General features: G+C 70.2%; 50 protein-coding genes and 1 riboswitch. Of the genes, 26 read left to right on the top strand and 24 right to left on the bottom strand.

Annotation, left to right across the window (positions count from 1 at the left end; translation table 11 throughout):
• Positions 1–105 precede the first annotated feature (105 nt).
• Positions 106–783, bottom strand: coding sequence for an EI24 domain-containing protein (locus tag GXW79_RS14800; protein WP_211875182.1), 678 nt, complete (start codon positions 781–783; stop codon positions 106–108).
• 100 nt (positions 784–883) lie between these two features.
• On the opposite strand from GXW79_RS14800, the gene GXW79_RS14795 reads away from it, so the two are divergent.
• The gene (locus tag GXW79_RS14795; protein WP_211875181.1) at positions 884–1,867 is read left to right on the top strand and encodes an adenosine kinase; all 984 of its coding nucleotides are present in this window, start codon (positions 884–886) and stop codon (positions 1,865–1,867) included.
• A gap of 109 nt (positions 1,868–1,976) precedes the next feature.
• On the opposite strand, the gene GXW79_RS14790 is transcribed toward GXW79_RS14795, so the two are convergent.
• Positions 1,977–3,269, bottom strand: a complete 1,293-nt coding sequence (locus GXW79_RS14790; protein WP_211875180.1) for an AmpG family muropeptide MFS transporter — start codon at positions 3,267–3,269, stop codon at positions 1,977–1,979.
• A 184-nt stretch (positions 3,270–3,453) separates the two neighbouring features.
• On the opposite strand from GXW79_RS14790, the gene GXW79_RS14785 reads away from it, so the two are divergent.
• Positions 3,454–4,017, top strand: a complete 564-nt coding sequence (locus GXW79_RS14785; protein ID WP_211875179.1) for a Yip1 family protein — start codon at positions 3,454–3,456, stop codon at positions 4,015–4,017.
• Between the two features lie 4 nt (positions 4,018–4,021).
• Here GXW79_RS14785 and GXW79_RS14780 read toward each other — a convergent pair whose 3' ends face one another.
• From GXW79_RS14780 to typA, 3 genes are all read right to left on the bottom strand, one after another.
• A complete protein-coding gene (locus GXW79_RS14780) occupies positions 4,022–4,393 on the bottom strand; it encodes a PIN domain-containing protein (RefSeq protein WP_211875178.1) in 372 nt (123 codons plus the stop codon).
• Positions 4,368–4,577: a hypothetical protein gene (locus tag GXW79_RS14775; RefSeq protein ID WP_211875177.1), complete on the bottom strand. Its 210-nt coding sequence runs from the start codon at positions 4,575–4,577 to the stop codon at positions 4,368–4,370. The genes GXW79_RS14780 and GXW79_RS14775 overlap by 26 nt, the downstream gene beginning before the upstream one ends.
• Before the next feature lie 101 nt (positions 4,578–4,678).
• On the bottom strand, positions 4,679–6,508 hold the full coding sequence (gene typA, locus GXW79_RS14770) for a translational GTPase TypA (protein WP_211875176.1): 1,830 nt from the start codon (positions 6,506–6,508) through the stop codon (positions 4,679–4,681).
• A 655-nt stretch (positions 6,509–7,163) separates the two neighbouring features.
• On the opposite strand from typA, the gene GXW79_RS14765 reads away from it, so the two are divergent.
• Both GXW79_RS14765 and GXW79_RS14760 read left to right on the top strand, forming a co-directional pair.
• A complete protein-coding gene (locus GXW79_RS14765) occupies positions 7,164–9,458 on the top strand; it encodes a Hint domain-containing protein (protein ID WP_211875175.1) in 2,295 nt (764 codons plus the stop codon).
• A 54-nt stretch (positions 9,459–9,512) separates the two neighbouring features.
• Complete coding sequence (locus GXW79_RS14760) at positions 9,513–10,076, top strand: thermonuclease family protein (protein WP_211875174.1); 564 nt, start codon at positions 9,513–9,515, stop codon at positions 10,074–10,076.
• 110 nt (positions 10,077–10,186) lie between these two features.
• Here GXW79_RS14760 and GXW79_RS14755 read toward each other — a convergent pair whose 3' ends face one another.
• A complete protein-coding gene (locus GXW79_RS14755) occupies positions 10,187–10,852 on the bottom strand; it encodes a TVP38/TMEM64 family protein (RefSeq protein ID WP_367614920.1) in 666 nt (221 codons plus the stop codon).
• Positions 10,849–11,583 carry a glycosyltransferase gene (locus GXW79_RS14750; protein ID WP_211875173.1) on the bottom strand — a complete coding sequence of 245 codons (735 nt, stop codon included), beginning with the start codon at positions 11,581–11,583 and terminating at the stop codon, positions 10,849–10,851. The genes GXW79_RS14755 and GXW79_RS14750 overlap by 4 nt, the downstream gene beginning before the upstream one ends.
• A gap of 78 nt (positions 11,584–11,661) precedes the next feature.
• Between GXW79_RS14750 and GXW79_RS14745 the strand changes: the two genes are divergently transcribed.
• The 5 genes from GXW79_RS14745 to GXW79_RS14725 all read left to right on the top strand — a co-directional run bounded on the left by GXW79_RS14745 (position 11,662) and on the right by GXW79_RS14725 (position 16,414).
• Positions 11,662–12,750: a COX15/CtaA family protein gene (locus GXW79_RS14745; protein WP_211875172.1), complete on the top strand. Its 1,089-nt coding sequence runs from the start codon at positions 11,662–11,664 to the stop codon at positions 12,748–12,750.
• Positions 12,747–14,174: a metalloprotease TldD gene (gene tldD, locus GXW79_RS14740; protein WP_211875171.1), complete on the top strand. Its 1,428-nt coding sequence runs from the start codon at positions 12,747–12,749 to the stop codon at positions 14,172–14,174. Before GXW79_RS14745 ends, tldD begins: the two co-directional genes overlap by 4 nt.
• 20 nt (positions 14,175–14,194) lie before the next feature.
• Positions 14,195–14,833 carry a glutathione S-transferase family protein gene (locus GXW79_RS14735; protein ID WP_211875170.1) on the top strand — a complete coding sequence of 213 codons (639 nt, stop codon included), beginning with the start codon at positions 14,195–14,197 and terminating at the stop codon, positions 14,831–14,833.
• 84 nt (positions 14,834–14,917) lie between these two features.
• Complete coding sequence (locus GXW79_RS14730) at positions 14,918–15,130, top strand: hypothetical protein (RefSeq protein WP_211875169.1); 213 nt, start codon at positions 14,918–14,920, stop codon at positions 15,128–15,130.
• Positions 15,131–16,414 (top strand): (Fe-S)-binding protein, encoded by a 1,284-nt coding sequence (locus GXW79_RS14725; RefSeq protein WP_211875168.1) that lies wholly within the window; start codon positions 15,131–15,133, stop codon positions 16,412–16,414.
• A 30-nt stretch (positions 16,415–16,444) separates the two neighbouring features.
• Here the strand turns inward: GXW79_RS14725 and GXW79_RS14720 are convergent, their stop codons facing one another.
• Genes GXW79_RS14720 through GXW79_RS14710 form a run of 3 tightly spaced genes read right to left on the bottom strand, consistent with a single transcriptional unit; the run spans position 16,445 to position 20,488 of the window.
• Positions 16,445–17,611 carry an acyl-CoA dehydrogenase family protein gene (locus GXW79_RS14720; protein ID WP_211875167.1) on the bottom strand — a complete coding sequence of 389 codons (1,167 nt, stop codon included), beginning with the start codon at positions 17,609–17,611 and terminating at the stop codon, positions 16,445–16,447.
• Positions 17,612–17,627: 16 nt separating this feature from the next.
• Complete coding sequence (locus GXW79_RS14715) at positions 17,628–19,703, bottom strand: acetate--CoA ligase family protein (RefSeq protein ID WP_211875166.1); 2,076 nt, start codon at positions 19,701–19,703, stop codon at positions 17,628–17,630.
• A 2-nt stretch (positions 19,704–19,705) separates the two neighbouring features.
• Positions 19,706–20,488: an enoyl-CoA hydratase/isomerase family protein gene (locus tag GXW79_RS14710; protein WP_211875165.1), complete on the bottom strand. Its 783-nt coding sequence runs from the start codon at positions 20,486–20,488 to the stop codon at positions 19,706–19,708.
• Positions 20,489–20,598: 110 nt separating this feature from the next.
• On the opposite strand from GXW79_RS14710, the gene GXW79_RS14705 reads away from it, so the two are divergent.
• Positions 20,599–22,005 (top strand): MmgE/PrpD family protein, encoded by a 1,407-nt coding sequence (locus GXW79_RS14705; RefSeq protein WP_211875164.1) that lies wholly within the window; start codon positions 20,599–20,601, stop codon positions 22,003–22,005.
• A 17-nt stretch (positions 22,006–22,022) separates the two neighbouring features.
• Here the strand turns inward: GXW79_RS14705 and GXW79_RS14700 are convergent, their stop codons facing one another.
• Entirely contained in the window at positions 22,023–22,838 is an 816-nt protein-coding gene (locus tag GXW79_RS14700) for a GntR family transcriptional regulator (RefSeq protein ID WP_211875163.1), read from the bottom strand.
• Between the two features lie 101 nt (positions 22,839–22,939).
• On the opposite strand from GXW79_RS14700, the gene GXW79_RS14695 reads away from it, so the two are divergent.
• On the top strand, positions 22,940–23,920 hold the full coding sequence (locus GXW79_RS14695) for a Bug family tripartite tricarboxylate transporter substrate binding protein (RefSeq protein ID WP_211875162.1): 981 nt from the start codon (positions 22,940–22,942) through the stop codon (positions 23,918–23,920).
• Between the two features lie 7 nt (positions 23,921–23,927).
• Here the strand turns inward: GXW79_RS14695 and GXW79_RS14690 are convergent, their stop codons facing one another.
• The 8 genes from GXW79_RS14690 to GXW79_RS14655 all read right to left on the bottom strand — a co-directional run bounded on the left by GXW79_RS14690 (position 23,928) and on the right by GXW79_RS14655 (position 32,308).
• Complete coding sequence (locus tag GXW79_RS14690; RefSeq protein ID WP_211875161.1) at positions 23,928–24,908, bottom strand: Bug family tripartite tricarboxylate transporter substrate binding protein; 981 nt, start codon at positions 24,906–24,908, stop codon at positions 23,928–23,930.
• Between the two features lie 46 nt (positions 24,909–24,954).
• The gene (locus tag GXW79_RS14685; protein WP_211875160.1) at positions 24,955–26,097 is read right to left on the bottom strand and encodes a mandelate racemase/muconate lactonizing enzyme family protein; all 1,143 of its coding nucleotides are present in this window, start codon (positions 26,095–26,097) and stop codon (positions 24,955–24,957) included.
• Complete coding sequence (locus GXW79_RS14680; protein ID WP_211875159.1) at positions 26,094–27,269, bottom strand: mandelate racemase/muconate lactonizing enzyme family protein; 1,176 nt, start codon at positions 27,267–27,269, stop codon at positions 26,094–26,096. The genes GXW79_RS14685 and GXW79_RS14680 overlap by 4 nt, the downstream gene beginning before the upstream one ends.
• Positions 27,266–28,249 carry a hydroxyacid dehydrogenase gene (locus GXW79_RS14675; protein ID WP_211875158.1) on the bottom strand — a complete coding sequence of 328 codons (984 nt, stop codon included), beginning with the start codon at positions 28,247–28,249 and terminating at the stop codon, positions 27,266–27,268. The genes GXW79_RS14680 and GXW79_RS14675 overlap by 4 nt, the downstream gene beginning before the upstream one ends.
• Before the next feature lies 1 nt (position 28,250).
• Positions 28,251–29,390, bottom strand: coding sequence for a mandelate racemase/muconate lactonizing enzyme family protein (locus GXW79_RS14670; RefSeq protein ID WP_211875157.1), 1,140 nt, complete (start codon positions 29,388–29,390; stop codon positions 28,251–28,253).
• Between the two features lie 29 nt (positions 29,391–29,419).
• Complete coding sequence (locus GXW79_RS14665; RefSeq protein WP_211875156.1) at positions 29,420–30,124, bottom strand: FadR/GntR family transcriptional regulator; 705 nt, start codon at positions 30,122–30,124, stop codon at positions 29,420–29,422.
• A gap of 101 nt (positions 30,125–30,225) precedes the next feature.
• Positions 30,226–31,569 carry a glutamate--cysteine ligase gene (locus GXW79_RS14660; protein ID WP_211875155.1) on the bottom strand — a complete coding sequence of 448 codons (1,344 nt, stop codon included), beginning with the start codon at positions 31,567–31,569 and terminating at the stop codon, positions 30,226–30,228.
• Positions 31,553–32,308: a 16S rRNA (uracil(1498)-N(3))-methyltransferase gene (locus tag GXW79_RS14655; protein WP_211875154.1), complete on the bottom strand. Its 756-nt coding sequence runs from the start codon at positions 32,306–32,308 to the stop codon at positions 31,553–31,555. The genes GXW79_RS14660 and GXW79_RS14655 overlap by 17 nt, the downstream gene beginning before the upstream one ends.
• Positions 32,309–32,336: 28 nt before the next feature.
• Here GXW79_RS14655 and ubiA point away from each other — a divergent pair, with 28 nt between their 5' ends.
• Positions 32,337–33,236, top strand: coding sequence for a 4-hydroxybenzoate octaprenyltransferase (gene ubiA, locus GXW79_RS14650; RefSeq protein ID WP_211875153.1), 900 nt, complete (start codon positions 32,337–32,339; stop codon positions 33,234–33,236).
• Between the two features lie 79 nt (positions 33,237–33,315).
• Positions 33,316–33,960: a class I SAM-dependent methyltransferase gene (locus tag GXW79_RS14645; RefSeq protein WP_211875152.1), complete on the top strand. Its 645-nt coding sequence runs from the start codon at positions 33,316–33,318 to the stop codon at positions 33,958–33,960.
• Here GXW79_RS14645 and GXW79_RS14640 read toward each other — a convergent pair.
• Positions 33,936–35,129 carry a c-type cytochrome gene (locus GXW79_RS14640; protein ID WP_246504018.1) on the bottom strand — a complete coding sequence of 398 codons (1,194 nt, stop codon included), beginning with the start codon at positions 35,127–35,129 and terminating at the stop codon, positions 33,936–33,938. The genes GXW79_RS14645 and GXW79_RS14640 overlap by 25 nt on opposite strands.
• Positions 35,126–35,872 carry an SDR family NAD(P)-dependent oxidoreductase gene (locus tag GXW79_RS14635; RefSeq protein ID WP_211875151.1) on the bottom strand — a complete coding sequence of 249 codons (747 nt, stop codon included), beginning with the start codon at positions 35,870–35,872 and terminating at the stop codon, positions 35,126–35,128. Before GXW79_RS14635 ends, GXW79_RS14640 begins: the two co-directional genes overlap by 4 nt.
• 67 nt (positions 35,873–35,939) lie before the next feature.
• Between GXW79_RS14635 and GXW79_RS14630 the strand changes: the two genes are divergently transcribed.
• Positions 35,940–36,950, top strand: coding sequence for a C-terminal binding protein (locus GXW79_RS14630; protein ID WP_211875150.1), 1,011 nt, complete (start codon positions 35,940–35,942; stop codon positions 36,948–36,950).
• Here the strand turns inward: GXW79_RS14630 and GXW79_RS14625 are convergent.
• Complete coding sequence (locus GXW79_RS14625) at positions 36,928–38,334, bottom strand: MATE family efflux transporter (RefSeq protein ID WP_211875149.1); 1,407 nt, start codon at positions 38,332–38,334, stop codon at positions 36,928–36,930. The two genes, GXW79_RS14630 and GXW79_RS14625, sit on opposite strands and share 23 nt — an antisense overlap.
• Before the next feature lie 95 nt (positions 38,335–38,429).
• Between GXW79_RS14625 and GXW79_RS14620 the strand changes: the two genes are divergently transcribed.
• The 4 genes from GXW79_RS14620 (at position 38,430) to thiC (ending at position 43,350) form a co-directional block, all read left to right on the top strand.
• Positions 38,430–39,467 carry an alpha/beta hydrolase gene (locus GXW79_RS14620; protein WP_211875148.1) on the top strand — a complete coding sequence of 346 codons (1,038 nt, stop codon included), beginning with the start codon at positions 38,430–38,432 and terminating at the stop codon, positions 39,465–39,467.
• 63 nt (positions 39,468–39,530) lie between these two features.
• Positions 39,531–40,595, top strand: coding sequence for a TauD/TfdA family dioxygenase (locus tag GXW79_RS14615; protein WP_246504017.1), 1,065 nt, complete (start codon positions 39,531–39,533; stop codon positions 40,593–40,595).
• Positions 40,592–41,317 (top strand): SDR family NAD(P)-dependent oxidoreductase, encoded by a 726-nt coding sequence (locus GXW79_RS14610; protein WP_211875147.1) that lies wholly within the window; start codon positions 40,592–40,594, stop codon positions 41,315–41,317. The genes GXW79_RS14615 and GXW79_RS14610 overlap by 4 nt, the downstream gene beginning before the upstream one ends.
• Before the next feature lie 43 nt (positions 41,318–41,360).
• Positions 41,361–41,472, top strand: a riboswitch (TPP riboswitch).
• A gap of 45 nt (positions 41,473–41,517) precedes the next feature.
• Positions 41,518–43,350 carry a phosphomethylpyrimidine synthase ThiC gene (gene thiC, locus GXW79_RS14605; RefSeq protein ID WP_211875146.1) on the top strand — a complete coding sequence of 611 codons (1,833 nt, stop codon included), beginning with the start codon at positions 41,518–41,520 and terminating at the stop codon, positions 43,348–43,350.
• A 42-nt stretch (positions 43,351–43,392) separates the two neighbouring features.
• On the opposite strand, the gene GXW79_RS14600 is transcribed toward thiC, so the two are convergent.
• On the bottom strand, positions 43,393–44,187 hold the full coding sequence (locus GXW79_RS14600; RefSeq protein ID WP_211875145.1) for an alpha/beta fold hydrolase: 795 nt from the start codon (positions 44,185–44,187) through the stop codon (positions 43,393–43,395).
• Between the two features lie 135 nt (positions 44,188–44,322).
• On the opposite strand from GXW79_RS14600, the gene ggt reads away from it, so the two are divergent.
• The gene (gene ggt / locus GXW79_RS14595) at positions 44,323–46,017 is read left to right on the top strand and encodes a gamma-glutamyltransferase (protein WP_281414738.1); all 1,695 of its coding nucleotides are present in this window, start codon (positions 44,323–44,325) and stop codon (positions 46,015–46,017) included.
• A 60-nt stretch (positions 46,018–46,077) separates the two neighbouring features.
• Here the strand turns inward: ggt and GXW79_RS14590 are convergent, their stop codons facing one another.
• Positions 46,078–47,604, bottom strand: a complete 1,527-nt coding sequence (locus GXW79_RS14590) for a bifunctional metallophosphatase/5'-nucleotidase (RefSeq protein ID WP_246504016.1) — start codon at positions 47,602–47,604, stop codon at positions 46,078–46,080.
• A gap of 166 nt (positions 47,605–47,770) precedes the next feature.
• Between GXW79_RS14590 and GXW79_RS14585 the strand changes: the two genes are divergently transcribed.
• The 7 genes from GXW79_RS14585 to GXW79_RS14555 all read left to right on the top strand — a co-directional run.
• Complete coding sequence (locus GXW79_RS14585; RefSeq protein WP_211875144.1) at positions 47,771–48,580, top strand: isocitrate lyase/PEP mutase family protein; 810 nt, start codon at positions 47,771–47,773, stop codon at positions 48,578–48,580.
• On the top strand, positions 48,577–49,689 hold the full coding sequence (locus GXW79_RS14580; RefSeq protein WP_211875143.1) for an alpha-hydroxy acid oxidase: 1,113 nt from the start codon (positions 48,577–48,579) through the stop codon (positions 49,687–49,689). The genes GXW79_RS14585 and GXW79_RS14580 overlap by 4 nt, the downstream gene beginning before the upstream one ends.
• A 225-nt stretch (positions 49,690–49,914) precedes the next feature.
• Positions 49,915–52,434, top strand: a complete 2,520-nt coding sequence (locus GXW79_RS14575) for an HWE histidine kinase domain-containing protein (RefSeq protein WP_211875142.1) — start codon at positions 49,915–49,917, stop codon at positions 52,432–52,434.
• The gene (locus GXW79_RS14570) at positions 52,431–52,814 is read left to right on the top strand and encodes a response regulator (protein ID WP_367614916.1); all 384 of its coding nucleotides are present in this window, start codon (positions 52,431–52,433) and stop codon (positions 52,812–52,814) included. The genes GXW79_RS14575 and GXW79_RS14570 overlap by 4 nt, the downstream gene beginning before the upstream one ends.
• Before the next feature lie 180 nt (positions 52,815–52,994).
• Positions 52,995–55,130 (top strand): type VI secretion system Vgr family protein, encoded by a 2,136-nt coding sequence (locus tag GXW79_RS14565; RefSeq protein ID WP_211875141.1) that lies wholly within the window; start codon positions 52,995–52,997, stop codon positions 55,128–55,130.
• Position 55,131: 1 nt separating this feature from the next.
• Positions 55,132–55,719, top strand: a complete 588-nt coding sequence (locus GXW79_RS14560; RefSeq protein ID WP_211875140.1) for a DUF6931 family protein — start codon at positions 55,132–55,134, stop codon at positions 55,717–55,719.
• Positions 55,720–55,764: 45 nt separating this feature from the next.
• Positions 55,765–56,724, top strand: a 960-nt coding sequence (locus GXW79_RS14555; protein ID WP_211875139.1) for a type VI secretion system-associated FHA domain protein, incomplete at its 3' end; no start/stop codon positions are given.

Here is a 56,724-nt window from a genome sequence, read left to right as displayed (position 1 = left end):
ATGCGGACCCCTGCACCCCTGGCTGCAGGACTCCGGCCCCCATCGCCAGTCCGGGCTACCACGCGACCCGCGCCTGGGACAACCGCCCAAGGCCCGAAATCGCCCTTATCGCCGGTCCTGCAACGCTCGCCGCCCGCCATGCAGAAGATGCACGGACGCCGCGACGCCGATCACCGCGATCAGCAGATTCAGGATCGGAACGGCGGCCAGGGCCGCGAGCGCGGCGCCGAGCAGCCAAACCTGCCATCGCCGCGCGCGCCGGGCCGCGCGTGCCTCGACCACGCCCATGCGCGCCTGCGCCGTCGCCTCGAAGAAGCCCACGCCCATGGCATAGGCGCTGATGATGAAGGCGAGCACCGCGCCGAGCAGCGGCACGAACAGCACCAGCGGCAGCAACAGGATCTGCAGCGCGAGCATCTGCAGCCCGAACACCACGCCCCACCAGGCCTGGTGCAGCAGCGGGGCGCCGCCGGCCGGCACCACGTGGGGGTAGTGGCGCCGCTCCACCGCGGTCACCACCGGGCCGGCGCAGCCGCTCGCGATCATCACCGCGATGGGCAGGAACAGCCACCAGGCGAGGAGCAGCGTGGCGGCGCCGCCGGCGAACTGGATGATGGCGGTGAGCCAGCCCGGCCAGCCCTCCAGCGCCCAGCCCAGGCCGAGTGCCGCGAGACCGGCGAGACCCAACAGGGCGACGACGGCGCCGAGCACGCCCCACAGGATCGGCGCGCGGAAGGCGGGGTCGTCCAACTGGGCAAAGGCAAGCAGGATGGCGCGCGGCATGGTTGCTCTTCCGTTGCGGGGGCCCTATCCCCTGGGCGTCCGGGGCGCAATGGCCCGGCCCCGTTTCATCAAGACATCGTCTCTGCAAGGGTTCGGCGCCATGGCCACTCCGCTTTCGCTCGATATCCTCGGGATCGGCAACGCCATCCTCGACGTCCAGGCGCGCACCGAGGATCAATTCCTCGCCTTGCACGGCATGACCAAGGGGTCGATGGCGCTGATCGATGCCGAGGCCGCCGATCGCATCTACGCCGCGATGGGCCCCGGCGTGGAAAGCAGCGGCGGGTCTGTCGCGAACAGCTGCGCGGTCGCCGCCGGGCTGGGTGCCAAGGTGGGATTTCTCGGCAAGGTGGCCGATGACGCGCTGGGTGCGACCTTCCGCCACGACATCACGGCCGTGGGCGTGCATTTCCCGACGCCCCCGCTGGTCGGCGGGGCGCCGACCGCGCGGTGCATGATCCTGGTCTCGCCCGATGGCCAGCGGACAATGAACACCTTTCTCGGCGCCTGCGTGACCTTCGGTGAGGGCGACCTCGACCAGGATTCCATCGCCGCCGCAATGGTCGTCTACCTCGAGGGCTACCTATTCGACCCGCCGGCGGCGCAGGCCGCCTTCCGTCGCGCCGCGCGCATGGCCCGCGCCGCGGGGCGTCGCGTCGCGATTAGCCTTTCGGACCCGTTCTGCGTCGGGCGCCACCGCGCCGCCTTCCGCGAATTCGTGCGCAACGAGGCCGACATCCTGTTCGCCAACGAGGCCGAGGTACTCGCGCTCTACGAGGTGGCGAGCTTCGAGGAAGCCGCCGCCCTCGCGGCCAAGGACACCGCCTTCGCCGCGCTGACGCGGAGCGAGAAGGGCTCCGTCGTCATCGAGGGCACGACCCACGTTACGGTGCCGGCGGTGCCGACCACGGTGGTCGATTCGACGGGGGCGGGCGATGCCTATGCGGCGGGGTTCCTCGCCGCACTCACGCGCGGCAAGCCGGTGGGCGAATGCGGGCGCTGGGGGTCGATCTGCGCCTCCGAGGTGATCAGCCATTTCGGCGCGCGTCCGCAGGCGGATCTCAAGGCGCTCATCGGCATCTGAGGGTGAGGAGCGGCCATGAAGAATGGCTGCCGTTTTCGTACCCTCCGGCGGCTCGCCTCGCCGGTCTGCCGGCATTCACCCATTCGAGCTCGCGGGTGGGCCGGAAAGGTCATCCAGATGAGGCTGCGGGTTCGGGGCCCGCGCGTTTGGGCGGGGGCATGCGCCACAGCAGGAACAGCATGATCGCCATCGCCGGCAGCGCGGCCGCGGTGGTGAGCAGAAAGAAATCCGGCCAGCCGAGCCATTCCGCGAGCCAGCCCCCCGAGGCGCCGAGCGTGCGCAGCGGCAAGGCCGCGAGCGAGGACAGCAGCGCATATTGTGTGGCCGTGAAGCGGATATTCGTCAGCGCGCTGAGATAGGTGAGGAACGCCGCGTCGGCCAGGCCGTCGGTGAAATTCTCGACCCCCACCTGGGCATAGAGCATCGGCATCGAATGCCCGGCATGGGCGAGTGCGACATACATCAAATTCGACAGCATCTGCCCCAGGCCCGTCAGCACCAGGGCGCGCGCCGTGCCGATGCGCCCGACCAGCCAGCCGCCCGCCAGCGCGCCGGCCAGCGTCGCCGCCAGGCCGAACACCGTGGCGACGGTCGCCACATCCTCCCGCGTGAAGCCGAGCGCGCGATAGAAGGGCGTGGTCATGATCCCCGCCAGCGCCTCGCCCAGCTTGTACAGCGCGATAAACAACAGGATCGCGAGCCAGAGCGGGCGATGGGTGAAATCCGCGAAGGGCTCGATCACCGAGACCCGCATCCGCGCCGCAAACCCCATCGGCGGCATGCGGCGGGCCGGCGCCTCGCGCGCGGCCAGCGTCGCCGCCATGCCAACGCCCATGAGCGCCGCCATCACCACATAGGCCGCGCCCCAGCCGATCGGCGCGACCAGGAACAGCGTGCCGCCGCCGGCGACGAGCAGTGCGAGGCGATAGCCCCACACATAGGCGGCCAGGCCCCAGGCCTGCTCGCGCTCGGCCAGAATCTCGATGCGCAGCGCATCGATGACGATGTCCTGGCTGGCCGAAAGGAAGGCGACCACCACGGCGACCAGGATCATCGCGGTGAGCGCATCGCGCGGGTCGGTCAGTGCGATCGCCGCGATGCTCAGCGCCAGCGCGCTCTGGATCGGCAGCAGCCAGCCGCGTCGTTGGCCAAGCCCAGGCAAGGGCGGCCGCATCGCGTCGAGTGCGGGCGACCAGAGGAACTTGTAGGCGTAGGCGAGCCCGATCAGCGCCGTCAGCCCGATGGTGCCCAGCGACAGATCGGCTTCCGCCAGCCATTGCCGCAGCACCTGGCCGGCCACCAGTGGCAGCGGCAATCCCGCCGAGAAGCCCAGCGCGAAGAGCACCGCGTAGCGGCGGTCCTGCAGCGGTCTGGTGCGCGGAGGGTCAGGCGAATCGGGCATCGGGCGACGCTGGCAGATGCCCGGCGCCTGGGCCAGAGCGCCCGGCGCGGCATCGCCCAAGGCGAAGGGCGCATGAAATTCCTCTGCCGCCCCTGGTTCCACCCTTGCGCCGCGCGGAGCCGCCCAGGCAAGGTTGTTCTGAGAGCGGCACGGGCCGGTGTCTTGTCGAACGGGGGATGTGAGCATGGTTGATATCGTCACGCGCGCGAAAAATCTGATCATGACGCCGAAGTCGGAATGGGCGGTGATCTCGCTCGAACCAACCGATACCAAGCAGCTGTTCACCGGCTACGTGATGTTGATGGCGGCGATCCCCGCGGTCTGCGGCTTCATCGGTCTCACACTGTTCCTGGGCATGTTCCGCGGCGCCATGGTGCTGGTCCCCGGCTTCCTCGTCTCCACCGTCGTGAGCTACGTGCTGAGCCTGGTGGCGGTGTTCGTGATGGCCAAGATCATCCCGATCCTGGCGCCGAAGTTCGGCGGCAGCGATGCCGAGTTGCCGGCCATGAAGCTCGCCGCCTATGCGCCCACCGCGAGCTGGCTCGCCGGCGTGTTCCTGCTGATCCCGGGCATCGGCTTCCTCGCCGCATTGCTCGGCCTGTACAGCATCTACCTCTACTACCTTGGCGCCATCGCCGTGGTGAAGGTGCCCGAAGACAAGGCGATCGTGTTCACGATCGTCTTGTTTGTGGTGGCCCTGGTGATCTTCCTGGTGATCGGCGCCGTCGCCAACGCGCTGCGCTTCTGAGGCTTCAGCGGATCAGCCGGATGTCCTGGGTGAGGCCGAGGCCCGCCCAGGCACGGTTCGCGGTGAGGATGGCAATGTCCAGGGATGCGGCTGTTGCCAGGCATAGCGAAAGCACGCCCCTATTGCGTGCCGCCAGGGTGCCCGTGGAAGCCCATTGCGCAGCGTCGAAGGCAATGATCGGCAGGCCGAGGTCAATGAGGTAGCGCTCCGCGCGCGACGGGTCATCGCCGAAGCGGATAAGGATGGACACCGTTTCCGCCGCATTCACGGAGGACATTGCTGCATCTTCGAGTGCTTCCTCCACCACGCTGCCGCCGGGTTCCCGGCGCAACAGGGCGATGATGGCCGAGCTATCCAGCAGCGACCGGACGGTCAATCGCCCACTCGTGCTTGGCCTCGGCGCGGCGATAGGCGATCAGTTCATCGACCATGGACAGGCCAGGTGGCTCGAGCGTACCAACGTGCTGCTGGATGGCCATGCGAGCGGCCTTCGGCGTCATCGCCCGCAATTCGCCATCGACGATCGAGAGCTGAAGCTCCCCACCATCCTCGCCGATCATATGGTAGCGGCCGGGTTGGGTGCCATCAAACTCGGAGATGCAAGAAGCTGAGGTTCTTGCCGGGGTGCTCGAGGGGCAGCGCCCCTCGACCTTGCTTCCCTCTACGCGGCTTCGCTCTGACCGCGTCGGCTCGCCTTCTTGCGCTCATTCGGATCCAGGTGCCGCTTGCGCAGCCGGATCGCCGAGGGCGTCACCTCCACCAACTCGTCATCCTCGATGTAGGCGATCGCCTGCTCCAGGCTCATCCGGCGCGGCGGGATCAGCAGCAGCGCCTCATCCTTGCCGGCGGCGCGGATGTTGGTGAGCTTCTTCTCCTTGATCGGATTCACGTCGAGGTCGTTCTCGCGCGAATGCTCGCCCAGGATCAGCCCGACATAGACTTTTTGGCCCGGATCGACGAACAGCGTCCCGCGGTCCTGCAGGTAGAACAACGCGTACTGGATCGCCTCGCCGTCCGAATTGGAGATCAGCGAGCCGTTGCGGCGCCCCTCGATCGGCCCGGCCCAAGGTTGGAACCCTGCGAAGATGCGGTTCATGATGCCGGTGCCGCGCGTGTCGGTCATGAATTCGCCGTGGTAGCCGATGAGCCCGCGCGAGGGCATCAGGAAGGTCAGCCGGGTCTTCCCGCCGCCCGAGGGCCGCATGTCCTGCATCTGCCCCTTGCGGATAGACAGCTTCTCCACGACCACGCCGGAATAGCCCTCATCCACGTCGACGAGCACTTCCTCGAAGGGCTCCTCGCGCTCGCCCGTCTCGGGGTTTTCGCGGGTCAGAACGCGGGGGCGGCCGATGGTCAGCTCGAAGCCCTCGCGGCGCATCTGCTCGATCAGCACGCCGAGCTGGAGTTCGCCGCGGCCGGCGACTTCGAAGGCGTCCACCTCCTCGCTGACGCGGACCTTGATGGCCACGTTGCCCTCGGCCTCCTTGAGCAGGCGGTCGCGGATCTGGCGCGAGGTGACCTTCTTGCCCTCGCGGCCACCCAACGGGCCGTCGTTCACGCGGAAGGTCATCGCCAGCGTGGGCGGGTCGACCGGGATGGCGGGCAGCGGCTCGGTGACGGAGGGGTCCGCGATGGTGTCCGGGATGGTCGCGTTCTCGAGACCCGCGATGGCGATGATGTCGCCGGCGGTCACGCTGTCGACGACGACGCGATCCAGGCCCGAGAAGGTCAGCAGCTTGGTCAGGCGCCCGGTCTCGACGATGGTGCCGTCGGAATGGATCACGCGGACAGGCATGTTGAGCCGCGCGGTGCCCTGCTCGATGCGCCCCGTCAGGATGCGGCCGAGGAAGTTGTCGGCCTCAAGGATCGCGGCGTTCATCGCGAAGGGGAGGTCGGGGTTCTTCCCCGGCGCCGGGACGTGCTTGAGGATCAGGTCGAACATCGGCGAGAGGTCCTTGCGCGGCCCCTCCATGGAGGTGTCCGCCCAGCCCTGGCGGCCGGACGCGAAGAGCATCGGGAAATCCAGCTGGTCGTCATCCGCGCCCAGGGCGGCAAAGAGGTCGAAGACCTGGTCGTGGACGGCGTGCGGGTCGGCGTCGGCGCGGTCCACCTTGTTGATGACGACGATCGGGCGGATGCCGCGCGCGAGCGCCTTGGTCAGCACGAACTTGGTCTGAGGCAGGGGGCCCTCGGCGGCGTCGCACAGCACGATGGCGCCATCGACCATGGACAGGATGCGCTCGACCTCGCCGCCGAAATCGGCGTGGCCGGGGGTGTCCACGATGTTGATCTTCACGCCCTTCCATTCCACGGCCGTGCACTTGGCCAGGATGGTGATGCCGCGCTCGCGCTCGAGGTCGTTGCGGTCCATCGCGCGCTCGGCGACCACCTGGTTGGTGCGGAAGGCGCCGGCCTGCTTGAGCAGGTTGTCGACCAGGGTGGTCTTGCCGTGGTCGACGTGCGCGATGATGGCGACGTTGCGGAGTTCCATGGGGGCACGCTTTCGGTCTTGGCACCCCCATCATGGGCGAAAGGAAGGCCCCTGGTTCCCGATGGAACAAGGTGGCCTCCCCCTGGGGTGCGGATTGGTCGTTGGCGCGGCTATAGGCGGGTGCGGAGGGAAAAGCGAGCGAGAAGTCGGCGAGGCATCGCGCCCCGGCGCCAAGTGCCTGATCCGGCAGGCCTTGTCAGCGGGGGTCACCCGCCACCCGGAGCACGAGCTTGCCCTGACGCTCACCCTAGCCGGCTGCGCCGCACGGGTGCTTCGAGCATGGCCAGCACATAGGTCGGCACCTGGCGACGCGCCTTCGCCCCGGGGCGCGGCATCTCCGGGATGGAAGGCAAGCGGCCAGTCAGCGCCTCTATGCCACAGGATAGGGTGTCGTTGCCGTCGGCGGTGCGGGTCAGCCTGTCATGTCCAGTGAGGGCAAGAAGTGGATCATCGTGCGCAGCGCTGGCGAACTGTCGCAGATACTTCTGAATTCCCACCTCAACGAATGGCTGCCTGTGACGAAATGTCGTAAACGGGAAAATCGGAAATAATCTTCTATTTAGGGTTGCGTTACCAATCATAGTTACGTTCCCTGGATGCAGGCGCAGGCCGGGCATCTCGCCCGGCGAGGCGCGTCGATCGGCAGGGCGCTCGGATGGCGGATTGGACACTCGACGGCGGCAACAGCGACACATTCGGGACCGTTCTGTCCGACCTGATCTACGGCCTGGGCGGAAACGACACGCTGCGTGGGTCCAACGCGGGAACGTCCACCACCGACAATGACAGCCTCTATGGCGGCGACGGCAATGACAGCATCGATGGCGGCACCGGAAATGACCTGATCACCGGCGGCGCCGGGCAGGACACGCTGGTGGGCGGCGAAGGGTCCGACACGCTCAGCTACGCCGCTGATACAGCGGGCGTCACGGTGACCATCAACACCGCCGACCGGACCGCGACCGGCGGCGATGCGCAGGGCGACTCGATCGCTGGCTCCTCCTTCGAGGCGCTGGAGGGCGGGTCCGGCAACGACAGCCTCACTGGGCAGGTGCTCAACGACACGATCATGGGCAATGGCGGCGACGACACGCTGCTGCAGTCGGTCCAGGGCAACAATTCGCTCGATGGCGGCCTCGGTAATGACAGCCTGGCGGGCGGCGCGGGCAATGATTCCATGCTTGGAGGCGGCGGCGACGACGTGATCGTCGACCGCGCGACCAGCGGTACGGCGCGGAACCTCCTGTCAGGCGGCGAGGGCAACGACACGCTTTCTGCGGCCCCGACACCCACGGTGGGCGGTCAGAACACACTCGATGGCGGCGACGGCAATGACAGCCTCACCGGTGGCGTCAGCGGCCAGAGCAACAACAATGACAGCCTGTCCGGTGGCGCCGGCGACGACACGCTGGTGGACCTCGCGGGGTTCAACAACCGCCTCGATGGCGGCGCCGACAATGACAGCCTGCTGGGCGGCATCGGCACCGACACGCTGACCGGCGGGGCCGGAAGCGACACGCTCGAGGCCGGCACCGGCGTGGACAGCCTGGTCGGCGACGCAAACGACCTCATCAGCATCGCCAATGACAGCGGCGGCCAGACGGTGAACCTGACGGCGTTCACCACCTCCGAGGGCGACAATCTCGCCGGACTGTTCGGCGGCGTGATCGGCGGCAGCGGCGCCGATTCCATCCTGGGCAACACCGGCGCCAACACGCTGCTCGGCAATGCCGGCAACGACCGCATCGACGGAGACCAGGGCAACGACCTCGTCCAAGGCGGTGCCGGCATCGACACGCTGATCGGTGGCGCCGGCGCCGACACGCTCAGCTACGCGGACATCACGGCCGACGTCACTCTGAGCCTGGGGGGCGGCGGGACCGCCTCCGGGCTCAGCGATTCCATCGCGGGCGGTGCGCTCTGCTTCGAGGCCGCGCTCGGCGGCAGCGGCAGCGACACGATGTTCGGCAACACGACCGCCGACTCGCTGTTCGGCGGCGCCGGAAACGACCTGCTCGCCGATAGCGGCGGCGGAAACTGGCAGGAGGGCGGCCTCGGCAACGACACCCTGGTCGTGGCGTCCGGGTCCAACACCCTGCTCGGCGGCTTGGGCAACAACCTGGTCGCCGCCGGCAGCGGCGCCGACAGCATCCTCGGCGGCGGCGGCCAGGACAGCGTGCAGGCCAATGACGGCGACGACCGCATCCGGGTGAACGGCGCCTCGCTTGGCCGGATGACGCTCGATGGCGGTGCCGGCAACGACACGCTCGACCTCGGCGCCGGCAGATGGACGACCGGTACCAGCGGCGGCTTCACCACCTACAGCTTCGGCGCCGGCCCGGATGCCGTGGTCTGGGCCACCGGCGTGGAGCAGGTGATCTGCTTCTATCCGGGCACGCGCATCGCCACGCCCGACGGCCCGCGCGCGGTCGAGACCCTGGCCATCGGCGATCTTGTGCTGACCTTCGAAGGCGGCCCCGCGCCGGTGCGCTGGATGGGCCGCCAGACCGTGTCCACCCGCTTCGGCGAGCCGCTGCGGGTGCTGCCGGTGCGCATCCGCGCGGGTGGGCTGGGCGCAGGCTTGCCGGAGCACGACCTGCTGGTCTCCCCCGACCACGCCATCCTGGTGGCTGGGGTCCTGGTCCAGGCCGGCGCGCTGGTGAACGGCGTGACGATCCTGCGCGAGCACGCGGTGCCGGAGCGCTTCACCTACCATCACGTCGAACTGGCGGCGCATGCCCTGGTCCTGGCCGAGGGCGTGCCCGCCGAAACCTTCGTCGACAATGTCGGGCGCCGCGCCTTCGACAACTGGTCCGAGCACGAGGCGCTGTATGGCCACCTGCCCTCGATCCCGGAGATGGCGCGCCCGCGGGCCAAGGCGCGTCGCCAGGTGCCAGCGCGCCTGCTGGTCGGGCTTGACGCGCTCACCGGGTTCCGCGCGGCGGGGTAAGGGGCGCTGCCGCCGGCATGGACCGGCGCGCGGGCGGCACTGTAGGACCGGGCGATGGGGAAGTACGTCACGCTCATCCTGGCCGGCCTGCTCGCGGCGCTGGTGCTCTACGTCCAGTTCCAGGAGCGCGGTGAGCGGCCGACGCGGCAGCATCGCCGGCCGGCGGCGCAGGCGCGCGGCGATGCCAGCGGCCCGACTCTGCGCGGGCGCGCTTATGTGGTCGATGCCGATACGCTGCAGATCGCCGGCACCCGCATCCGCCTGCACGGCATCGACGCGCCGGAGCGCGACCAGAGCTGCACCCGGGCCGGCGTCGCCTGGCGCTGCGGGCAGCAGGCGAGCGCCGCGCTCGCGACGCTGCTCGCCGGCCGCGAGCTGCGCTGCGAGCCACGCGACCACGACCGCTACGACCGCGTGGTCGCGGTGTGCTGGGCGGGCGCTGTCGACGTGAACCACTGGCTGGTGGACCAGGGCTGGGCGGTCGCCTACCGGCGTTACTCGATCGCCTATGTCGCGGCCGAGACCGAGGCGCGGCAGGCCCGGCGCGGCATCTGGAGCGGCAGCTTCGAGCCGCCCGAGGATTACCGCCGCAACCAGCCGCACCCGCGCAATTTCTGAGCGGCTGAACCGACCCGATCCCATGCGGTCAGGGTTCGATCGGGGGCGCGATTTGCGCGTCCCGCGCATACGCGAAGGGACGCAGCAGCCATCCCTGACCGCTGCCTCCTCTATTCCGCCATCGCCCGGTTCTGCTTCAGCAGCCAGAACCCGATCGCGATCGACCCGGCCAGCAGCACCGCCGCCAGGCTCAGCTGCCACACCCCGTCCACCCGCACCCCCTTGCCCAGCAGCGCGAAGATGATGGTCTGCGGCAGATACCCGATCGCCGACGCCGCCAGGAACGGAAGCGCCGCAATGCCGCTCATCCCCGCCAGCAGGTTCAGCGCCAGGTTGTTCCCGATTGGCAGCAGCCGCAGCGCGAGCGTGGCGCTGAACGGTGCGCCCGCGAGCTGGTCGCGCAGCGGGCGCAGCCGGTGCCCGAAGCGCCCGGCCAAGCGCCGTTCCGCCCAGCCGCGCGCGACCAGCCGCGCCCAGGCGAAGGCCAGCGCGCAGCCGCCAAGCTGCGCGATCATCGCGAGGATGGTCCCCGCCAGCGCCCCGAAGGCGTAGCCGGCGAGGAAGGCCAGGCCCTGGCGCGGGGCGCCGGCCGCGGTCAGCGCGATGCCGAGCAGGATGAACACCGCTTCCCCGCGCAGCCCGTCGTCGCGGATATGCGCATCGACCCAATCCGTCCCCGGTGCGGCGCCGATCGCGCGCAGCAGCAGCCCGGCGCCGACCAGCCCCGCGATCATGATGGCGAGCTTGGCGAGCGCGCGGCGGCGTTCGGGGCTCACGGCTCGATGACGGGGCGCTTGCCGCGGCGCTGCAGCCAGGCCATGCCGACCAGGTCCAGGATCGAGACCGCGAGGCGATCCAGCGTGCCATAGTTGGAGGTCCCGCGCGTGCGGGGGCGGTGGTTGACCGGCTCGCTCAGCACCACGCCGCCCTGGCGCAGCGTGAGTGCGGGCAGGAAGCGGTGCATGTGGTCGAAATGGGGAAGCGCCAGGAAGAGCGCGCGCGGAAACACTTTCAGTCCGCAGCCGGTATCGGGCGTCGCGTCGCGCAGCAGCCGCGAGCGGATGCGGTTGGCCAACCGGCTGGTGTGTCGCTTGATCCAGGTGTCGCGCCGCGTGGTGCGGTGGCCGGCCACCATGATGAGAGGCGTGGCCGCGTATTCGCGCTCGGCGCGCGCCAGCAGGCGGGGGATGTCGGCGGGGTCGTTCTGGCCATCGCCGTCGAGCGTCGCGATCCAGGGCGCGCGGGCGGCCCGGATGCCGGTGATGACGGCCGCCGACTGGCCGCAGCTCAGCCGGTGGCGCAGGTGGCGCAGCGGCGCGGCGGCCGCCGCTTCGCGCAGCCGGGCCGGAGTGTCGTCGGTGCTGCCGTCGTCGACGTAGATGATCTCGTGCGGAATGGCCGCGAGTGCGGACTCGATTTCCGCGACCAGGGGCAGGATGTTGGGGCCTTCGTTGCGCACCGGCACCACGACCGAGAGGTGCGGCGCGGCTGTTGCGTCATCGACCATGGCGCGCCGGTTAGCAGGCGGCGGTGCAAGCGTCCAGGATGGCTGGGCAAGCTGGCCAGCCCGCCTATATTGCCGGCCATGCCCTTCGACGCCCGCACCCTCTCGCCCGAGGCCGCCTCCGCCGGCGACGAGCCGCGCCATCGCCGCGCCGTCGCGCGCTGGCTGCTGGCCGTGGCCGCGATGGTCTGGGCGATGGTCGCACTCGGAGGTGCGACGCGGCTGACCGGCTCGGGCCTGTCGATCATGGAGTGGGCGCCGCTATCGGGCAGCCTGCCGCCGCTGAGCGAGGCCGAGTGGCAGCGCTTGTACGACCTGTATCGGTCGATCCCGCAATACGCGCTGGTCAATGCCGGCTTCGGAATCGAGGGGTTCAAAGAGATATTCTGGCTGGAATGGGCGCACCGGCTGTGGGGGCGGGTGATCGGGCTGGCCTATGCCGGCGGGCTGGCCTGGTTCTGGCTGCGCGGGCGGATCCCCGCGGGGTACAAGGGGCGGCTGCTGGTGTTGCTGGCGCTCGGCGGGCTGCAGGGGGCGGTCGGCTGGTTCATGGTGGCCTCGGGCTTCCAGGCGGATCGCGTGGCGGTCTCGCCCTACCGCCTGGTGGTGCATCTGGGCCTGGCGCTGCTGCTGTTCTCGGTGCTGCTGTGGACCGCGCTGACCCTGCTTCGGCCGGGGCCGACGCCGGTGGATGCCGCGCGGCTGCGGCGATCCCTGCAGGTGGCGGCGGGGCTTGCGCTGCTGGCAATGCTGGCGGGCGGCTTCGTCGCGGGCATGCGGGCGGGGTTCACCTACAACACCTTCCCGCTGATGGATGGCCGGCTGGTCCCGGATGGCTACGGCCAGCTCGACCCCTTCGTGCTGAATTTCTTTGAAAATATCGCCGCGGTGCAGTTCAACCATCGCTTGCTCGCGAGCCTCGCCCTGCTGGCCGGGCTCTACGCCGCGATCCGCGCGCTGCGGCTGCCGGCCGGCCGTGCCCGTCACGCCGCCCTCGCCCTCGGCGGCGCATTGGTCTTGCAATACGGGTTGGGGGTCGCGACCTTGCTGATGGTCGTGCCCGTCTGGCTCGGCACACTGCATCAGGGGGTGGCCGTGCTGGTTCTCGCCGCCGCCATCCTCGCCCTTCACGCGACGCGGCGACCCGCGCGCATCGGAGTTTCGCCATGAGCGCGCTCGCCACCACCGACGCCCTGTTCTTCGACACGCTCGACCGCGCCGCGGCCGAGGCGATCCTCGCCCGCGCGACCCAGGGCTGCGAGGACGGCGAACTGTTCCTCGAATACCGCGAAAGCGAGGCGATCTTCCTCGATGACGGGCGCATCCGCTCGGCGAGCTACGACACCACGCGCGGCTTTGGCTTGCGCGCGGTCTCCGGCGACGCGGCCGGCTATGCCCATGCGGCGGAACTCTCCGAGGCGGCACTGGGCCGGGCGGCGGATGCGGTGGGCGCGGTGCGCTCGGGCCATTCGGGCCAGCTCGATGTCGGCCCGCGTGCGACCAATGCGCGGCTGTATTCGGACGCGAACCCGCTCAACGCCATGCCCTTCGGCGACAAGACGGCGCTGCTGGAGCGGATCGATGCCTTCGCCAGGGCGCGCGACCCGCGCGTGGTGCAGGTCTCGGCCTCGCTGATCGGGGAATGGCAGGCGGTGCAGATCCTGCGCCCGGACGGCCAGCGCGTGGCGGACCTGCGTCCGCTGGTGCGCTTCAACGTCGGGGTGGTGGTGGAGCAGGATGGCCGCCGCGAATCCGGCAGCCATGGCACCGGCGGCCGCTTCGACCTCTCCCGGGTGATCAGCGAGGAACAGTGGCAAGCCGGCGTCGAGGAGGCGCTGCGCCAGGCGCTGGTCAACCTCGAGAGCGTCCCGGCCCCGGCCGGCGAGATGGAGGTCGTGCTCGGCAGCGGCTGGCCGGGCATCCTGCTGCACGAGGCGATCGGGCATGGATTGGAAGGCGACTTCAACCGCAAGGGCACCTCGGCCTTCGCCGGGCTGCTGGGCCAGCGCATCGCCGCACCCGGCGTGACAGTGGTCGATGACGGGACCATGCCCGACCGGCGAGGCAGCCTGACGGTGGATGACGAGGGCACGCCCTCCGCGCGCAACGTCCTGATCGAAGACGGTATCCTCAAGGGATTTTTACAGGACCGGCAGAATGCGCGGCTGATGGGGGTGGCGCCGACCGGCAATGGCCGCCGCCAGAGCCACGCCCACATCCCGATGCCGCGGATGACCAACACCGTCATGCTCGCCGGCGACCGCACGCCTGAGGAGATCATCGCCTCCGTCAAGCGCGGCCTATACGCGGTGAATTTCGGCGGTGGCCAGGTGGACATCACCTCCGGAAAATTCGTCTTCACCGCGTCTGAGGCCTACATGATCGAGGATGGCAAGATCGGCGCGCCGGTGAAGGGCGCGACGCTGATCGGAAACGGCCCCGACGCGCTGACCAAGGTGGCGATGGTGGGCAATGACATGGCGCTCGACCCCGGGATCGGCACCTGCGGCAAACAGGGGCAGGGCGTGCCGGTCGGCGTCGGGCAGCCGACCCTGAAGATGACCGGCTTGACCGTGGGCGGCACCGCCGTCTGATCCCCCAAGGAGACCAGCGCATGACCGTCACCCTGCACGGCCCGGCCTACAGCACCTATGCGCGCACGGCGCGCCTGGCGCTGGAGGAGAAGGGCGTGGCCTACACGCTCGACGAGGTCGACATGCTCGGCGGCGCAACGCAGAAGCCGGACTACCTAGCCAAGCAGCCCTTCGGCAAGGTGCCGGCGCTCGACCATGACGGCTTCGCGCTCTACGAGACCTTCGCCATTGCGCGATACGTCGACGAGGCGTTTGACGGCCCGGCGCTGCAGCCGGCCGATGCCAAGGCGCGGGCGCGGATGACGCAGATCTGCTCCGTCATGGACAGCTACACCTACGGCAATGCAATCGGGAAGGCCTTCTGGCAGGCGGCGATCGTGCCAATGCAGGGCGGTACGCCCGACCAGGCGGTGATGGATGAGGGCTTCGCGAAGGCCGACTTGGCCTTCGATGCGATCGAGGCGCTCTGCGTCGGCGGACCGTTCCTGTGCGGGGAAAGCCTCAGCCTCGCCGACCTGCACCTGCTGCCGGTGGTGGAGTATTTTGCCTCCCTGCCTGCCGGGCGCACGGTGCTGGACAAGCACCCGAAGGTGACCGCCTGGGCGGCCGGCATGGCGTCGCGGGACAGCGTGGTGAAGACCAGGCCGAACCTCGGCTGATCACCCGGCCGCATTATCGCTTGGCCGCAACGACGGCCCGCCGATAAGCTCGCCCTGTTCATCCAGCAGGGAAGGGCGGTGGCCATGGATCTGGACAAGGCGATCAATCCCGAGGCGGTTCAGGCCGCCGAGGAGCAGGCGCGGAAACAGGCCGGCACCGACGCCGCGCCCATCACGGACGTCGCCGAAGCGGCCGCGGACGGCACGCTGGGCGCGGTGATCGACGGCATCGGCTCGGTTCTGGGTGGCGCCGCCGACATCGTGGTTGGCCTGCTCGGGGGCCTCGCGGACCTCTAGATGCCCGAGGGTGATTTTGCCGCTTCGCTCCACGCCCGCGCCGAGGCGCTCACCGAAGCCTGCATCCGCTGTGGCGCCTGTTTTTCCGCCTGCCCGATGACCGGCCCCGCCGCTATTGCGGACGCCGATCCCGCGGCCACCGTGGGCGGCATCCTCGACCTGCTCGCCGGCGGCGACGGCACGCCCGATGCCCTGCGCTGGGCCAATGTCTGCAATGGCTCCGGCTACTGCATCCCGGCCTGCCCGGAAGGGATCAACACGCGCTTCATGGTGCAGCTCGCGCGCGGCTACGCCCGGCGCCAGGCGGGCGAACAGGCCGTGCGCCGCACCGCGCGCGACAACTACGCCAATATGGCGCGCTCCGCCCGCATCCTCTCGCGCCTGCAACTCTCGCCCGAGGACGCGGCCCGCTTGACGCGCACCAGGCCAGAGCCCGGCGCCACGCCGCCGGAGGTGGTGTTCTACACCGGCTGCAACATCGCCAAGACGCCGCACATGGCGTTGCTGATGACCGACATCCTCGACGCGATCGGCGTCTCCTATTCGGTCGCGGGCGGGACCGGCAATTGCTGCGGCGTGCAGCAGCACCGCGCCGGCGACTTCGCGGCCCAGGGCCGCATGGCCTTCGGCACCACCGAAAACCTGGCCCAGCACGGTGCGCCGCTGGTGCTGTCCTGGTGCCCCTCCTGCCAGATCCAGTTCGGCGAGAACACGCTGCCTTCCTACGCGGCCATCCATGGCGCCACACCCTTCGAAATGGCGCCCGTCCTCCCATTTCTTGCCGCTCGCGCAGAGCAGCTGCGTCCGCTCATGCGCCACCCGGTCCGCCGCCGCGTCGCCATCCACGAACGCCCCGCCCTGCCGGCCATCATGGATGCGGTCGGAACCCTGCTCGCCCTCGTCCCCGGCCTCGAAGTCGTGGACGTCCCCGTCCCGCGCATCGGTGTCATGGCCATCCATGTCGTCGGCCTGCCCGAGCACAAGCGCGCCCTCCTCACCCAGGAATTCGCCGAGGCCAAGGCCGCCGGCGCGGACACGCTGGCCACCGTCTTCCACGCCTGCCACCGCGAGATCTGCCACCTCGGCGACGCGAGCTTTGAAGTCCTGAACTTCCTCGAACTCATCGGCGAATCCATGGGCATCGCCCACACCGACCTCTACCGCCGGCTGCGCCTGCTTGACGACGTGGACGCCGTCATCGCCGACACCGCGCCCATGGCCGCGGCGCACGGGCTGGACCTCGAGACCGTTCGCACCGTCCTGCTCGCCGAATTCGGGGGCTGAGGCCCGGACCAGCGGGCCTCCGTGCCAGCGTCAGAACGCCGCGCCGCGCCGCAGCACGCGCTTCGCGATCGCCATGCGGTGTACCTCCGTCGGCCCTTCATAGATGCGCATCAGCCGCGCCTGCTGGGCGAAGAGGTGCAGCGGCAGCTCCTTCGTCATGCCCATCGCGCCAAAGGTCTGCATCGCCTGGTCGATCACCTCGCCCGCCATTTCGGTCGCGAAGACCTTCAGCATGGACGCCTCGTCCTTCACGTCATGCCCGGCCTCCATCTTCTCGGCGGCCGAGAGCACCATCAGCCGCGTCGCGTGGATCTTGATGGCGGCGTCGGCGATCCACCACTGGATGGCCTGGCGATCGGCGAGCGGCACGCCGAAGGTCACGCGCTGCTTGGCCTGCTCGGTCATCATCTCCACGGCGCGGCGGCACATGCCCACGCAGCGCGCGCCCATCTGCAAGCGGCGCACGTTCAGGCGCAGCTGCATCGGCACGTATCCCTGGCCCAGCTCGCCCAGCACCTGGCGCTCCGGCACGCGGCAATCGTCGAACACCAGCTCATAGGTCAGCCGGCCGCCGATCATCCGGATCTCGCGCTCGATGATGAAGCCGGGGGTGTCCTTCTCGACGATGAAGGCGGTCATGCCCTCGGCGCGCTTGCCCTCGCCGGTCCGCGCCATGACGATGATGAAGTCGGCCGCCGGCACGCGGCTCACCCAGATCTTGCGGCCGTTGATCACCCAGTCGTCGCCATCCTTGCGGGCGCGGGTGATCATGCCGGCCGGGTCGCCGCCGGCGCCGGGTTCGGAGATGGCGATGCCCGATTTCGCCTTGCCGTCGGCATAGGGCTGCAGGTAGCGCGTGCGCTGGTCCTCGTTCGCCACCGCCATCATCATGTGCAGGTTCGGGCTGTCGGGCGGGAACTCGAACGGCGTGATGGTGCGGGCGATCTCCTCCTCGAGCAGCATGCGCGTGACGGTGTCGAGCGCGGCGCCGCCCATCGCCTCGGGCACGTCCAGGCCCCAGAGCCCGAGCTCGGTGCATTTGCCGAGGATCACCTCCTCCTCCGCATCGGTCAGCGCCCATTTGCCGCCCGCCGCCTCGCGCGCGAGCACCGCGGGCTCGAGCGGCATCAGGTCGCGCTCGACGAATTTGGCGACGAGGTCCTGCAGCATGCGGGCCTCTTCCGAGATCATGGTCATGGTCGTGTCCTGCGGGTCAGCCGAGCGCGATGAGGCCGTCGACGGCGACGACCCCCTTGCCCTCGGCGCGGATGATGAGCGGGTTGATCTCGGCTTCCTGCACCGCCGCGCCATCGAGGCAGGCGAGCAGCGAGATCGCGCGGATCGCGCGGGCGAGTGCGGCGACGTCGCCGCGGGGCAGGTTGCGGAACCCCTGGATCAGCTGCAGTTCGGGCAGTGCGGCGATCATCTCCAGCGCGGTCGCCTCGGAGACCGGCGCGAGCCGCACGCAGTAGCTGCGCTTCAGCTCCGCCAGCACCCCGCCCATGCCGAGCATCACCACCGGGCCCACCTCGGGATCGCGGCGATAGCCGAGGATGACCTCGGCGAGGCCGCTGTGCATCGGGGCCACCAGCACGCCCTTGACGCGGGCTTCGGGGAATTGGTCGTGCGCGATCGAGAGCAGTTCCGCCACCGTTGCGGCGATGGCGGCGTCGCTCTCGACATCCAGCCGCACCAGCCCGGCATCGGTCTTGTGCAGGATGTCGGGTGACAGCAGCTTGATCGCGACCGGGCCGATGTAGTCGCCCTTGGCGTCCTCCGGCGTCGTCACGATGCGGCTGCCGGACCCCTCGATTCCCAGCGCCTCGAACACCGCGCAGGCCTGCGCCTCGTCGAGCCGCGGCGCGCCGACGGCGTAGAGCCGTTCGGCCGCGTCCTGCCATGCTGCCCGCGGGACCGTTTCCTCAGGCTTGGGCGCGCGCCAGTTGAGGAAGGCGTGCAGCGCATCGGCGCAGGTTTCGGGCGTGCGGAAACCGGCGACGCCGGCGGCATCCAGCAGCCGCAGCGCCTCGTCGGCCTGCGGTGCTGCGAAGACCGCGATGGGCTTGCTGCCGTCATAGACGTCGAGCACGTTCTCGTTCACCTGGCCCGGCCGCAGCCGCGCGGTGGAGCCCAGCACCGCGACCACGGCGTCGCAGTGATCAGACGCGACGAGTTCCTTCAGCACGGTGGTGTATTGCCCCTGGCCGCCGCCCATCGGCAGGTCGATCAGCGGCGAGTCGCTGATATGGATCCCCTGGGCGGCGAGCCGCTCGCGCATCGCCGGTGTCGGGCCGACGACGACGTCGCCGCGCAGGCCCACGCCATCGACGACCATGGCCGCGCCGCCGCCGGTGCCGGTCAGCACCGCGACGCGGTTGCCCCTGGGCGGGATGCGGCCCAGCACCAGCCGGGGCAGCTCCACCAGCCCCTCCAGCGTCTCGACGCGCAGGATGCCGTTCTCGCGGAAGAAGGTGGCGGCGAGCTCGTCGGCCCCTACCATCGCCCCGGTATGCGACACCGCGATCGCGCGCCCGACATCCGAGCGACCGAGCTTGTAGACGATCACCGGCTTGCCCAGCGCATGCGCGCGCCGCGCGGCGTCGGCGAGGCGCGGCGCGTCGCGCAGCGTCTCGAGGAACATCAGCACGCAGCGCGTCGCCTCGTCCTCGACCATGATCTCGGCCATCTCGCCTGCGCCGATGTCGCACTCATTGCCCAGCGAGGCGAGCTTCGCGAAGGTGAAGCCGCGCGACATCGCGCGCGACAGCAGCGCGCCCATCATGCTGCCGCTCTGCGACACCACGCTAAGCCAGCCGGGGCGCAGATCCTCGGCCTCGACCGCGGCGTTGTTGGTGATCGGCACGCCGTCGGTCACGTTGACGAGGCCCAGGCAGTTCGGCCCGATCAGCCGCATCCCGCCTTCCCGCGCGATGGCGACGATGCGGTCCTGCGCCGCGCGGCCCTCGGGCCCGAGCTCGGCGAAGCCGGCGCTGTACAGCGTGGCGACCTTCACCCCGGCTTCGACGCAGCCGGCGATGGCGTCCGGCACCGCGGCGGCGGGCACCATGATGAAGGCGTGGTCGATCGGGCCGGGTGCGGCGCGGATATCGGGGTAGGCGGCATCGCCCATGATCTCGGCGGCCTTGGGATTGATCGGCAGGATGCGCCCGCCATAGCCGGATTTCTTGAGCACGCGCTGGGCGCGGGCATTGTTCTTCGCCTGGTCGGCGGTGGCGCCGATCAGCGCAACGGCGCGCGGGCGGAAGATGGCATCGGCGAGGGTCGTCATGCTCAGCGTCCCTGGAAGCGGGGTTCACGGCGTTCGGCCATGGCGGCGCGGCCCTCGGCGAAATCCTCCATCTGGCGCTGCCAGCTTTGCTGAAGGAATTCACGCTCGGTCGCCGCCTCGAAGGCCTCGGCCATTCCGCGCCGCATCGAGGCGCGCACGCCCTGCACGGCGGCGGGCGAGGAGACCGCGATCTCGCGCGCCAGGGACTGCGCGGTGGTCAGCACTTCGGCCTGCGACACCAGCATGTCGGCGAGGCCGATGCGATGGGCCTCCACCCCGTCGATGCGCCGGCCGGTGTAGAACAGCAGCGCCGCCTGCTGCGCGCCGATCAGCCGCGGCAGCGTGTAGGACAGCCCGAAGCCCGGGTGGAAACCGAGCCTGGTGAAGTTGGCGGCATAGCGCGCCTCGGCGCAGGTCACGCGGAAATCCGCCACGACCGACAGGCCAAGCCCGGCGCCGATCGCGGCACCCTGGACCGCCGCGATGATGGGCTTGCGCGTGCGGAACAGGCGCGCGGCCTCGACGTAGAGGTAGCGGCCGGGCTGGCCTTCGGGCGAGGCGAGGCCGCCGGAATCGCCCTTAGAGAAATCCGCCCCGGCGCAGAAATGCTTCCCCTCGCCGGCAAGCACCACGGCACGGCAATTGGCGTCGGCGTCCAACGCCTCGAGCCGCTCGGCGATGTGCACGATCAGGTCGCGGTTGATGTGGTTGTTCGGCTGCCGGTTGATGGACAGCGTCACCACGTGCCCGTGGGTGGTCTCAAGCAGGCTGTCGGGTTCGTCCATCGATGGCTGCCTTGTTGTGCCCGGCTTGCGTTTGCGACTGGACGGGTCTTAGACTTGTTCGCACAAGATGACAACGCGGCCAAATTCGCGTTGGTGGAAGGAGACGCGCCATGGATATGAACATGCCCGACAGCACGCTGGCCCCCGGCCCGACCCGGGCACTGGCCAATTTCGTGGCCGGGGTGGAGCTTGCCAAGGTGGACGACTTCGCCCGCCACGCGGCGCGCCGGCACACCATCGACACGCTCGGCGCCATGATCGCCGGCGCGACCCAGGATGCCACGCTGTCGGTGGAGCGGGCCTTCGCCGCCGCCGGCATCGGCGTCGGCCAGGTCGCGATGGCCGGCGTGGCGCAGCGCTACGACGTGCTGTCGGCCGCCTATATCGGCGGCACCAGCGGCCACGGGCTGGAACTCGACGACGGCTACCGCGCCGGGTCCGTGCATCCGGGCGGCGTCGTGGTGCCGGCGGCGCTGGCGCTGGGCGCTCAGCGGCATTCCGTCGGCAGGACCTTCCTTGCCGCGATCGTCGCCGGCTACGAGGTGGCCTGTCGCATCGCCGCGGCGTGCCATCCGCGCGCGCGCTGGCGCGGCTTCCACAACACCGGCACCGTCGGCGTCTTCGCCTCGGGCTGCGCCGCCGCGGTGCTGCTCGGCTTTGACGCCGACAGGGTCGAGAACGTGATCGGCACGGCGGCCTCCTCGGCCGCGGGGCTGTTCACCTTCCTCGCGGGCGGGGACGTGAAGCGCACCCATCCCGGCCACGCGGCGCGCGAGGGCCTGCTCGCCGCGCTGCTCACCGAAGCCGGGCTGCCGGCGCCGCGCGGCGCGCTGGAGTTCAAGGACGGCTTCTTCAACGCCTATGCCGGCGGCGACATGGACTACACCCGGCTCGACATCATGGCGGCCGGCGACAGCCACCCGAGCTCCGCCTATGCGGTCGCCAATTGCTACATGAAGCCCTATGCCGCGTGCCGGCACATCCACGCCATGGTCGATGCGGTGCTCGACATGGCCGCGAGCGAGGGGCTGACCGCCGACCAGGTCGCGGCGGTGGATATCGGCAGCTACGCCGTCGCCGCCACGCATGGCACCGTCGGCTGGACCGAGATGACCACGGCGCAGATGAGCATCCCCTTCGTGGTCGCCACCGCGCTGGTGCGCGGACGCGTGACGCTCGCCGATTTCGGCGAGGCCGAGCGCGCCGATCCCGCCATCCTGGGCCTCACCGGGCGCATCGTCACCGAAGTCGACGCCGAGTGCGACGAGATCTACCCGCGCAAGCGCGGTGCGAAGGTCGCCGTGACCACCGCGGACGGCCGCGTGCTGCGGCGCACGGTCATGGAGCCGTACGGTTCGGCCAGCAAGCCGTTGAGCGACGACGCCGTGGCGGAAAAATTCCTCGGTCTCGCGGGGCCGCGGCTGGGCGATGCGCGTGCGCAGCAGGCCCTGGAGATGCTGTGGCGCGTCGACGAACTCACCGACGTCGCGCCGCTCGCCGAGATCCTGGCGGCCTGAGAGCGGCGCCGGGCGCATCAGCCTTCGCCAGGCGCGCCCAGCCGCAGCGTGTAGACGAACTGGTCCGCGGCCGCGTGGATGTTGGTCGTCGCCTCGATCAGCATCCCCGCCGCGGTGAAGAACTGCCGGCGGATATGCAGGCCGGGTGAACCCGGCGCCACCCCCAGCACCTCGGCCTGCGCGGCGTCCAGCGTGATCGCCCCGATCACCTGCTCCACCGCCTCGACGGCGATGCCCCGCCGGCCTGCGATCAGCCGGTAGGCCGGCGTCGCCGCGAGGTCATCGGACTCCGCGACATCGCGGAACTGCTCGGCGACGTAGAGATCGCAGATCGCGATCACCGTGTCTCGCCCGCCCGCGGGACGCCGCAACCCGGCAACATGGATCCAGCGTGACCCTGGCTCGCAGCCGAGCCGCGCGGCGAGCGCCGCATCGGCCGTGACCGACGAACGCGTGCGGATATCCAGCCGGGCGCGCTCGGCATAGCCCATCACATCCGTGACCGAGCGGATGGCGAGTACGTATTGCCCGCGCGGCTGGTCCGCGATCACCCGCGTGCCGACCCCCTGGGCGCCCGCGACCAGGCCGAGCTCGGCCAGCCGGCGCAGTGCCTGGCGCACGGTGGAGCGGCTGACGCCGAAACTCTGGCAGAGCTCCTGCTCGGTCGGCAGCAGGGTGCCGACGGGCCGCCGCCCGTCCAGGATCGCCGCCGCGAGCTCGGTCGCGACCGTAACGTAGAGCGGCGTGCTGCCGGCCAGCAGTTGCGCGGCATCCGCGACGGGCGCGCGCGGCAGGGCCACACGCCGCGCCTGGCGGCCTCGGGGCCCGGTCATTGATTCGCGCGCCTGGAAGTCATAAGGATGTCCGTACAAGAAGATGAGTCCGCACCATCCCGATAGCATCCTTTCGGGCTTGGGCCGAAGGAGGAAACGCCTTGCCCGACCATCCAACCCGTCGAGGCTTGCTGATCGCGACCGTCGGTCTCGGCCTCGCCGCCCCCGCCCTCGCCGACCAGACACCCGGCTGGCCGAGCCAGAACCTGCGCCTCGTCGTGCCCTTCACCCCGGGCGGCAGCAACGACGCCTTCGCCCGGCCCGTTGCCGAGGCCCTTCAGACCGCGCTCGGTCGACCGGTGGTGGTGGACAACCGGCCAGGTGCGGCCGGTTCGATCGGGGCAGGTTTCGTCGCCGCCGCGCCGCCCGATGGCCACACGCTGCTGCTGGCCTCGAGTTCCTTCGCCACCAGCTCGACGATCCGGCGCACCCCGTTCGACGCGCTGGAGAGCTTCGACGCCATCCAGCGGCTCTGCACCGCGCCGATGGTGGTCGTCACCAAGCCGAACAGCCCGTTCCGCACGATGGACCAGCTGGTGGCGCAGGCACGTGCCGAGCCGCGGACGCTGCTCTACGGCATGGCGGGTCTGGGCGGCATCGGCCACTTCGCGATGGAATCCTTCAACCTCGCGAGCCGGCTGCAGATGGAGGCGATCCCGTATTCCGGCATCGCCCCGGCGCAGGCCGACCTGGTGTCCGGCCGCATCGACTTCCTGATGACGACGCTCGCCTCGGTCCGCGGCCTGGTCGAGGCGAACACCGTGCCGGTCATCGCCGTCAGCACCGCCGCGCGGGTTCCCGACATGCCGCAGGTGCCGACGATCCGCGAATCCACCGGCATCGACTACGAGGTCGAGGTCTGGTGGGGCATCCTCGCCCCGCGCGGCGTGCCGGCCGCGGTGCAGCAGCGCCTGAACGCCGAGATCGCGCGGGCGGTGCAGGCACCCTCCTACCTGCGCTTCCTCGAGGCCGAGGGCGCCCGGCCTGCCCCGCTGGACCTGCCGGGATTTCGCGACGCGCTGCGCACCGACGTGCTGCGCTGGCGCCGGGTGGCGGCGGATGCGCGCATCACCGTCAACTGAAGGCGGATCAGTCCGGGCGGATATTGTGCTCCCGGATGATCGCACCCCAGCGCACCCGATCGGCCTCGATCTGGCGTTGGAATTCCTGCCGTGACCCCCCCAGGCGCTGCAGCCCGTTCTCGGCGAAGCGGCGCTGCACGTCCGGTGCGGCGAGCGCGCGGTTCAGCTCGGTGTTCCAGCGGTCTGTGATGGCGTCCGGCGTGCGGCCGGGCAGCACCACGGCGAACCAGCTGGGGATCACGAAGGCAGGCAGGCCGTCGCGCGAGATCACCGGCAGCTCGGGGATCAGCGGCGAGGCGGCATCGGCGCCATAGGCGACCGCGCGCAGGCCGCCGTCGCGGATCTGGCCGAGGAATTCCGGCATGTTGCCGAACATCACGTCGACCCGACCCGAGGTGATGTCGAGGATGGCGGGCGCACCGCCGCGATAGGGCACCTGGGTGATCTGCGCCCCGGTCAGCGCGGCGAACAGCACGCAGGAGAGCTGCTGGCTGGAACCGGCGCCGACCGTCGCGCAGGTGGTGCTGCGCGAGCGGTCCTGGCCCAGCCGCGCGAGGTCCTGCCAGGTGCGGATCGGCGATTGCGGCCCGGCGACGAGGATGTTGTAGACCGATGCGATGGTCGCGACCGGCGTGATGTCCGTCGTGACGTCATAGGGCACCGTCTGCATCTGCGGCGTGATGGTCATGATGCCCATCGAAGCCAGCAGGATCGTGTAGCCATCGGGCGGGCTGCGCACGAGTTCCTGCGTCGCGATGACGCCGCCACCGCCAGTCTTGGTGTCGACCACGACGCGTTGGCCCATCTGCTGGCTGAGCTGGTCGGCGAGGATTCGGCCGATCAGGTCCGACGTGCCGCCCGGCGCGAAGGCGTTGAGGAAGCGGATGGGCCGGTTGGGGAAGGCCGGCTCCTGGGCGTGCGCCGGGCCGGCGAGCCACGTGCCGGCCAGCAGGGCCAGGGCCGCGATGCGGCGGGTGATGGTGGTCATGGACGCCTCCTGTGTTGGTGCCGCCCTCGTGCCGGGGCGGTCGTGGTCAGACGTATCCGGGGCCCTCGATCGCGGGGTGGGCGCGCAGCCAGGCCTCATCCACCTCAACGCCGATGCCCGGCGATTCGTTCGGGCGGACGCAGCCATCGGCGCCAATGCGCCAGGGCTCGCTGACCAGCGCATCGCGGAACAGATTGCCGCGCGAGATGTCGGCCTCGAAGTAGCCGGGGTTGTCGATGGCGCAGAGGAAGTGGATCGACGCTGCCTGGTTCAACCCGGTCATGGATGAGTGCGGATGCACCGGGATCTTGTGCGCCGAGGCAATGGCGGCGATACGCAGCGCCTCGGTGATGCCGCCGCACTTCGACAGGTCGGGCTGCCAGATGCCGATCGCGCCGTCATCCAGCAGCGGAGCGAATTCATAGCGGGTGAAGTGGTTCTCGCCGGCGGCGAGTGGCGTGCTGCCGTAGGTACGGGCCTCGGCATAGGCGCGGCGGTCATGCGGCGGGAAGGGTTCCTCCAGCCAGCCCATGTCGAGCGCGTCCATCGCGGGCATCACGCGGCGGACATCATCGAGGAGATAGGCGGTGTTGGCGTCGGCGAGGATGGCGATGTCCTCGCCGAAGGCCTGGCGCACCGCCTCCATGCGGGCGATGTCGTCCTTCACCGTATCGCCGATGCGCAGCTTCACCGCGCGATAACCGGCCTCGATATGCGGCCGGGCTTCTTCGACGAGTTCATCGGGCGGCTGGTAGCCGAGGGCGACGCCGCCGGCATAGGCGGGCACGGCGCGCGCGGCACCGCCGAGCAGGCGATACAGCGGCCAGCCTACGGCCTTGCCGCGAATATCCCATAAGGCCATGTCGAGCCCCGACATCGCCAAGGCGCAGCCGGCGCCCATGCCGTGGCTCGCAAGCTGCCCGCGGTAGATCTTGTTCCACACGCCGACGGTATCGGTCGCGTCCATGCCGAGCACCAGGCGCTTGAGCGTGGTCTGCAGCAGCGCTGCGACGGCGGTGTGCGCGCGGCCGTGATGGCTCTCGCCCCAGCCCACCAGCCCGCTTTCGGTCGTGACCTTCACCACCACCGCGTCGCGCTTCACCGCGCGCCCGACGCCCAGCGCCACGCCCCCACCCGGCGGCACCGGGAAGGAAGTCGGGAAGGCCTCAATATTGGCGATCTTCGTCATGCGCGGGGCCTCTGGCCGTATTGTTCGAGGAAGGCGGGGCGCACCGTGATGCCGAGGCCCGGCCGGTCGGGGATGGCCACATGGCCGTCGACGACCGGGAAATCCTCCTCGATCAGGTCATGCAGCATCGGGTTGTGCCCGAGCGAGTATTCCAGGATGAAGCCCGCGCTCTGCGTCGCGGCGAGGTGCATCCCCGCCGCGAAGGCGGGCGCGCCCGACCACAGATGCGGGGCAAGGCGCAGGTTGAAGGCGGAGCACAGCGCGGAAATCCGCAGGCCTTCGGTGAGTCCCCCGGCGATGGCCAGGTCCGGCTGCAGCACATCGGCGGCGCGAAGCTCCGCGATCTCGCGGAAATCATGGCGGGTGAATTCGCTCTCCCCGGTGCTGATCGGCACGGTCGAGCAGCGGCGTACCTCGGCAAGGCCCTGCTTGTCGTCGCTGCTGACCGGTTCCTCGAACCAGAACAGGTCCTGATCCTCGACCATGCGGCAGAAGGCGCGCGCTTCGGCGACCGTCCAGGTGCCGTGGGCATCGGCCATCAGCTTGATGTCGGGACCCAGCGTCTTGCGCGCGGCACGCACGCGAGCGGCGGAGCGGGCCGGCGAGCCATCCATCACACCGACACGCATCTTCACCGCGCGGAAGCCGGCCTTGTCGCAATAGCCCTGGAGCTGCGCGCCGATACTCTCCGCATCGGCCCAGCCGCCCGAGGCATACGCCGGCATCCGCTCCACGCGCCGCCCGCCCAGCAGGCGCCACACCGGCGCGCCGAGCGACTTGCCCAGGATGTCCCACAGCGCGACGTCAACGCCGGCGATGGCGGCGATCGACAACCCACGCCGGCCGAGCTGCGGCAGGGCGTGGCCGTTCGCGATGGCGAAGCCCTCGCGCGGCGTATTGTACATCGTGTCCCACAGCCGCGAGATGTCGCGCGGGTCCTGGCCGAGCAGTAGCGGCGCGTAGTCCTCGTTGATGATGGCGGCGAGCCCCGCACAGGCGGCCGCGCTGCCGACGCCGGCCTTGGCCTCGCCCCAGCCGGTGAGGCCGTTGTCGGTATCGATCCGCACGATAACGGAATCGAAGGTGGTGACGCGGCCGAAATCGCTGGTGTGCTGGCGCTCGTAGGGGATCGGCACGCGGCACCAGGTGGCGTGGACTTGCGTGATGTTCATGGCGCTGCGGCCTCCATCGCCTGGCGCCGGGCGCGCGAGACGTCCCAGGCTTCGGGGTTGGCGAAATTGCGCGGGCGCTCGCCGGCGAGGATGCGGATGGTCTCCTCGGCCGCGCCGGTGCTCATGCGCACCACGGCTTCCTGGCTGAGCCCCGCGCTGTGCGGCGTGAGCAGCACGTTGGGCAGCGCACGCAGCGGGTGGTCGGGCGCGAGGGGCTGGACGTCGAACACGTCCAGCGCCGCACCGCCGATGCGGCCCTCGCGCAGCGCCGCCAGCAGCGCGTCGCCATCGATGACCGGGCCGCGCGCGACGTTGAGGATCCAGGCACCGGGCCTCATCCGCGCGATACGGTCGGCCGAGGCGAGGCCGCGGGTCTGTTCGGTCAATGGGCAGGCGAGGACGATGAAATCGCTGGCGGCGAACAGATCGTCGAGCGCGGCGTACTCGACCTCCGGCGGCAGCGCGGAGCGGTCGCGCCGGTGGCCGACTACGCGCATGTGGAAACCGTGCTTCGCGATTTCGCCCAGGCGCGTGCCGATGGCGCCGACACCCACGATGCCGAGCGTTCGGCCGCGCAATTCGGAGGCGGTCGCGGTCTGCGCGCGGGCGATGTCCCAGCCTCGCGCGAGCAGCGCAGCATGCATCGCCTCCACATGGCGCAGGATCGCAAGCATCTGCGCAATGGCGAATTCAGCGACTGAATCGGCGTTGGCGCCGGGCACATTGGCGACGAGGATCCCGTGCGCGGTGCAGTTCTCCACCGGGATCATGTCCAACCCGACGCCCTGGCGGATGGCGCCGAGCAGGCGCGGCGCGCGGGCGGCGAGGTCGTCGGGCAGCTTGCGCCGGACGACCACGGCATCGGCGCGGGCGAGCAGCGCGTCCAGCCCATCCGGGCCAGGCAGCTGCACGTCATGGCCGGCGGCGCGCAGCAGCGCCTCGCCGGCGGGATCGATCGGATCGGTCAGCGCAACCAGCATCTCAGGCGACCTTGTATTGCGCGAGCACGGCGCGATCGACCTCGATGCCGAGCCCCGGGCCATCAGGCACGCGCACGATGCCGCGGTGCTGCACGATGGGGTCGCGCGCCAGATGGTCGCGCAGCGGGTTCGGAGTCTGTTCGAATTCCAGCATCGGCGGCATCGGCCGGAAGGCGGGCGGCGTGTCGGGCAGGGCGGCGATGAATTGCACCGTCGCGGCCAGGCCGATCGCCGAACCCCAGGCGTGGGGCACACACTCCACCCCATGCGCCGAGGCCATGGCCGCGATCTTGCGGCATTCGCTGATGCCGCCGGCGGCGCAGACATCGGGCTGGACGATGTCCATCGCCTTGCGCGCGATCACGTCACGAAAACCCCAGCGGGTGAAATCGTTCTCGCCGCCGGCGACAGCCATGTCGAGCGCGCGGGTGACTTCGACATAGCCGTCGTGATCCTCGGGGCTGATCGGTTCCTCGAACCAGAGCAGGTCGAGCGGTTCCATCGCGCGACCCAGGCGGATCGCCTGCGGCACCGTGAAGCAGTGATTCGCATCGACGGCGAGCTTCACGTCCGGTCCGATCGCCTCACGCACCGCGGCGACGCGACGCAGGTCGAGCTTCGGATCGCCAAGGCCGATCTTCATCTTGATGGCGGAAAAACCCTGCTCAACGTACTTCTGCGCTTCCTCGACGGCCTCCTCGACCAGGCGGTCCATGTCGATGAAATACAACCCCGTCGCATAGGCGGTGACTTCGGTGCGGTGGGCGCCGCCGATCAGCTTGTGGATGGGCTTGTTCACGGCGCGGCCGATGATGTCCCACAGCGCGATGTCGATGCCCGACAGCGCGGCGATGGTCATCCCCGTCAGCCCGTAATCCTTGATGCGGTTGTACAGGTCCTCCCACACCACCTCGACGTCGAAGGGATCGCGGCCGATCACGCGGTTGCGGTACTGCGTCTCGATGATCGTTTTGTTCACCGCCGCCGGGCCGTAGCATTCGCCCCAGCCGGTGATGCCCTCATCGGTCAGGATCTCGACGATGCAGGATGCGCGCGTGCTGTAGAGCCAACCGCGCGCGGAGATGAAGGGCTGCTCCACCTTGGACTGCAGGACGTGGCAGATGACGTCGGTGACTTTCATTTTTCTTGTCGTTCCCTCGAGTGCAGCAATCAGATTTCGCCTGGCCCTCGCCTCAGCAGCTCCAGCCAGTAGCCCTCCACCCCACGCAGATGCCCGCCCATCGCGGCTTCGGCGCGGTCGGGGTCGCCGGCGGTCACCGCGTCGCGCATCGCGACGTGCTGGGCGTGCGAGAGGGGCGCGCGCGTGCCGTCGCGGAAATAGGCGCGGCGGCGGTTGCGCGACATCAGGTAGAAGGCGTTGACCACGCGCAGGAACACATGGTTGCCCGTCGCCTCTACCATCGTGAGGTGAAAGGCCGCGTCGTTGTCGGCCAGGTTCTCGCCCGCGGCGATGGCCTGCGCGCCTTCGGCGAGGACCGCATCGATGCGGGCGATGTCCTCCTCGTGGCGGCGCTCGGCGGCCAGGCGCACTGCCTGCATCTCCATGATGCGGCGCAGCTCGACCACTTCTAGCACCTCCTCCTCGGCCAGCGGCACGCCGAGCTCGGCCTGCAGCACCATGGCCTCGATCGAGCCCTGGCGCGCGACGGCGCAGAGGTAGATGCCCGAATAAGGCCTGCGCTCGACGATGCGCAACGCCTCCAGCACCGCCAGCGCCTCGCGCACGGCACCACGACCGACGCCGAAGCGCTCGGCCAGTTCGCGTTCGGAGGGAATGCGGTCGCCGGCTTGCAGACGACGCTCGGCGATGAAGGGGAGCAGGCGGCCGATCAGGCTGCTGCGATCACCGCTCACGGGGTCCGATGTACCGGGCAGATTGGTCATACCAGATTGGTAGGACCAAATGCGCGGTGCCGCAAGGCGCAGCGTTGCTCAAGCCGGAGGGGCTTGCCGCCTCACACAGCCGCCTCGGCAAAGATGCGCGAGATGTCGCGCGCCCAATCGCCTTCGTAGCGGGCCAGCCAGCGGTCGGCCTGGGTCATGCCGCTCGCGACTACCTCGTCCAGCACGTCGAGGTAGACCTCCTCGCCCAGGCCGCGGGCCTGCAGCCCGGCGCGGCTGATCGCGAGGACATCGCGGCCGACGTCGCGCAGCGAACGCCCGCCGATGGTGGCGGTGAGCGCCTGCTCCGGCACCGCCAGGCGCAACGCCTTGAGTTCAGGCATGGACCAGGGGCGGATCAGGGCGGCGGCGGCCTTCTGCGCGGCGTCATCGTAGATCAGCCCGACCCAGAGGGCGGATTGCGCGACCATCATGGCGGGGCTGCCGGCATCCGCACCGCGCATCTCGAGGAACCGCTTGAGGCGGACGTCGGTGAAGACGGTGGTCACGTGGTCGGCCCAGTCGCCCATGGTGGGCGTGTGGCCGGCCAGGCGGTCCGCACGGCCTTCGAGGAAGGCGCGGAACGGCACGCCGGCCGCATCGACATAGGCGCCATCGCGGACGATGAAGTACATCGGCACGTCGAGCACCCAGTCGGCGAACATCTCGAAGCCGAAGCCGGGTTCGAAGGCGATGGCGGGGATGCCGGTACGGTCCGGGTCCGTCGCGGTCCAGACGCGGCCGCGCAAGGTGCGCAACCCGTTGGGCTTGCCTTCGAGGAAGGGCGAATTCGCGAACAGCGCGGTCGCGAGCGATTGCAGCGCGAGGCAGATCCGGAACTTCTCCGCCATGTCGGCCTCGTCGCCGAAATCGAGGTTCACCTGCACGGTGCAGGTGCGCAGCATCATGTCGAGGCCCATGGCACCGACGCGCGGCATGTAGTCGCGCATGATGGCGTAGCGCGACTTCGGCATCCACGGGATGGCCTCGCGCGTCGCGATCGGGTGGAAGCCGAGTGGCGCGAAGCCGATGCCGAGGGGCGTCGCGGCTTTGCGCACCTCGTCGAGATGGGCGTGGAGTTCGGCGTGGGTCCCGTGCAGGTCGGGCAGGGGGGCGCCGGAGAGCTCGAACTGGCCGCCGGGCTCGAGCGAGATCGACGCGCCGGCGCGCTTGAGGCCGATGACGTTGCCCTTGTCGAGGATGGGTTCGAAGCCGCGCGGCTGCAGGGCCTGGAGCAGCGCCTCGATGCCGGCCGGCGCATAGGGCGGCGTGGCCAGGCCGTCGGTGTAGAAGCCGAATTTCTCGTGCTCGGTGCCGATGGTCCAGGCGGAGCGAGGCTTGGAGCCGGCGGCGAACCAGCCGGCCAGCTGCGCCTTGTGCTCGATCGGCGTCAGGTCGGCGTCACCGGGGTTCGACATCGGTCCATTCCATTGCGCGGGTGGTCCAGTCTCCCGCCACTGCCTGGAGCAGCGCGAGTCCCGCGACCGCCGCCGTCTCCGCCCGCAGGATGCGCGGGCCAAGGGCTGCCGCGGCAACAAAGGGATGAAGCAGGAGGACGTCAAGCTCGCCCGCCGTGAAGCCGCCTTCGGGGCCGATGAGCAGGGCCAGCGGGAGGCGGTGGTTCGTGGCCAGGGTGAGCAGGGGGGGCACGTCGCGGCGCTCGGCGGCGAGGAGGATCGGGGACCCGTCCCAGGTGGCGAGCAAGGTGTCGAGGGAGGCGGCGGGGGTGATGGTGGGGATGTCGAGGCGCTCGCATTGTTCGGCGGCTTCGCGGGCGATGAGCGAGAGGCGGTCGGTGTTGACGCGCTCGGTGACGGAGCGGCGGGTGAAGACGGGGTGGATGGAGGCGACGCCGAGCTCGGTGGCTTTCTCGACGGTCCATTCCAGCGCGTCGCGCTTGATGGCGGCGATGATGAGGCGGAGGTCGGGCGTGGGGTGGGGCGCGCGGCGGCGGGGGCCGATGGCGAATCGGGCGCGGTCTTTTCTGATGGCGGCGAGCGTCGCCGCGAACTCGCCGTGTTCGGCGTTGAACAGGTGGATGGCGTCGCCGGCCGCGCGGCGCATCACGGCGCCGAGGTAGTGGGCCTGGGCGGGCGTAGCCTCGATCTCGGTCCCCTCGGCAAGCGGGCCAGGGCAGTGCAGGCGGGGGATGGACATGGGGCCTCCGCGCGTGAGTATAGCCGCCATGTCCGGGCATACCGATATCCGCGCCGAGGGATGGGTGGCGCGCCTGCCGGGCGCGTGGCGGCCCTATGTGCTGCTGATGCGGCTGGATCGCCCGATCGGGGTTTGGCTGCTGGTGTTGCCGGCCTTCTGGGCCTTTGCGCTGGCGGCGCCGCGTGTGAGCGAAGGCGTGCGCCTGGCGCTGCTGTTCGGAGTGGGCGCGGTGCTGATGCGCGGCGCGGGCTGCGTGGTGAATGATTTGTTCGACCGGGACATCGACAAGCTGGTGGAGCGCACGCGGGAGCGGCCTTTGGCTTCGGGCGCGGTGAGCGTTCGGCAGGCGTTGGTGTTCCTGGTTATTCTGCTGGTGGTGTCGTTTGGCATTCTGGTGCAGTTGAACTGGGCCGCGATCTGGCTGGGTGTGTGTTCGCTGGTGCCGGTGGCGCTGTATCCCTTGGCGAAGCGGGTGACGAGCTGGCCGCAGGCGATGCTCGGGCTCACCTTCGGGTGGGGGGCGCCGATGGGCTATGCGGCGGCGGTGGGTGGCGTGGATGGGGTGGCAGCGCTGCTCTATGCGGCCGTGATTTTGTGGATCCTCGGATACGACACGATCTACGCGCATCAGGACCGGGAGGATGATGCGATGGTGGGGATCGGGTCGACGGCTCTGCGCTTCGGGGAGCGGACACGGCCGTTTCTGGCGGTCTGCTATGGGCTTGTGATCGTGCTTTTGGCTGCGGTGGGTTGGTTCGCGGGTCTGTCGGTGTGGTATTTTTTTGCGCTGTGCGTGCCGGGGCTGATGTTGGCGTCGCAGGTGGTACGGCTGAACATCCATGATCCCGCACGGTGCCTGGCGCTGTTCAAATCCAACCGGGATGTGGGTCTGGCGGTCGCGCTGGCGCTGATCGTCGGCCGCTTGTGAGTGCGCGTTCGCCGCGGGCGGCAATAGCCAAAAATAAAAGAATCGGGTCCGGAGAAATTCTTTTCCCCGGCGCTTTCTTGTGACGGAAGCATTTGTTGCCGCGCACACGGTGGTGTCTTCCGCCGCCATCGTCCCGGAAATCCCGTTGTATCTGGCAACCGAGGTCACGCCGCTCTGGCAGGCGACGGAGGATTTCCTCTCCCGCCACAACATGCCGCCCCCTTATTGGGCGTTCGCCTGGCCGGGCAGCCAGGCCTTGGCGCGCTTGGTGTTGGACACGCCGGGCATGGTCGAGGGCAAGCGCGTGCTGGATTTCGCGGCGGGTGGGGGTTTGGCGGGGATTGCGTGTGCCCTGCGCGGTGCTGCGCATGTCGAGACCGCCGAGATCGACCCGATGGCGGCGGTGGTGACGCGGATGAACGCGGCGCTGAGCGGGGTGTCCGTTGAGGCGGGCGCTCGGGACGTGGTGGGGGAAGCGGGTCGCTGGGAGGTGGTGATGGCGGGCGACGTGTTTTACGAGGCGCCGATGACGAACCACATCCTGCCGTGGCTGACGGCTTTGGCGGAGGAGGGGGTCGAGGTGCTGGTCGCTGATCCCGGCCGCGCGTATTTGCCGCGAGATCGGCTGGTGCCTTTGGGGATGCACCTGGTGCCGACATTGCTGGACCTTGAGAACCAGCGCGAACGGATCGTGACGCTCTACCGGCTGGCGGCTTCGAGGTAGTCCAGCAGTGCGGCGAGGTCTTCGGGGTCGGAGACGACCTGTTCGGGCATGCGGGTGCCGGGCAGGACGGTTTCGGGGCCGCGGGTGAAGAGGTCGGCGATGGTCTCGCGCGTCCAGGTGGTGTCGCCGCGCGCGAGGCGTTCGGAGTAGCGGTAGCCGGGCAGCGTGCCCATGCGGCGGCCGAGGATGCCGGCGAGCGTGGGGCCGGCCATGGCGGGGCCTCCCGGGGTCAGCGTGTGGCAGGCAGAGCAGGCACGGAACGCGGCGGGGTGGGGGGCGTCGGGGGTCTCGGTGAAAGGGCCAAAGCCGCGGCCGGTCGCGACGTCCCAGCGGCGCAGTTGGCGGTCAGCGCCGCCGGTCCAGAGGGTGGCACCGTCGGGGGCGAAACCAAGGCTCCAGACCGGCAGGCCGGGGCCGTCGAGGGTGTGGATCAGGCGGCCCTCGGCCAGCGACCAGAGCGTGACGGCGCCGCCGAGGGAAGCGGCGGCGAGCGTGGCGCCGTCGCGCGTCGCGGCAAGTGCGGCGATGGGGCGCGCGCTGGCGGGCAAGGTGCGGGGATCGCGGCCGAGCAGGCGGATCGCGCCGTCCGCGCCGCCGGCGGCGAGCGTGCCGTCGGGCAGCGCGATGAGCGCGTTCAGCGGCAGGCCGGTGTCGGCCAGGATTTGCCCGGTTGGCCAGAGGCGGATGGTGCCGTCATAGCCCGCGCTCGCCAGTGTGCCGTCGGGCAGGAAGGCGAGCGCGGTGACGGGCCCGGTGTGGCCGGTGAAGACGCGCGTTTCGCCGGATGGCGGCCAGAGCCGCACCGTCGCGTCCCAGCCGGCCGAGGCGAGGATGTCTCCGTGCGCGGCGAGTGCCGCGATGGGGGCGGTGTGGCCTTCCAGGACGTGGATGGGCACGGGGCCGGTCTGCCACAGTGCGATGCGGGCATCCTCTCCGGCGGAGGCGAAACCCCCGGCGGGCAGCGCGATGACGGCGGCGACCGCGCCCTCATGCCAGCGCAGGATGGTCCGCGCCGGCCAAAGGATCACGGACTGGTCGAAGCCGCCGGTCGCGATGGTGCCGTCCGCGGCGACGGCAAGCGCACGGATCGGCCCGCCATGCAGCGGCGCCTGGGCCTGGGCGGGGAGGGCGAGGAGCAGGAGAACCAGGAGCGCGCGCATCGCGCTCATATGCATATGCCGCCATCGACGTGAAGGATCTGGCCGGTGATGTAGCCCGCACCCTCGGAGGCAAGGAAGGCGATGGCGGCTGCGACGTCGGCAGGCTCACCGAGGCGGCGCAAGGGAATGCGGGCCAGCGTCTCCACCCATTGCGCGTCGGACAGCGCGCGGTGGGTGCCGGCGTCCTTGCGCGTGTAGCCCGGCGCCACCGCGTTGACGGTGATGCCCGGCGACCATTCGATCGCGAGCGCCTTGACCAGCGCCTCGACTGCGGCCTTGGCGGCGGCGGAGGCTGGGAAGGTCGGCGTGTCGGTGCGGAAGACATGCGCGACGAAGGAGGAGACCGCGATGAGGCGCGGCGCGGTGCCCCCCGCAAGATGCGGCTGCGCGGCCTGAGCAAGCGCAAGGAACCCCTGCGCGATCACTGCCTGGCTGCGCGTGAAGCCCGCGGCGGTGAGGCCCGCGACGGGCGTGCGGTCGGCGAAACCGGCATTGGCGACGAGCACGTCGAGCCCGCCGAGCGCTTCCGCTGCCTCCGCGACGATGGTCGCGGGCGCGTCCGCATCCTCGAGGTCACCGAAGACGAGGGACGCCGCGCCGCCCGCCGCGCGCACGGCGTCCGCCACGCGCTCCAGCCCCTCGCGGTTTGACCGCGTGTGCAGCGCGATTGCCACGCTCGGTGCCGCCAGCGCGCGCGCCGTCGCGGCGCCGATGCCGCTCGCGCTGCCGGTGATGAGAATCCGCCGCATCATGCCTCCTCTTGCCGCGCCGCAAGCGCACCCGCATTCTGGCGGCAGTTGATCAGGGGAGGAAGCGCGCATGGCGCTCACAGTGCTGGAGCCCGAGGGGCTCTATCCGGATTCGAGCGTCGAGGATGCCATCTGGCAGGGCGCCGCACGCGTGCTGCGCGGCAATGCCGTGAATGACATGTCGTCGCTGTCGGATGCCATGTTGGCGCAGGCCGATGCGATCATGACGCTTCGCTGCTCCGTGCGCGCCGAGGACATAGCGCGCGCCCCCAACCTCAAGCTCGTCGTGCGCATGGGCGTGGGCTACGACCGGGTGGACCGCGAGGCCTGCGCCGCGCGCGGCGTGATCGTGTGCAATACCCCCGACTACGGCACCATGGAGGTCGGCGAATTCGCCGTGCTGCTGGCAATGTCGCTGCGACGCGGCCTGACGCTCTATCACGACACCCAGCGCGGCGACACACCCGCGCCCTGGGCCTTCATCCGCCACCCTGTCGTGCGCCGGCAGGAGGTGCAGACCTTCGCTCTGCTCGGCTGCGGGCGCATCGGCACGGCGGCAGGGCTGCGCGCCAAGGCGCTGGGCTACCGCGTCGTGTTCTTCGACCCCCTGCAGCCGAATGGCTGGGAGCGCGGGCTGGGTTTCGCCCGCGTGCGCACGCTCGACGCATTACTGGAGCAGGCCGACGTACTCTCCATCCACACGCCGCTCACGCGCGCGACACGCGGACTCATCGGCGAGCGCGAGCTGCGGCTGATGCCGAAGAACGCCGTGGTGGTGAACACCGCGCGCGGCCCCATCCTCGACATCGACGCGCTGGCACGGGTGATGCAGGACGGCCACATCGCGGGTGCGGGTCTCGACGTCATCCCGGTTGAGCCGCCGGTCGAGCCGGTGCCCGAGCTGCTGCGCGCCTATCGCGACCGGGCGCCCTGGACGTTGGGCCGCCTCATCATCACGCCGCACATCGCCTTCCACTCGCCCGAAGCCTGGGACGACATCAGGCGGCTGAGCGTCGAGACCGTCCGCGACGTCCTGCTGGAGGGCAAGCAGACCAACGTCATCCCGCCCCAGAGCGAATAGGGGAGCCAATAGGCGCGCTCATCCGCCGCCAGCGCAGCAGCATCAGCACCGCCACCACGCCGAGGCCGAGTGCGAGGCCCCACCAGACGCCGCGTGCCTCGAGCCCCGCCCACATCGCAAGGGCCACGCCCAGCGGCAGGCCGATGCCCCAGTAGCCCAAGGCGGCCAACAGCATCGGCACCTGCGTGTCCTTCAGCCCGCGCAGCGCTCCGGCCGCGACGGTCTGCACGCCATCGGCGAGCTGGAACACGCCCGCGATCATGATCAGCGTCGCACCCAGGCGCGCCGCCGACCGGGCCTGCGCATCCTGCGGATCGAGGAAGCCCCAGGCGAGCGGCTCGGCGAAGAGCAGCAGCCCGGCCGCGGTCATTGCCATGAACATGGCGCCGAGCCCGATCGCCACGCTGCCCGACAGCGACGCCGCGCCCAGCGCCCCGGCGCCGGCGAACAGCCCCACGCGCGAGGTCGCGGCCTGGCCCACCCCCATCGGCACCATGAAGGTGAAGGACGCCAACTGGATGGCGATCGCGTGTGCGGCGACGGAGGCGGCGCCGAACCAGCCCACCACGATCAGCGCGGTGGCGAAGACGCCGATCTCCAGCATCATCTGTGCCGCGATCGGCAGGCCAACGCGGAACACCTCGGCCAGGCGCGCCGTATCGATGCGCCAGAACAGCCCGAGCAGGCGGAAGCGGCGCAGCCGGCGGTCGCGCCGGATCAGCCACAACAGTGCAGCCGCCATCAGGATCTCCGCGAGCATCGTCGCGATGCCGGCGCCGAAAATGCCCAGGCCGAGGCCGAAGACGAGCGTCCAGCACAGCGCGCCATTCACCGCGACGGCGGCAAAGGCGATCCACAGCGCGGCGTTGGGCTTCTCCATCGCGGCGAGAAAACCGCGCAGCAGGATGAACAGGCAGAAGGCCGGGAAGCCCAGCATCATCGGGCGCACATAGGTTCCCGCCAGCGCCGCCAACGCCGGTTCCTGGCCGAGCAGCAGCAGTAGCGCCTCGGTGTTCCACAGGATCGCCCAGGACGGCAGGGTGACGATGCCGACCGCCCAGAGCGCCTGGCGCGCATCGCGGCGCATCTCCCGCACCCAGCCGCGCCCGAGCCCGCCACCCCGCGTGCCCGCCCCGCGCGACTGCGCGAGCATGGGGGCTGCCGCCAGCGCCATGCCGAAGGCCGGGGCCAGCAGCGCCCAGGACAGGTTGGTGCCCAGCGTCACGGCGGCCAGCGCCTCGGTGGACAGTCTTCCCAGGATCAGCGCGTCCGTCAGCGCCATCGCCATCTGCGACAGGTTCGTCAGGGCGATGGGAAAGGCGAGCGCGAGCAGCGCGCGCGTTTCCGTGAGGATCGCGGCCCGTTGTGGTGTGTGACCCGGCATGGCGCGCTCTATAGCCGGGCGGCGTTGCGGCGTCTCGCGCGGGTGCCGGCATGTGGGCTATCCTCCGTGCAACCCCTGGCCCGGAACCCCTCCCCATGAAGCGTCGCGCCGTGATGGCATCGCCCCTCCTTGCCGCTCCCCTGATCGTGCAGGCGCAGGCGCAGACCACGCCGGTGATCTCGACGGAGGAGCACATGATCCCCTCCGGTGATCCGGGGATCGAGCTGTTCCTTCGCAACAAGCGGCCCGAGGGCCTCGCTGCGCGCCCCGACCGCACCCTGTTGATGGTGCATGGCGCGACCTATCCCGCGCATACGGCCTTCGACCTGCCGCTCGGCGGGCTGTCCTGGATGGATTACATCGCCGGGCGCGGGTTCGACGTCTGGTGTCTGGACCTGCGCGGCTATGGCCGCAGCTCCCGCCCGCCGGAGATGGCGCAGCCGCCGGAGGCGAACCCGCCGCTGGTGCGGGGCGAGCAGGCGGTCAAGGACATCGCCGCCGCCGTGGCCTTCATCCGCAATGCGCGCGCGCTGCCCAAGATCACCCTGCTGGGCTATTCGTGGGGCACATCGCTGATGGGCCGCTATGCCTCCGAGAATGCGGCAGTGGTGGAGAAGCTCATCCTCTACGCGCCGGTCTGGCTGCGCCAGGGCGCGAGCCTGGCCGACCCCGGCGGCACCTTGGGCGCCTATCGGCTCGTGACCCAGGCCGCAGCGCGAACCCGGCGCGGCGCCGGGGTGCCCGAGGAGAAGCGTGCGGGCTTGGTCCCCGCCGGCTGGTTCGAACATTGGGCGGGGGTGACTTGGGCGACCGATCCCGAGGGTCTGCGGCGCAATCCGCAGGTGCTGCGCGCTCCGAATGGCTCGGTCGCCGATGGGCGCGAATACTGGGCGGCGGGGCGGCCCTTCTACGACCCCGCGAAGATCACGGCGCCGACGCTGCTCGTGCTCGGTGAATGGGACCAGGACACGCCCCCCTACATGGCGCAGACGCTGTTCCCGCTGCTGACGGCGAGCCCCGGCAAGCGCCTGGTGCTGTTGGGCGAGGGCACGCACGGGATGTGGATGGAGCGCAACCGCGGGGCCCTGTTCCAGGCCGTGCAGGTGTTCCTGGAAGAGACCATCGGCGCCTGAACCAGGGCTGAGTTGCGGGCGGGTTCGCGCGGCGGCAAGCTGCGCTGCAACGGAGGAACGCCCATGAACCACCCTGGCATGCTCGCGGCGCTACCGCCCGAGCAGACCGGCCCCGCCGCCTGGTACGGGCCGGCGATGGCCAAGGATACATCCTGGATCAGCCCGCTCTCGCCCGCGGATGTGGCGGAGGTTTCGGCGGCGGTGGCGCGCAACGCGGATGCTGATATCGCGGCGATCACGGCGGCGGATTTCCCCTTGCCGGGCTTGGCGCCGCGCCTGGCGGCCATCCGCGAGGAATTGCTGCACGGCCGCGGCTTCGCCCTGCTGCGCGGGCTGCCGGTGGGCGCGTGGTCGATCCGCGAGAGTGCGACGGCGTTCTACGGGATCGGCGCACATATCGGCCGCGCGCGGTCGCAGAACGCGAAGGGCCATGTGCTCGGCCATGTGAAGGATATGGGCCTGTCCTCGACGGACCCGACGGTGCGCATCTATCAGACGGCGGAGCGCCAGACCTACCACACCGACAGCTGCGACGTGGTGGGGTTGCTGTGCCTGAAGACCGCGAAATCCGGCGGGCTGTCGACGCTGGTGAGCTCGAGCACCATCTTCAACGAGATCCGCCGGCGCCGTCCGGACTTGCTGCCGCTGCTGATGGGGCCCATCGCGACCGACCGGCGCGGCGAGGTGCCGGCGGGGATGAAGCCCTGGTTCGAAATTCCGCCCTTCACCTGGCATGAGGGCCAACTGACCGCGCTGTACCAAAGGCAATACATCGACTCCGCGCAGCGTTTCCCCGAGGCGCCGCGCCTGACGCCCGCGCATGTCGAGGCGCTGGATTTGATCGATGACCTCGCCAACGACCCGGCGCTGAATCTGCACATGGCGTTCCAGCCCGGCGACGTGCAACTGGTGCACAACCACACCCTTCTGCATGACCGCACGGGCTTCGAGGACCACCCCGAACCCGAGCGCCGTCGGCATCTGCTGCGCCTCTGGCTCGCCGTGCCGGGCGCGCGGCCGCTGCCGCCGATCTTCGCCGAGCGCTATGGCAGCATCGCCGTGGGCGACCGCGGCGGCATCATCGTCCCCGGCACCACCCGCTTGCACGCACCCCTGGAGGCCGCATGAAAACCATCGTCATCACGGGTGCCACCGGCGGCATCGGCGCCGCCACCGCACGCGCCTTCGCGGCCGAGGGCTTCACCGTGATAGCTGCCTATCGATCCAAGCCCGCCGAGGCGGATGCGCTGGTCGCGTCGCTCCCGGGTGAGGGCCATGTCGCGCTGCCGGCCACGGTCGAGGACAGCGCCACGCTCGCCACTCTGGCGGCCGAAGTGGAGACGCGATTCGGGCGCCTCGACGTGCTGGTGAATTCGGCGGGGTTCACCCGCGCGGTGCCGCATCATGACCTCGACGCGCTGGACGACGCCTTCCTCGATGCGATGTGGGCGGTCAACTGGCGCGGGCCCTTCGCCGCCGTCCGCGCCTTCCGGCCGCTGCTGGAGAAAAGCCGTGGCCTGGTCGTCAACATCTCCTCCGTCGCAGGGCAGAACGGGACGGGGTCGAACCTCGCCTATGGCGCGCTGAAGGCGGCGACGGACAGCCTGACGAAGTCGCTCGGCCGGTCGCTGGCACCCGCCATCCGCGTGATGGGCGTGGCACCCGGCATCGTGCAGACCGGCTTCGTCCCGGGGCGCGGGCCCGAGCAGAACGCGAAGATCGCGCCCAGCATCCCGTTGCAGCGCGTTGCGGAGCCCGAGGACGTCGCGCGCGCGGTGCTGGCCTGTGCGACCCACCTCACCTATTCGACCGGCTCCACGATCCTCGTCGATGGCGGGCGCGCACTGTGATGTCGCGCCTCGTTGACCTTTGCGTCGCGCGCGCCCACCTTGGTCCCAGTTCCAGGGGAGCGCCGGCAGGGCGCTGAGAGTCCGTCTTTTCCGGCGGAGACCCTTCGAACCTGATCCGGGTCATGCCGGCGAAGGGACGGACCTTACCGCTCATAGCCGCTATGCCTGGATCTCCGTTTTTGTGTTGAGGGAGGTCCGAGATGAACCAGATCAATGCGCGCCCGCCGGTGCCGGAAACCGTCACGACCGGGCCCATCCAGGGCAGCCGCAAGGTCTATGCCGAATGGCCCGGGCGGCCCGATATCAGCGTTCCGTTCCGCGCGGTGGACCTCGCCCCCTCCGCAAAGGAGGAGCCGGTGCGCATCTACGATTGCTCCGGGCCCTATACGGATCTTTCGCACTCGGTCGACCTGTCCGCGGGCCTGCCCACCATCCGCAGCCCATGGATCGAGAAGCGGGGCTTTGCCCCAGCGACGCGACGCCCCGTGCAGCCGGTCGACAATGGCGACCTGCCGGAAGACAAGGTGCTCGCCCCATGCCCGGCGCCGCGCACGCTGCTCGATGGCAGCGGCCAGAAGCTGGTCACGCAATATGAATTCGCCCGAGCCGGGATCATCACCGAGGAGATGATCTACGTTGCCCACCGCGAGAACCTCGGGCGCGAGAAGATGCTCGAAGGCGCCGAGGCGCGCCTCGCCGATGGCGAACAATTCGGCGGCGCGGTGCCGGCCTTCATCACGCCCGAATTCGTTCGCGAGGAGATCGCGCGCGGCCGCGCCATCATCCCCGCGAACATCAACCACCCCGAGCTCGAGCCCATGGCGATCGGGCGCAACTTCCTCGTCAAGGTGAACGCCAATATCGGTAATTCCGCCGTCACCTCCTCCGCCGCCGAGGAAGTGGAAAAGCTGGTCTGGGCAATCCGCTGGGGCGGCGACACGGTGATGGACCTCTCCACCGGCCGCAACATCCACAACACCCGCGGCTGGATCCTGCGCAACTCGCCGGTGCCGATCGGCACGGTGCCGATCTACCAGGCGCTGGAGAAGGTCGGCGGCGATCCCGCGAAGCTGGATTGGGAGGTGTTCAAAGACACGCTGATCGAACAGGCGGAGCAGGGGGTGGACTACTTCACCATCCACGCCGGCGTGCGCCTCGCCTACGTACCGCTGACCGCGCGGCGCGTCACCGGCATCGTCTCCCGCGGTGGGTCGATGATGGCGCGCTGGTGCCTCTCCCACCACAAGGAGAGCTTCCTTTACGAACGCTTCGACGAGATATGCGACATCATGCGCAAGTATGATGTGTCCTTCTCGCTCGGCGACGGGCTGCGGCCGGGCTCCATCGCGGATGCCAATGACGCGGCGCAATTCGCCGAGCTCGAGACGCTGGGCGAGCTGACCAAGCGCGCCTGGGACAAGGGCTGCCAGGTGATGATCGAAGGCCCCGGCCACGTGCCGATGCACAAGATCAAGGTGAATATGGAAAAGCAGCTGGCCGAATGCGGCGAGGCGCCCTTCTACACGCTCGGGCCGCTGACGACCGACATCGCGCCGGGCTATGACCACATCACCTCCGGCATTGGTGCTGCGATGATCGGGTGGTTCGGCTGCGCGATGCTCTGCTACGTCACGCCCAAGGAACATCTCGGGCTGCCGAACCGGGATGATGTGAAGACCGGGGTCATCACCTACCGCATCGCGGCGCATGCGGCGGACCTCGCGAAGGGCCACCCGGCGGCCCAGCTGCGCGATGACGCCCTGTCGCGCGCGCGCTTCGATTTCCGCTGGGAGGACCAGTTCAACCTGGGGCTCGATCCCGATACGGCGCGGGCCTACCACGACGAAACGCTGCCCAAGGATGCGCACAAGGTCGCGCATTTCTGTTCGATGTGCGGGCCCAAGTTCTGCTCGATGAAGATAACGCAGGATCTTCGCGCCGAAGTGCAGCGCATGGAGGGGATGGAGCAGAAGGCCAGCGAATTCGCGCAGAAGGGTGGGCAGATTTATCTACCGGAAGCAGCGGCGGAGTAAGCAAGGCTGGAGGAAAGGAATTTCCTCCAGACCTCCATTCTTTTATTTTTGGCTTTCTGGTTCAGGCGGCGCGGCCGAGGCCAGGAATGAACGCACAGCCGCGGCGAACTCGTCTGGAAGGTCGTGGTGGATGACGTGGCCGGCCTGGAAGGTTTCTAGGCGCGTGTTCGGGCGGCGCGCCGCCATCTCCGCAAGATGGGCGCCGTCGACGGCCTGGCTCTCGCTGCCGCGGATCAGAAGGACCGGGTGGGTCGTGGCAAGCCAGTCCTCCCAATAATCGCCATTCAGGCCGAGCTTCGCGTCGGCCAGCTTCTCCGGCGAAAACACCAGCGTCCAACCCTCCTCCGTGCGGCGGATCGAGGGTTCGACAGACCACAGCAACCGCTCGCCCACGGCGGCTTCCAGATCCGCGCGGTTCGAGAACTCGCCGCTCCAAGGGCGCATGAAATCCAGCGCGCCGGTGTAGACGGCGGGCGACTCCTCGATGACCATGGCCGCGACGTGCTCGGGGAACCGCGCCGCGAAGCGAAACGCCACCGTGCCGCCCAGCGAATTGCCAATCAGCACCACGGGCTCGTCGATGCCCAGGTGGTCGAGGAATTTGCCCAGATCGTCAATATAGCCTTCCCAGGACAGGTCATCGGGCTTGCTGCTCCGCCCGTGCCCGCGCTGATCGAGCGCGACCAGGCGGTACTCGGGGCCCAAAGCCTCGGCCAGCTCTGCCCAGGTGCTCGCTTCCATCCAATAGGCGTGCAGGGCGACGACCGGGCGGCCCTCGCCTTCGAAATCCAGGTAGGAAAGAACCAGGTCACCGTTCTCGAAGGTGCTCCTCAACATAGGCGTCCTCCTTGACCGTCATTCGGCGGGAACGACGAAACGGAGAGGGGGTTGCAACCGCCCTGCACCGCCGCCTGCGCTTGACGCCGCCTCACCGCCATGGCGCGCTGGGAGTTCTGCTTCCGGAGTATCCCGATGCCCAGCCCCGAATGGCGCGCCCGCGCCGGCAGCCCCTTCGCGACCGAGAAGCACGCCGCGCGCGGCCGCGCCGGGATGGTCGTCACCAACCATCCCCTCGCCTCGGCGGCGGGGGCGGAGATGCTCGCCGCCGGCGGTAATGCGGTGGATGCGGCGGTGGCCGCACTCTTCGCGCTGACCATCGTTGAGCCGATGATGGTCGGCATCCTCGGCGGCGGCATGATGCATCTGCGCCTGCCGGACGGGACGCACTCCGTGCTGGACGGGCTGTCCACCGTGCCCGCCGCCGGCACGCCGGACATGTACACGCCCAGAAGCCAGGACTGGCCGGCGGCGCTGGAGGTGGAGGGGCGCGCCAATACGCTCGGGCCCCTCGCCGTCGCGGTGCCGGGCAACCTGCTCGCCTGGTGCGCAGCGCTCGATCAGCACGGGCGGTTGTCGCGCGCGGATGTGATGGCGCCGGCGATCCGCTTGGCGCGGGATGGCTACGCGGCGACGCCCTACCTCTCTGAATGCGCCGCCGATGCGGGGCCGGACATCGCGCGCGATGCCGCGCTTGCGGCGCTGTTTCTGCCCGGTGGTTCGCCGGTGGCACCCGGCGCGCGCGTGGTCATGGGCGCAGCGGCGGAAACACTCACCACCATCGCGCAAGAAGGTCCGGGCGCGCTGCATGGCGGCGCCATCGGCCGGCTGGTTGCCGATGGTGTCGCGAACCGCGGCGGCATCCTCGCCGATGCCGACCTGCGCGATGCACGGATGATCGAGCGCGACGTGCTGCGCGGCACCTATCATGGCTATGAGATCATCGGGCCGCCGCCGCCATCCTCCTCCGGGGTGCATGTGCTGCAGATGCTGAACATCCTGTCCGGCTACGACCTGCGCGCACTCGGCTTCGGCACCGCCGAGACGACGCACCTGATCGCCGAGGCACTGAAGATCGCCTTCGCCGACCGTGCCGCCGCCACCGCGGACCCGGCCTTCGTGGACGTGCCGGTGGCGAAGCTGCTCTCGCAGGCGTACGCGGATGAGCGGCGCGGCGCCATCGACATGGGGCGCGCGCAATCCTGGTCCGCCGGCGTCGCGGCCGGGGAGAGTCCCAACACCACGCATCTGACGGTGGCCGATGGCGAGGGCCGCATCGTCTGCGCGACGCACACCATCAACTCCTTGTTCGGCGCCCGCTTCCTGCTGCCGGAGTTGGGATTGATCCCGAACAACTACATGGCGCTGTTCGACCCGCGCCCGGGCCATGCGCTGTCGATCGCGCCGGGCAAGCGCATCACGACGAGCCAAGCGCCGCTTATCGCTCTGAAGGATGACAAGCCTTTCGCGGCCCTTGGCCTTCCAGGTGGTCTGCGCATCTTCGGCTCCGCCATGCAGGCGATGATCGCGCTGATCGACCATGGGATGAGCTTGCAGGAAGCGGTGGAGGCCCCGCGCGTCTGGACCCAGGGCGAGGCGCTTGAGGTGGAAGCCGGCATCGCCCCTGCCGTTCGCGAACGTCTCGTCGCCATGGGTCACACGGTGAGTGTGCAGCCCCACGTCGCAGGCGGCATGTGCGCCATCCGCTTCCACGATGACGGCTCTCTCGAAGGCGCGGCCTGTTGGCGTGCCGACGGCACGGCCATCGGCATCGGCGGCGGCCTGGCGCGTGCCGGCGTGCGCTTCTGGCCCGACAAACCCCGCTCTTGAGGCGGTCCGGGGCGCCGCCCCGGCGGAGGGTGCGGGAGGGGACCTCCCGCTGCTTTCTTTCTACCGTGCTGCAGTTGTCCGCCCCTCGACCCGCGCATCGATCGAGCCCCTTCGTTCGATCGCCTCCGCGACCACGTTCACGATCAACGGCCCCCCGGCCGCATCGACGACCACCCGCGCGGTCCGCAGCCCCGCATACCCATCTCCGCCCCGCGCGAGGAAATCGACCGTCGCCAGCCGGTAGCGTCGCGCCATGTCGAGCGGCGCGCCGTCCACGGACACCTCGCGAAGTCGGCTCCCGGGCGGGTCCCCTGGGTCGTAGGTGAGGGTGATGCCGGAGGTCTGCGGGAAGCGCCCTGACGCGGTCTCGACGGAAGACAGCCCGTGCTCCAGCACGCCTTGCAGTTCCGCCCCGGTCAGTTCCAGCAGCACCACGGTGTTGCCGAAGGGCATCTCGGATAGCAGGTCGCGCCGCGTGAAGTCGTGCCCCGCAGGGTATTCGCGGTTGCCGCGGAGCGCGCCGCCGTTGATCAGCGCGGCGTCGGCGTGGAAATGGGCGCGCAGCGCGTCGGCCATGAGGTCGCCAATCGCCGCCTCGCGCATGCGCACCAGCGTCGTGCGGCTGTCGAGCGGCGCGGTCAGGCGCGCGAGCGTGCGGCCGAGCGCCTGGTCCAGCTGCGCGTCGATGGCGCGAATGGCGGCGTCGAGGCGCGGCTCCGGTGTGACGTTCATGTTGGGGATGAAGCGCCAGCCGAGCGAGGTGACGCGGGTGCGTGGGCCAGTGCGGTCGAGGTCGAGCTCGATGGCGGCGAGCCAATGCGCGTCCTGCCCGGCCTTGAGGATCAGCGGGCCGGTCTCGAGGATGCTCATCGGGTCGTGGTCATGCGCACCGAGGATGAGGTCGATGCCCGGGATGTCGGTGGCGATGGAGCGGTCATCCTCGATGTTGAGGTGGGTGAGTGCGACGACCAGATGGGCGCCCGCCGCGCGGAGCGATGCGGCACCGCTGCGGAGTGCGGCCTCGGGCGGGGTGAAGCTGATGCCGGCGGGGTTGGACAGCACGGCGGTGGCCGGCGTCAGCACGCCGACGAAGCCGATGCGCAACCCGCCGGGCGCTTCGTGCATGTGGGTGGCGACGCAGCCGCCGAACGGCTGGCCATCGGCGCCGAGCACGTTGGCGCCGAGCCAGGGGAAGGTGGAGGCGGCGATGTTCTGCGCCGCCGCCTCCGGCCCGAAGTCGAATTCGTGGTTGCCGAGAACGGCAGCCGCCGGCGCCAGCTCGTTGAACAGCGCCACCATGTGCCGCCCCTTGGTGATGGAGGAGGCGAGCGAGGGCGAGAACAGGTCGCCGCCGAAGGTGAACACCACCGGACCGCTGGCCGCGGTCCGTACCTGGGCGATCAGTGTCTGCAAGCCCGCGAGCCCGCCACGGCCGCGCTGCGGCGCGTGTTGGTAGATGTCGTTCACGTGCAGGAAGGTGACGCGATCGCCCGAGGGCGTCTGCGCGGTCACTTCGGTGGCGGCGAGTGTCGGCAGCGCGAGCAGCCCGCCCATGACGGCGCGGCGGGAGGCGGGGTGGGCAGCCATCGGCGGTGTTCCTGTCATGTCGGGCACGCAGTCTAGGATGAACCGCATCCCCCCTCCACGGGGGGCGCCGGCTGGTCCACACTGCGCGCTGAACAGAGTGGGGATGGCGATGTCGGCGGGGGAGAGGCGTGCGCAACTGCGCGCGATTCTGGCAGGGGATGTCTGCGTGCACCCGGCTTCGGTGCATGATGCGATGGCGGGGCGGATCGCCGCGGATCTGGGGTTCGAGCTGGGGATGCTCGCGGGTTCGACCGCGTCCCTCGCTGTGCTGGGCGCGCCGGACCTGATCGTGCTGACGCTCACCGAATTCGCGGAACAGGCGCGGCGCATCACCCGCGCCGGCGCGCCGCCGCTGCTGTGCGACGCCGATCATGGCTACGGCAATGCGCTGAACGTCATGCGCACGGTGCAGGAGCTGGAGACGGCGGGCGTGGCGGGGTTCTCGCTGGAGGATACCGAATTGCCGCGCCCGTTCGGGGACGGTGCGACTCGGCTTATCTCGCTTGCGGAGGGGCTGGGCAAGATCAAGGCCGGGCTCGCGGCGCGGGAGGATGCCTCGCTGGTCATCATGGCGCGCACTGGAGCCGTGGGCATCACCGGCATGACGGATGCGCTTGAAAGAGCGCGGGCGTACGATGCTTGCGGCGCCGACGTGCTGTTCTTCACCGGCATCACCGAGCGCGCGCAGCTCGAAGCGCTCTCGGCCGCGACGACGCTGCCGATCATGCTGGGCGGGCTGAGCCCGGCGCTGGCCGACAAGGTGTATCTCGCTTCCCAGCGGGTGCGCATCGCGCTGCAGGGCCACCAGCCGATCGCGGCTTCGATGGCTGCGGTGCACGCGACGCTGAAGCAGTTGCGCGATGGCGTCGCGCCGGGACAGCTCACCGGGGTGCCGCCCGCGGATTTCATGAAGCGCATCACCCGCGAAGCCGACTACGCGCAATGGACGCAGGATTATTTGGGGAGCAAGCCATGAGCCATCAGAACGAAGCCATGAACCGGGAAAACCAGGTCAGCTACCTGACGCTGCATGAATACGTGAAGAAGGCGCGGCAGAAGCTCACGCCCGACATCTGGGACTACTTAATCGGCGGCACCGAGACCGAGACCACGCTGCGCCGCAACCGCCTCGGGATCGAGACGCTGGCGCTGCGCCCGCGCGTACTGCGCGACGTCTCCGCACTCGACGCGTCCACGAGCTTCGCCGGCCGGCGCATCCGCCTCCCCGTCGCCCTCGCCCCGGTCGGCAGCCTCGAATCCATGTCGCCCGGCGGCACCGGCACCGCGGCGTTGGCGGCCGAGGCCTTCGGTGTGCCGATCATCGCCTCCTCCGTCACGCCGGCGCCGATCCTGGCTGAGGTCGCCAAGACCAAGGGCCCCAAGGTGTTCCAGCTCTATGTCCGCGGCGACGAGGCCTGGCAGGAGGAGCAGATCAAGCGCGCCGAGGATGCCGGCTACGACATGTTCTGCTTCACCGTGGACACCGCCATCTACAGCAGGCGGGAACGCGACATCGCCAAGCGCTTCGTGAAGTCCTGGCGCGCGGCCGCGGTGGGGATGCAGTACCAGGCCGCGCTGAACTGGAAGCACGTCGAGCATTACAAGGCGCACCACAAGCTGCCCCTCGTGCTCAAGGGTATCGGCACCTCCGAGGATGCGTCGATGGCCGTCGAGCACGGCGTCGACGTCCTCTACGTCTCCAACCATGGCGGCCGTCAGCTCGACCATGGGCGGGGCTCTATCGAGGTGCTGCCCGAGGTGGTCCAGGCGGCGGCGGGGCGCGCCAAGGTCTGGGTCGATGGCGGCTTCTCGCGCGGGACGGACGTGATCAAGGCCATCGCGCTGGGTGCGGACCTGGTCGGGCTCGGGCGGCTGTACTGCTATGGCCTGGCCGCCGAAGGGCAGGCAGGGGTCGAGGGCGTGCTCTCGCTGCTGGAGAACGAGATGCATTCGGCCCTCGGCCTGCTGGGCGCGCCCAACCTTGCCGCCCTGGGGCCGCAGAGCCTGCACTCGGCGGGGGCCACGACCATGCCGCATGTGCACAGCGCCTTCCCGCTGCTCAACCTCGCCGATCAGGGCTATTGAGTAGAGCGGATCGTTGACGATTCGCACAAAATGTTGAACAGCATGACGGTGGTCCCCGCGCTAGGTCAGGGGCCTTAGGATTCTGCACGCTGGCGCCCGGGGACGAATCGGGCGCCTGTGCCATCATGGTGTGACGACAACCCTGGCCGCCGGTCACGACCGGCGTCTTTGACGTGGAAACCTGATAGGCGGCGTGTGGACGGGTCCGGTCACCGAGAGCTGAGGTTGGAGGGCGGCCTGGCCGATGCGCCGTCGTGGCCACGTCCGCGCGGCATCCGCCGAGCTCTCGTGCTGCTCTGCCTCGCCTTGCTGCTGCCCGCCTGGGTCGCGGTCGGCGTCATGGTGCTGCGCATGGCGGACAGCGAGCGCAACCAGATCGCCATGCAGGGCACCGACGCGGCGCGCCGGGCAGCTGGCGCAATCGAACGTGAATTCAACGGGTTGCGCGCGGCGCTGCTGGCGCTGGCGACTTCGCCTTCGCCGGGCGGGCTCGACTATGCCGCGCTGGAGGTTCAGGTGGCGACGCTCGGGACGCTGCTCGGCGTCGGGCTGCGGGTGGAAGCGCGCCCCGCCGCGGCACCGGCGCGCGAGGTCACGATCGGGCAGCTGGAAGCGGACCCGCAAACGCGTCAGCTGGTGCTGCCGCTCGCCGTCACCTTACCCGGCGCGCCGCCGCGCCAGCTGGTGTTGCGCGCCGAGGCGGCGGGCTTCTGGTCCGAGGCGCTGCGTCGCGCCGCGCTGCCGGACGACTGGCCGGTGATCGTGCTGGATGCGGAGGGGCGCATCCTGGCGCGCCTGCCGGTCTCGGATCGCATCGGCCAGCTGATCGGCGGGCCGAACCGCTTCCTCGTCACCGGCGCCGCGCAGGGGCGGCAGCGGACCACCGGTCCCGACGGCAACGAATTCGACGTGGCCTGGCAGCGCGTTGCGGAGACCGGATGGACCGTTGCCGTGGGTGTGCCGGCCGGGGCCGCCGATGCCGCGCTGTTCGATGCGGTCTGGCCGCTGCTGGTCGGCAGCGCCGTCCTCGCGGTTGTCCTTCCGCTCGGCATCTGGCTGTGGGGCGTGCGCTGGATCGTGCGGCCGCTCGCGGCCCTCGCGCGCCAGGCCGCGGCCCTCGCGCGCCAGGCCGCGGCACTCGGGCAGGAGGACGCGGCGCCGCGCCCGGTCCCGAGCGGCATCCGCGAGATCGACAACGTGGCAGAGGCGCTGCGCGGGGCGGCGCTGGAGCGCAGCCAGCGCCAGGCAGAGATCGCCGCGAGCGAGGCGGCGTTGCGGCGCTTGCTCGACCACCTGCCGGTCGGCGTGGTGCTGGTCGAGGCGCCATCGGGGCGCGTGCTCTACCTCAACAAGCGGATCTCGGCGATCAACGGCGTCGCGGTCGATCTCGGCGGCCATGTCGGCAGGGCGACCGACGATTGGCAGGCGCTGGACGCCGAGGGCCGCCGCCTCGCCGCGGCCGAACTGCCGCTCGCGCGCGCCGTGCGGACGGGGCGCGCGGCGGTGGGCGACTACCAACTGCGCCGCGCCGATGGCCGGCTGGTCTGGCTGCGCTCGATGGCGGCGCCGATGCGGGCGCCGGACGGGGATGCGGTGACCGGCGCGGTCGGCGTGATCGTCGAGGTGGGCGATGAATACGCCGCCGTTCGCGCGCTGGGCGAACAGGTCGAATCCGAGGCCGCCGCCCGCCGCGACGCGATGGCCGCCGCCGCCGCCCTCGCCGCCTCGGAGGAGCGCTTCCGCCAGTTCGCCGAGGCGAGCCCGGACGCGCTGTGGATCCACGACCCGCGCTGGGCGGCGCCCGTCTTTGTCGGGCCCGCCGCGGCGGCGCTGTCGGGATTGTCGGCCGAGCGCCTCGCCACCGATCCGGACGCCTGGATGTCCGCGATTTTTCCCGAGGACCGGGCGCAGCTGCGCGAGGCGATGGAGGCTGCGCAATCGGGCCGCCTCGCCGCCGCGGAGTACCGGCTGCGCCGCGTCGACGGCGCCACCATCTGGATCCGCGATATCGTCTTCCCGATCGGCGGGGCGCAGCCGGGCGGGATCAAGCTGGGGCCGCCGCGCATCGGCCGGCTGGCGCGCGATTCGACCGCGCGCAAGGGCGCCGAGGCGCGCCAGGCGCTGCTCATCGCCGAGCTCAATCACCGCGTGAAAAACACGCTGGCGACGGTGCAGTCGATCGCGCAGCAGACCGCGCGCAGCAGCACCGGCACGGAGGACCCCGCAAGCTTCGTCGCGGCCTTCACGGCCAGGCTGCGGGCGCTTGCCCAGGGCCATGACCTGCTGACGGCGAGCACCTGGACCGGCGCGCCGTTGGAAGCGCTGATCGCCGCCGTGCTGGCCCCCTGGCGGGGCGGCAAGCCGCCGCGCATCATCGTCGAGGGGCCGCCGCTCTGGCTCGGGGCGCGCCAGGCGCTGGCTCTGGCGCTGGCGCTCCACGAGCTCGCGACCAATGCCGCCAAGCATGGTGCGCTCGCGCCCGACAGCGACGGACAGGCGCGGCTTACCTGGGAGGTGCTGGCGCAGGGCGGCGCGCGGATGGTCTGGCGCGAAAGCGGCGGCCCGCCGGTCACCACGCCGATGCGCGAGGGCTTCGGCTCCCGCCTGCTCGGCCGCGGCCTCGCCGGCGAGCTCGGGGCGGGTTCGTCCGTCGCGCTGCGCTACGAGGCGAGCGGGCTGTGCGCCGAGATCAGCTTCCCGCCACCGCCGCCGATCGAGACCTCCGCCGCCGGGGACCTCTCGTGACGCCGTCGCGGCCGCTGAGCGGGCGGACCATCCTGGTGGTCGAGGATGAGCAGCTGGTGGCGATGCTGATCGAGGATGCGCTGGTCGATGCCGGCGCCATCGTCATGGGCGCCGCCGCGACGGTGGCCGAGGCGCTGATGCTGCTGGGCACCTCCGTCCCCGACGTCGCGGTCATGGACATGAACCTCTGCGGGCAATCGGCGGCGCCGGTGGCGGATGCCCTGGCGGCGCGCGGCGTGCCCTTCCTGGTGGCCACGGGCTACGGCGCCGCGGGGCTGCCGAAAGGCCACGAGAGCGCGCCGGTGCTCGCCAAGCCGTTCGACCCGAACGACCTGATCCGCCAGCTCGTGGCCCTCGCCGCCCGCCCTCCCGCGGCCTGAGAGCTGGCTTGGCACGGGTTCGCGCGCGGCGGATGGCAGGCGTCGCCAACCCGTGCCATCCTGGCCGAGTGACGACATCGCGAGCTTGCGCAGTGGTCGCGCAAGGGTCATTGAGAACTATAGCGTAATGTTCCAGATTGGTCCCGGCGGGCCCAACGGGCACGCCGAGGAGGGGTAGGTATGCCGGTCGCTCAGGAAGGTCGCTCGCTCAAGATCACGACGCCGCTCGGCGCCGACACCCTGGTTCTGCGCAGCGTGCGCGTGCAGGAGGCCTTGTCGCGCCCCTATCTGATCCAGGCGGAGATGATCGGCGACTCGGACGCGCACAAGCCCGCCGACCTGATCGGCAAGGTCATCGGCATCACCGTCGTCTCCAGCGACATGACGCGCGAATTCTCCGGCGTGGTGCGCAATTTCGGCAAGGTCGGCCAGCTGGACGCCGAGATGTCGGTCTACCGGCTGGAGGCGGTGCCGAAATGGTGGCTGCTGTCGCGCACCGCCGATTGCCGCGCCTGGCAGAACAAGTCGGCCAAGGACATCGTGACCGAGCTGACCGGGGAGGGGGGTGCGACGCCGGTGCGCTGGGGCGGGTCGGTGCCGACCACGGTGCGGCCCTACGTCATCCAGTACAATGAATCCGACATGGATTTCTGCCAGCGCATGCTCGATGAGGTGGGTGCGGCCTACTGGTTCGACCAGACCCTGTCGAGCCACGAGATGGTCGTCGCCGGCGCCAATGCCGAATATCCGCTGCACGGCACCGACCTCGTCGTGCGCGGCGAGGACGAGTTCAAGGACGGCGTCACCGCCTGGTCGCTCCGCAGCGAGCATCCGCCGGCCAAGGTGATGTCGCATGATTTCGACCTGATCACCCCCTCATCCTCGCCCATCATCAAGCAGTCCAGCTCGGTGCTGCCGACCAAGGGGGCGGAAAGCTTCGAGATGTTCCTCTGGCCCGGCGGCAGCCATGGCCACCCCGATATTGATCCGGCCAAGCTGTTCATGGAGCAGCTCGAGGCGGGCTCCATTGTCGCGACCTGCACCACCAAGGACCCGCGCATCCATGCCGGGTCGCGGGTCAAGGTCGCGCCCAAGCTCGGCAGCGCGACCGAGACCTGGCTCGTCACCGAAGTGGTCCATGCCGGGTATGACGAGACCCAGCTGTCCGGCGACGGCACCTTCCACTACGCGGCGCAGCTCACGCTGATCCCGGCCGACCGCACCTTCCGCGTGTCCAATCCGCGCCCGCGCCCGCATGTCCCGGGCCTGCAATCGGCGATCGTGGTTGGCACCGGCGAGATCGACACCGACGACAAGGGCCGCGTGCTGGTGCGCTTCCTGTGGGACCGCAAGAAGCAGTACCAGGGCGGCACCTCCATCCGCGTGCGCATGGTGCACCCCTATGCCGGCGCCTGGGGCGGCGCCTTCTTTCTGCCCCGCATTGGCGACGAGGTGCTCGTGGGCTTCGTCGACGGCGACCCGGACAAGCCGGTGATCGTGGGCACGCTGTTCAATGCCGACGGGCCGCCGCCCTGGCCGCTGCCGGGCAACAAGACGGTGGCGGGCTTCCTCTCGCGCTCGACCGAGGGCGGGATGGCCGGCGATGGCTTCGTGAGCCCGACGGCGGCCGATGCGCTGACCTCGGACCACACCAAGAAGGCCAACATCATCCGGTTCAACGACAAGATCGGGTCCGAGGAGGTCTACCTCCAGGCGCAGAAGGACCAGCTCCAGAACGTCAAGAACGATCGCAAGGAGTATGTCGGCCACGACCATCTCGAAGAGATCAAGAACGACCGCACCATCACCGTGCGCAAGGGCAATGACGTCTTCCTGGTCGATACCGGCACCCAGACGACCACCATCGAGGGCAACCACACCACCACCATCCGCACCGGCAACCAGGCCAACACCGTCAAGACTGGCAATCAGGACAACCTGGTCGAGACCGGCAACCAGACCAACGTGGTCAAGACCGGGACGCAGACCACGACGGTCAAGGGCGACCAGTCAGTGACGGTCCAGTCCGGCGACCAGACCATCAAGGTCGAGAGCGGCAAGCAGACCATGGAGGTGAAGGGCGACACCGCGCTCAAGGTGACGACCGGCAACCGCACGGTGAAGGTTGATTCCGCCAGCTACACGCTGGAGGCGGCCGTGAAGATCACGCTCAAGGTCGGCAGCAACTCGATCGAGATCAGCCAGTCGGGCATCGAGATCAAGGGCATCCAGTTCACCGTCAAGGCCGACGGAATGGGCACGGTGGACGGGGGCGGCATGCTCACCGTCAAGGGCGGCATTGTGAAGATCAACTGACATGAGCCAGACCCTCCCCAAACTCTCCGTCCCGCTGCCGCCGATCCTGGCGCGGCTCGAACTCGAGCCCGAAAGCGAGGAGGCGCTGGCCGGCGCCCAGGACGCGCTGCAGGGCATCGAGCAACTGGTCGAGGCCGGCAAGCTGGTCGAGGCCGCGCGCCTGGTCGCCCACGCGCTGCCCAAGCGCGAGGCGGTGTGGTGGGCCTGCATGTGCGCCCGCGCCGTGCCCGACCCGGCGCTCAAGCCCGAGGACCTCGCCTCGCTCGCCGCCGCCGAGGCCTGGGTGCGCCGGCCCGAGGAGCGCGCGCGCCGCGCCGCCGCCGAGATCGCCGAGAAGACCAGCTTCAAATCCGCCGAGGCCTGGGCCGCGATGGGCGCCTTCTGGTCCGGCGGCAGCCTCGCACCGGAGGGCATGGCCGACGTGCCGCCCGGTGAACATTTGACGGGGGTGGCGGTCGCGGGCGCCATCGTGCTTGCCTCCGTGCGCGTGGCGGTGGAACGTCAGGATGAGCGCCTGCTCAAATTCCTCGACAGCGCCCGGGCCATCGCGGCCGGGGGCAGCGGGCGGATCGAGCCGGAGGAGCCGTGACGCGGCGCACGCTCGTGAACGTGGTGGCCAAGGGAGCCTGAGCCTGTGGAATTGACGCTGAGCGTGCTGCGCTGCCCGGATAGCGTGGTGCCGGAACAGCGCCGCGTGCCCGGCGGGGATTACCGGCTCGGGCGCGGCGCCGAATGCGACTGGGTGCTGGCCGATCCGGACCGGCTGCTGTCGAAGCAGCATTGCGTGCTGGAGTTTCGTTCGGGTGGCTGGGAGGTGCGCGACACCTCGACCAACGGCACCTTCGTGAACCACGCGACGGCGCCGGTCGGGCGCGACCAGGCCGCGATCCTCAACGATGGCGACCGCATCCGCCTCGGCGCCTACGAGATCGAGATCCGCGTCGAGCAGGCCGCCGCCGGCGACTGGGGCGGTGGTTCGGGCATGCCGATGGCGTCCCAGGCCGCGCCGGGGTGGGAGACGCCCGCGCCCGCGCGGCAGGAATGGAACGCGCAGTCGGCACCGCGCGAGGTCGGCGGCGCCTGGGAAGCCTCGGGCTGGGAACAGGCGGCGCAGCCGACGCGGCAGCAGGACCCGATGGCGCCGCGCATCGCCGGCGACCCCTTCGCGATGCCGGGCATGGAACAGCCCTCCGGCTACGGCAACGCGCCACCGGCGGGCATTCCCGGCGGCGGCCTGCCCGGCGCGGATCCCTTTGCCGCGCCGAGTGGCGACCCCTTCGCCAGCGAGGCGATGCCCGACCACCGGTCCTCGACCTCGGATGCTTTCTTGCCGCCGCGCGCGATGCAGCAGGTCTCGGGCATTCCCGACGACTGGGATCTCGACCTTGCGCCCAAGGCGCCGGTGAACCAGGGACCGCCGCCGCCGGCGCCCTCGGGGCCGGCGAAGGCGGTACCCGATGACTGGGATTTCGGCGATCTTTCGCCTGGCGCCGCGTCGATGCCCGCCGCACCCGCGCCGACGCCCGCACCGCGTCCGATGCCGGCCGCGCCGATGATGGCGCCGCCGGCCGCACCGCCGCCACCGCCGATGGCG

This window comes from Plastoroseomonas arctica, assembly GCF_018128965.1.
Lineage (GTDB): Bacteria > Pseudomonadota > Alphaproteobacteria > Acetobacterales > Acetobacteraceae > Plastoroseomonas > Plastoroseomonas arctica.
The sequence above is the reverse complement of the archived record's forward strand: the minus strand, read 5'-3'. Positions and strand labels throughout refer to the sequence as shown.

Coding starts and splice junctions, on each gene's coding strand:
- GXW79_RS14800 (WP_211875182.1), bottom strand. CDS start 783: ATGCCGCGCGCCATCCTGCTTGCCTTTGCCCAGTTGGACGACCCCGCC.
- GXW79_RS14795 (WP_211875181.1), top strand. CDS start 884: ATGGCCACTCCGCTTTCGCTCGATATCCTCGGGATCGGCAACGCCATC.
- GXW79_RS14790 (WP_211875180.1), bottom strand. CDS start 3,269: ATGCCCGATTCGCCTGACCCTCCGCGCACCAGACCGCTGCAGGACCGC.
- GXW79_RS14785 (WP_211875179.1), top strand. CDS start 3,454: ATGGTTGATATCGTCACGCGCGCGAAAAATCTGATCATGACGCCGAAG.
- GXW79_RS14775 (WP_211875177.1), bottom strand. CDS start 4,577: ATGATCGGCGAGGATGGTGGGGAGCTTCAGCTCTCGATCGTCGATGGC.
- typA (WP_211875176.1), bottom strand. CDS start 6,508: ATGGAACTCCGCAACGTCGCCATCATCGCGCACGTCGACCACGGCAAG.
- GXW79_RS14765 (WP_211875175.1), top strand. CDS start 7,164: ATGGCGGATTGGACACTCGACGGCGGCAACAGCGACACATTCGGGACC.
- GXW79_RS14760 (WP_211875174.1), top strand. CDS start 9,513: ATGGGGAAGTACGTCACGCTCATCCTGGCCGGCCTGCTCGCGGCGCTG.
- GXW79_RS14750 (WP_211875173.1), bottom strand. CDS start 11,583: ATGGTCGATGACGCAACAGCCGCGCCGCACCTCTCGGTCGTGGTGCCG.
- GXW79_RS14745 (WP_211875172.1), top strand. CDS start 11,662: ATGCCCTTCGACGCCCGCACCCTCTCGCCCGAGGCCGCCTCCGCCGGC.
- tldD (WP_211875171.1), top strand. CDS start 12,747: ATGAGCGCGCTCGCCACCACCGACGCCCTGTTCTTCGACACGCTCGAC.
- GXW79_RS14735 (WP_211875170.1), top strand. CDS start 14,195: ATGACCGTCACCCTGCACGGCCCGGCCTACAGCACCTATGCGCGCACG.
- GXW79_RS14730 (WP_211875169.1), top strand. CDS start 14,918: ATGGATCTGGACAAGGCGATCAATCCCGAGGCGGTTCAGGCCGCCGAG.
- GXW79_RS14725 (WP_211875168.1), top strand. CDS start 15,131: ATGCCCGAGGGTGATTTTGCCGCTTCGCTCCACGCCCGCGCCGAGGCG.
- GXW79_RS14720 (WP_211875167.1), bottom strand. CDS start 17,611: ATGACCATGATCTCGGAAGAGGCCCGCATGCTGCAGGACCTCGTCGCC.
- GXW79_RS14715 (WP_211875166.1), bottom strand. CDS start 19,703: ATGACGACCCTCGCCGATGCCATCTTCCGCCCGCGCGCCGTTGCGCTG.
- GXW79_RS14710 (WP_211875165.1), bottom strand. CDS start 20,488: ATGGACGAACCCGACAGCCTGCTTGAGACCACCCACGGGCACGTGGTG.
- GXW79_RS14705 (WP_211875164.1), top strand. CDS start 20,599: ATGGATATGAACATGCCCGACAGCACGCTGGCCCCCGGCCCGACCCGG.
- GXW79_RS14700 (WP_211875163.1), bottom strand. CDS start 22,838: ATGACCGGGCCCCGAGGCCGCCAGGCGCGGCGTGTGGCCCTGCCGCGC.
- GXW79_RS14690 (WP_211875161.1), bottom strand. CDS start 24,908: ATGACCACCATCACCCGCCGCATCGCGGCCCTGGCCCTGCTGGCCGGC.
- GXW79_RS14685 (WP_211875160.1), bottom strand. CDS start 26,097: ATGACGAAGATCGCCAATATTGAGGCCTTCCCGACTTCCTTCCCGGTG.
- GXW79_RS14680 (WP_211875159.1), bottom strand. CDS start 27,269: ATGAACATCACGCAAGTCCACGCCACCTGGTGCCGCGTGCCGATCCCC.
- GXW79_RS14675 (WP_211875158.1), bottom strand. CDS start 28,249: ATGCTGGTTGCGCTGACCGATCCGATCGATCCCGCCGGCGAGGCGCTG.
- GXW79_RS14670 (WP_211875157.1), bottom strand. CDS start 29,390: ATGAAAGTCACCGACGTCATCTGCCACGTCCTGCAGTCCAAGGTGGAG.
- GXW79_RS14660 (WP_211875155.1), bottom strand. CDS start 31,569: ATGTCGAACCCCGGTGACGCCGACCTGACGCCGATCGAGCACAAGGCG.
- GXW79_RS14655 (WP_211875154.1), bottom strand. CDS start 32,308: ATGTCCATCCCCCGCCTGCACTGCCCTGGCCCGCTTGCCGAGGGGACC.
- ubiA (WP_211875153.1), top strand. CDS start 32,337: ATGTCCGGGCATACCGATATCCGCGCCGAGGGATGGGTGGCGCGCCTG.
- GXW79_RS14640 (WP_246504018.1), bottom strand. CDS start 35,129: ATGAGCGCGATGCGCGCGCTCCTGGTTCTCCTGCTCCTCGCCCTCCCC.
- GXW79_RS14635 (WP_211875151.1), bottom strand. CDS start 35,872: ATGATGCGGCGGATTCTCATCACCGGCAGCGCGAGCGGCATCGGCGCC.
- GXW79_RS14630 (WP_211875150.1), top strand. CDS start 35,940: ATGGCGCTCACAGTGCTGGAGCCCGAGGGGCTCTATCCGGATTCGAGC.
- GXW79_RS14625 (WP_211875149.1), bottom strand. CDS start 38,334: ATGCCGGGTCACACACCACAACGGGCCGCGATCCTCACGGAAACGCGC.
- GXW79_RS14620 (WP_211875148.1), top strand. CDS start 38,430: ATGAAGCGTCGCGCCGTGATGGCATCGCCCCTCCTTGCCGCTCCCCTG.
- GXW79_RS14615 (WP_246504017.1), top strand. CDS start 39,531: ATGAACCACCCTGGCATGCTCGCGGCGCTACCGCCCGAGCAGACCGGC.
- GXW79_RS14610 (WP_211875147.1), top strand. CDS start 40,592: ATGAAAACCATCGTCATCACGGGTGCCACCGGCGGCATCGGCGCCGCC.
- thiC (WP_211875146.1), top strand. CDS start 41,518: ATGAACCAGATCAATGCGCGCCCGCCGGTGCCGGAAACCGTCACGACC.
- GXW79_RS14600 (WP_211875145.1), bottom strand. CDS start 44,187: ATGTTGAGGAGCACCTTCGAGAACGGTGACCTGGTTCTTTCCTACCTG.
- ggt (WP_281414738.1), top strand. CDS start 44,323: ATGCCCAGCCCCGAATGGCGCGCCCGCGCCGGCAGCCCCTTCGCGACC.
- GXW79_RS14590 (WP_246504016.1), bottom strand. CDS start 47,604: ATGGCTGCCCACCCCGCCTCCCGCCGCGCCGTCATGGGCGGGCTGCTC.
- GXW79_RS14580 (WP_211875143.1), top strand. CDS start 48,577: ATGAGCCATCAGAACGAAGCCATGAACCGGGAAAACCAGGTCAGCTAC.
- GXW79_RS14565 (WP_211875141.1), top strand. CDS start 52,995: ATGCCGGTCGCTCAGGAAGGTCGCTCGCTCAAGATCACGACGCCGCTC.
- GXW79_RS14560 (WP_211875140.1), top strand. CDS start 55,132: ATGAGCCAGACCCTCCCCAAACTCTCCGTCCCGCTGCCGCCGATCCTG.